40 protein-coding genes and 1 tRNA gene are annotated in these 41,979 nt (G+C 67.4%); 20 read left to right on the top strand and 21 right to left on the bottom strand.

The window, feature by feature from the left end:
• The first annotated feature begins 82 nt into the window (after positions 1-82).
• Positions 83-1,765 carry a DUF7937 domain-containing protein gene (locus QOC76_RS08870; RefSeq protein ID WP_526356313.1) on the top strand — a complete coding sequence of 561 codons (1,683 nt, stop codon included), beginning with the start codon at positions 83-85 and terminating at the stop codon, positions 1,763-1,765.
• A 49-nt stretch (positions 1,766-1,814) separates the two neighbouring features.
• Here the strand turns inward: QOC76_RS08870 and QOC76_RS08865 are convergent, their stop codons facing one another.
• Genes QOC76_RS08865 through QOC76_RS08855 form a run of 3 tightly spaced genes read right to left on the bottom strand, consistent with a single transcriptional unit; the run spans position 1,815 to position 3,508 of the window.
• Positions 1,815-2,369 (bottom strand): hypothetical protein, encoded by a 555-nt coding sequence (locus QOC76_RS08865; protein ID WP_526356311.1) that lies wholly within the window; start codon positions 2,367-2,369, stop codon positions 1,815-1,817.
• Positions 2,370-3,095, bottom strand: a complete 726-nt coding sequence (locus tag QOC76_RS08860; protein ID WP_526356309.1) for a hypothetical protein — start codon at positions 3,093-3,095, stop codon at positions 2,370-2,372.
• Between the two features lie 2 nt (positions 3,096-3,097).
• Complete coding sequence (locus QOC76_RS08855) at positions 3,098-3,508, bottom strand: hypothetical protein (protein ID WP_526356307.1); 411 nt, start codon at positions 3,506-3,508, stop codon at positions 3,098-3,100.
• A 101-nt stretch (positions 3,509-3,609) separates the two neighbouring features.
• Between QOC76_RS08855 and QOC76_RS08850 the strand changes: the two genes are divergently transcribed.
• Genes QOC76_RS08850 through QOC76_RS08840 form a run of 3 tightly spaced genes read left to right on the top strand, consistent with a single transcriptional unit; the run spans position 3,610 to position 5,347 of the window.
• A complete protein-coding gene (locus QOC76_RS08850) occupies positions 3,610-4,167 on the top strand; it encodes a TenA family protein (RefSeq protein WP_526356305.1) in 558 nt (185 codons plus the stop codon).
• Positions 4,168-4,224: 57 nt separating this feature from the next.
• Positions 4,225-4,740 carry a hypothetical protein gene (locus QOC76_RS08845; RefSeq protein WP_526356303.1) on the top strand — a complete coding sequence of 172 codons (516 nt, stop codon included), beginning with the start codon at positions 4,225-4,227 and terminating at the stop codon, positions 4,738-4,740.
• Positions 4,733-5,347 (top strand): RES domain-containing protein, encoded by a 615-nt coding sequence (locus tag QOC76_RS08840; protein ID WP_526356301.1) that lies wholly within the window; start codon positions 4,733-4,735, stop codon positions 5,345-5,347. Before QOC76_RS08845 ends, QOC76_RS08840 begins: the two co-directional genes overlap by 8 nt.
• Here QOC76_RS08840 and QOC76_RS08835 read toward each other — a convergent pair.
• On the bottom strand, positions 5,344-6,582 hold the full coding sequence (locus QOC76_RS08835; protein ID WP_526356299.1) for a DUF4407 domain-containing protein: 1,239 nt from the start codon (positions 6,580-6,582) through the stop codon (positions 5,344-5,346). The genes QOC76_RS08840 and QOC76_RS08835 overlap by 4 nt on opposite strands.
• Before the next feature lie 165 nt (positions 6,583-6,747).
• Between QOC76_RS08835 and QOC76_RS08830 the strand changes: the two genes are divergently transcribed.
• The 4 genes from QOC76_RS08830 to QOC76_RS08815 all read left to right on the top strand — a co-directional run bounded on the left by QOC76_RS08830 (position 6,748) and on the right by QOC76_RS08815 (position 10,131).
• Complete coding sequence (locus QOC76_RS08830; protein WP_526356297.1) at positions 6,748-7,173, top strand: lipoprotein LpqH; 426 nt, start codon at positions 6,748-6,750, stop codon at positions 7,171-7,173.
• 22 nt (positions 7,174-7,195) lie between these two features.
• On the top strand, positions 7,196-8,725 hold the full coding sequence (locus tag QOC76_RS08825; protein WP_526356295.1) for an MFS transporter: 1,530 nt from the start codon (positions 7,196-7,198) through the stop codon (positions 8,723-8,725).
• A gap of 91 nt (positions 8,726-8,816) precedes the next feature.
• Entirely contained in the window at positions 8,817-8,954 is a 138-nt protein-coding gene (locus QOC76_RS08820; protein WP_526356293.1) for a hypothetical protein, read from the top strand.
• Positions 8,938-10,131, top strand: a complete 1,194-nt coding sequence (locus QOC76_RS08815; protein WP_526356291.1) for a N(5)-(carboxyethyl)ornithine synthase — start codon at positions 8,938-8,940, stop codon at positions 10,129-10,131. The genes QOC76_RS08820 and QOC76_RS08815 overlap by 17 nt, the downstream gene beginning before the upstream one ends.
• A gap of 15 nt (positions 10,132-10,146) precedes the next feature.
• Here QOC76_RS08815 and QOC76_RS08810 read toward each other — a convergent pair whose 3' ends face one another.
• Positions 10,147-11,253 (bottom strand): glycosyltransferase, encoded by a 1,107-nt coding sequence (locus QOC76_RS08810; RefSeq protein ID WP_526356289.1) that lies wholly within the window; start codon positions 11,251-11,253, stop codon positions 10,147-10,149.
• A gap of 497 nt (positions 11,254-11,750) precedes the next feature.
• On the opposite strand from QOC76_RS08810, the gene QOC76_RS08805 reads away from it, so the two are divergent.
• On the top strand, positions 11,751-12,242 hold the full coding sequence (locus tag QOC76_RS08805; protein WP_526356287.1) for a DUF5994 family protein: 492 nt from the start codon (positions 11,751-11,753) through the stop codon (positions 12,240-12,242).
• 8 nt (positions 12,243-12,250) lie between these two features.
• Here the strand turns inward: QOC76_RS08805 and QOC76_RS08800 are convergent, their stop codons facing one another.
• Positions 12,251-13,183 (bottom strand): NAD(P)/FAD-dependent oxidoreductase, encoded by a 933-nt coding sequence (locus QOC76_RS08800; protein WP_526356285.1) that lies wholly within the window; start codon positions 13,181-13,183, stop codon positions 12,251-12,253.
• Between the two features lie 198 nt (positions 13,184-13,381).
• On the opposite strand from QOC76_RS08800, the gene QOC76_RS08795 reads away from it, so the two are divergent.
• A complete protein-coding gene (locus tag QOC76_RS08795; protein ID WP_526356283.1) occupies positions 13,382-13,705 on the top strand; it encodes a DUF2795 domain-containing protein in 324 nt (107 codons plus the stop codon).
• Positions 13,706-13,889: 184 nt separating this feature from the next.
• On the top strand, positions 13,890-14,675 hold the full coding sequence (locus QOC76_RS08790; RefSeq protein ID WP_526356281.1) for a Crp/Fnr family transcriptional regulator: 786 nt from the start codon (positions 13,890-13,892) through the stop codon (positions 14,673-14,675).
• On the opposite strand, the gene nrfD is transcribed toward QOC76_RS08790, so the two are convergent.
• The 6 genes from nrfD to QOC76_RS08760 form a co-directional block, all read right to left on the bottom strand.
• The gene (gene nrfD, locus QOC76_RS08785) at positions 14,664-15,623 is read right to left on the bottom strand and encodes an NrfD/PsrC family molybdoenzyme membrane anchor subunit (protein WP_526356279.1); all 960 of its coding nucleotides are present in this window, start codon (positions 15,621-15,623) and stop codon (positions 14,664-14,666) included. The genes QOC76_RS08790 and nrfD overlap by 12 nt on opposite strands.
• Entirely contained in the window at positions 15,620-16,537 is a 918-nt protein-coding gene (locus QOC76_RS08780) for a 4Fe-4S dicluster domain-containing protein (protein ID WP_526356277.1), read from the bottom strand. The genes nrfD and QOC76_RS08780 overlap by 4 nt, the downstream gene beginning before the upstream one ends.
• Complete coding sequence (fdh, locus tag QOC76_RS08775) at positions 16,534-19,806, bottom strand: formate dehydrogenase (RefSeq protein ID WP_526356275.1); 3,273 nt, start codon at positions 19,804-19,806, stop codon at positions 16,534-16,536. Before fdh ends, QOC76_RS08780 begins: the two co-directional genes overlap by 4 nt.
• Positions 19,807-19,913: 107 nt before the next feature.
• Positions 19,914-21,605, bottom strand: coding sequence for a SelB domain-containing protein (locus QOC76_RS08770; RefSeq protein WP_526356273.1), 1,692 nt, complete (start codon positions 21,603-21,605; stop codon positions 19,914-19,916).
• Positions 21,593-22,873 carry an L-seryl-tRNA(Sec) selenium transferase gene (gene selA, locus QOC76_RS08765; RefSeq protein ID WP_526356271.1) on the bottom strand — a complete coding sequence of 427 codons (1,281 nt, stop codon included), beginning with the start codon at positions 22,871-22,873 and terminating at the stop codon, positions 21,593-21,595. Before selA ends, QOC76_RS08770 begins: the two co-directional genes overlap by 13 nt.
• A 17-nt stretch (positions 22,874-22,890) precedes the next feature.
• Positions 22,891-22,985, bottom strand: a tRNA-Sec gene (locus QOC76_RS08760).
• Between the two features lie 18 nt (positions 22,986-23,003).
• Here QOC76_RS08760 and selD point away from each other — a divergent pair.
• Genes selD through QOC76_RS08740 form a run of 4 tightly spaced genes read left to right on the top strand, consistent with a single transcriptional unit; the run spans position 23,004 to position 27,766 of the window.
• Positions 23,004-24,017, top strand: coding sequence for a selenide, water dikinase SelD (gene selD, locus QOC76_RS08755; RefSeq protein WP_526356269.1), 1,014 nt, complete (start codon positions 23,004-23,006; stop codon positions 24,015-24,017).
• Positions 24,018-24,060: 43 nt separating this feature from the next.
• Entirely contained in the window at positions 24,061-24,684 is a 624-nt protein-coding gene (locus QOC76_RS08750) for a (2Fe-2S)-binding protein (protein ID WP_526356267.1), read from the top strand.
• Positions 24,681-25,673: an FAD binding domain-containing protein gene (locus tag QOC76_RS08745; RefSeq protein ID WP_526356265.1), complete on the top strand. Its 993-nt coding sequence runs from the start codon at positions 24,681-24,683 to the stop codon at positions 25,671-25,673. Before QOC76_RS08750 ends, QOC76_RS08745 begins: the two co-directional genes overlap by 4 nt.
• On the top strand, positions 25,670-27,766 hold the full coding sequence (locus QOC76_RS08740) for a molybdopterin cofactor-binding domain-containing protein (protein WP_526356263.1): 2,097 nt from the start codon (positions 25,670-25,672) through the stop codon (positions 27,764-27,766). The genes QOC76_RS08745 and QOC76_RS08740 overlap by 4 nt, the downstream gene beginning before the upstream one ends.
• A 14-nt stretch (positions 27,767-27,780) precedes the next feature.
• Here QOC76_RS08740 and QOC76_RS08735 read toward each other — a convergent pair whose 3' ends face one another.
• Positions 27,781-28,410 carry a DUF4189 domain-containing protein gene (locus tag QOC76_RS08735; RefSeq protein WP_526356261.1) on the bottom strand — a complete coding sequence of 210 codons (630 nt, stop codon included), beginning with the start codon at positions 28,408-28,410 and terminating at the stop codon, positions 27,781-27,783.
• A gap of 333 nt (positions 28,411-28,743) precedes the next feature.
• On the opposite strand from QOC76_RS08735, the gene QOC76_RS08730 reads away from it, so the two are divergent.
• Positions 28,744-29,520: an aminoglycoside phosphotransferase family protein gene (locus QOC76_RS08730; RefSeq protein WP_526356259.1), complete on the top strand. Its 777-nt coding sequence runs from the start codon at positions 28,744-28,746 to the stop codon at positions 29,518-29,520.
• 5 nt (positions 29,521-29,525) lie between these two features.
• Here the strand turns inward: QOC76_RS08730 and QOC76_RS08725 are convergent, their stop codons facing one another.
• From QOC76_RS08725 to QOC76_RS08715, 3 genes are all read right to left on the bottom strand, one after another.
• Positions 29,526-30,335, bottom strand: coding sequence for a DUF1206 domain-containing protein (locus QOC76_RS08725; RefSeq protein ID WP_526356257.1), 810 nt, complete (start codon positions 30,333-30,335; stop codon positions 29,526-29,528).
• Between the two features lie 76 nt (positions 30,336-30,411).
• Positions 30,412-32,001, bottom strand: coding sequence for a flavin-containing monooxygenase (locus QOC76_RS08720; RefSeq protein WP_526356255.1), 1,590 nt, complete (start codon positions 31,999-32,001; stop codon positions 30,412-30,414).
• Positions 31,998-32,933 carry an alpha/beta hydrolase gene (locus tag QOC76_RS08715; protein WP_526356253.1) on the bottom strand — a complete coding sequence of 312 codons (936 nt, stop codon included), beginning with the start codon at positions 32,931-32,933 and terminating at the stop codon, positions 31,998-32,000. The genes QOC76_RS08720 and QOC76_RS08715 overlap by 4 nt, the downstream gene beginning before the upstream one ends.
• Positions 32,934-32,996: 63 nt before the next feature.
• Between QOC76_RS08715 and QOC76_RS08710 the strand changes: the two genes are divergently transcribed.
• The 4 genes from QOC76_RS08710 (at position 32,997) to QOC76_RS08695 (ending at position 36,943) form a co-directional block, all read left to right on the top strand.
• Positions 32,997-34,262, top strand: a complete 1,266-nt coding sequence (locus tag QOC76_RS08710) for a cytochrome P450 (RefSeq protein ID WP_526356251.1) — start codon at positions 32,997-32,999, stop codon at positions 34,260-34,262.
• A gap of 163 nt (positions 34,263-34,425) precedes the next feature.
• The gene (locus tag QOC76_RS08705) at positions 34,426-34,710 is read left to right on the top strand and encodes an FmdB family zinc ribbon protein (RefSeq protein WP_526356249.1); all 285 of its coding nucleotides are present in this window, start codon (positions 34,426-34,428) and stop codon (positions 34,708-34,710) included.
• A gap of 14 nt (positions 34,711-34,724) precedes the next feature.
• Positions 34,725-35,972, top strand: coding sequence for a formamidase (gene fmdA / locus QOC76_RS08700; RefSeq protein ID WP_526356247.1), 1,248 nt, complete (start codon positions 34,725-34,727; stop codon positions 35,970-35,972).
• A 47-nt stretch (positions 35,973-36,019) separates the two neighbouring features.
• Positions 36,020-36,943, top strand: coding sequence for an SDR family NAD(P)-dependent oxidoreductase (locus tag QOC76_RS08695; RefSeq protein ID WP_526356244.1), 924 nt, complete (start codon positions 36,020-36,022; stop codon positions 36,941-36,943).
• Here the strand turns inward: QOC76_RS08695 and QOC76_RS08690 are convergent.
• The 5 genes from QOC76_RS08690 to QOC76_RS08670 are packed head-to-tail and all read right to left on the bottom strand — an operon-like array spanning position 36,940 to position 41,872.
• On the bottom strand, positions 36,940-38,259 hold the full coding sequence (locus QOC76_RS08690) for a lipase family protein (protein ID WP_526356242.1): 1,320 nt from the start codon (positions 38,257-38,259) through the stop codon (positions 36,940-36,942). The two genes, QOC76_RS08695 and QOC76_RS08690, sit on opposite strands and share 4 nt — an antisense overlap.
• Positions 38,256-39,830, bottom strand: a complete 1,575-nt coding sequence (gene fadD1, locus QOC76_RS08685; RefSeq protein WP_526356240.1) for a fatty-acid--CoA ligase FadD1 — start codon at positions 39,828-39,830, stop codon at positions 38,256-38,258. The genes QOC76_RS08690 and fadD1 overlap by 4 nt, the downstream gene beginning before the upstream one ends.
• Positions 39,823-40,263 carry a Zn-ribbon domain-containing OB-fold protein gene (locus QOC76_RS08680; RefSeq protein ID WP_526356238.1) on the bottom strand — a complete coding sequence of 147 codons (441 nt, stop codon included), beginning with the start codon at positions 40,261-40,263 and terminating at the stop codon, positions 39,823-39,825. Before QOC76_RS08680 ends, fadD1 begins: the two co-directional genes overlap by 8 nt.
• Positions 40,260-41,465 carry a thiolase family protein gene (locus QOC76_RS08675; RefSeq protein WP_526356236.1) on the bottom strand — a complete coding sequence of 402 codons (1,206 nt, stop codon included), beginning with the start codon at positions 41,463-41,465 and terminating at the stop codon, positions 40,260-40,262. Before QOC76_RS08675 ends, QOC76_RS08680 begins: the two co-directional genes overlap by 4 nt.
• Complete coding sequence (locus tag QOC76_RS08670; RefSeq protein ID WP_526356315.1) at positions 41,465-41,872, bottom strand: hotdog family protein; 408 nt, start codon at positions 41,870-41,872, stop codon at positions 41,465-41,467. Before QOC76_RS08670 ends, QOC76_RS08675 begins: the two co-directional genes overlap by 1 nt.
• Positions 41,873-41,979 lie beyond the last annotated feature (107 nt).

Genomic DNA, 41,979 nt, shown 5'->3' with positions numbered 1-41,979 from the left:
CGAACTGCTTGTGCGCGGATGCGAAAATGGCACGCTGGGGTGGCAGCGACTCGAACCGTCACTCTGGAGAGGAAATCGTCACGTGAGCGACCAGCGTTACGACGCGCCCGACACCGCCGTGGTGGCGACCGCCGCCGCGGCCGTCGTCGCCCGGTCGCCCCGAGTCGGTTACGTGCCCGCCCGCGCCAACACCGTGCGCGACGCAGTCGCAGTCGCGCTGCTCGTTATCGCGCTGCTTCTGCCGTGGAACCTCGACTTCGGCGTCGGTGTCCCCGTCGGCAACGGGCTGCTGATCGCCCTCGTCGTCGCCGTCACACTGCTCGCCATCCTCGCCGCACTCGCGCCGCACGTCGGCCCGTTCCGGCTCACCGCATCCGACCAGAATGTCCGCCGCACAAGCCGGATCCGGCTGCTGCTCAGCGTCGCCTATCTGGTCGTCGCGATCGGCTTCGTCGCGTATCAGCTGTTGGAGACCTGGCGCGACGGCGGGACCGGGCTGGTGCCGCCGGGGATCGGCCCCGGACTGCTGCTGGGCGTCGGGGGCGCGCTGCTGGCGGCGCAGCCACCGATCACGAGTATCACGCTCGAAGACAACGGCTTTCGGCGCTGGTATGCCGCCGCGCGGGCGCTGGGTGCGCTATCGATTGCGCTCGCGACGCTGTCGGTCGCCTTCAACGTGTACTGGCGGCTGCGGTATCTGTTCGTCACGAACGTCGACTTCGGCGGCAGGGACGTCGCGGTCATCGTCACCACAGTGCTCTACGGCGCGGCGGCGATGGTCGCGTTGGTCATCGCGTCGCGCTGGCTCCTGGAGAAGTCCGCCGCGGCGCGGTTGGCCACCACTGCCCTTGGCGCCTCGGGCGCGCTGGCGGCCACGCTGGTGTGGCTCCTTCCCATCGGCCGTGACATCGACGGCTTCCACGGCATCGCGCAGAACACCTCGACGGCCGCCGTCGGTTACGAGGGCTACCTGTTCTGGGCGGCCGCCGCGGCGATCGTCGCACCGACGACGCTCTACGCCATCTTCCTGGTCAAGCCGCCGACGCTGGGCGCCTACCGCTCGGCCGCGCAGAAATGTCTGACGCTCATCGCGTTCTGGGCGTTCGCCGCGGCCGCGCTGCGCGTCGTCGACTTCGTGATCGCCTTGTCGCTGGATCTGCCCCGCGCCCTGTACGACAGCATCGCGATGACGGTGTTCAACGTCATCACCGGCTTGATCGCGCGGTGGCTGCAGCGCCAACTCGCCAGGGGCGAGCTCGTGTTGACCGTCATCGCGGCGTTCAGCGGGTTGCTGTTCGTGTTCACGGTCGCGAACCTGGCCATCGGCGTCGCGCTCGCCCCCCGTTACGCCGAACTATCGCCCGACGCCGTCTACGGCAACAACCTGGCCCAGCAGATCACCAGCACGTTCGACGTGGTGGTCTGCGCACTGAGCCTCGCCGTGCTGGTCACCATGCTGTTCACCGGACCGCTGGCGGGCTACCTGGTACGCCGGCGCGACGCCCGAATAGCGGCGCCCGCTTCCCCGCCGTCGCCATCAGCCTCTGCGCCGCCGACAGTCGCGCGTCCTTCGCAACCCGCCGCAGTGCCGAAAATCGTTCGACTGAGGGAGGATTCGACGACGGTGCTGGCGGCGCCGCCGACGGAGGAAATCTCCGCGCTTCGCATCCTGCGTCGCGAACCGGCATCCGACCCGACGACCCAGCTCCCCACCCCGCCGAACGAAGCAGGCGAGCAAGCGTCGGGGCCTGTCACCGACGGCTGACCAAGCCGCGTCGTTCTGCCCGCCTTCGAGGCGGTGCGGGACGTACGCGTCACCTCTGGCCGTCCAGCCCTTCAATGATCGATCGCACTGAGTCTGCGGGATTCGGATCGTTCCACGCCGACTGCAGCACCGCACTGGACGTGTTCTGCACGCCGGGCACCGGCTCGACAAGATGGCGACGCATTAAGGCGATCCGGCGAGCACTTTCGTCCGGTTCCTCCCGGCGGCGGAACCACTCCAAGTTCGCCTTCTCGATGGCGTCCTGTTCCGTCGATCCCGTGACGGTCCATCCTCCGCTCGGAAACCACGCTCGCCAGCTGCCATCGCTGAAGTGTTCCGTCTGGGCCGTGAACCGCCAGATCCAGCCCACCCTCGGATCGTCCGCTTCGAGCTCGATAGCGCCACGTGGGGCATTGCGCACTATTTCGTCGGCGTCCTCACCATCGGTGATCGCATGCTCGACGGCTCGGTCCCTCGCCTCTTGCTCGCTGTCGCCGCGCTCCGACCAGTCCCGTGCCGGGATGGAGGCGCGCCACGTGCCGTCCTCCAGCTGTCGAGTCTCGACAATCATTCGCCACAGCTGAGTTGTGTCGGAATCGCTCACTCAGCCGACCCCCGACACGTCGATGGGGGAATCGAATCCATAGGGACCGCCACCGATGTCATAGCCTTCACACCACCAGAAATCGGGACGAGCACTCGGGTAACAGTAGATCAGGTGCGGCGCCGCTGGAAGCGGGCCGACTACACCGGCGTAATCAGCCATCATCGCGCCCGGCCATCGTTGATCGGGGTCTGTCGGAAACCTCAAATCCCCTAAACCTTCTACGGCCTGGGTAATTTTCCTTGCCGCCTCTCTATCGGTGGCCGCCAGCGTGTCGGCCGAGTTCCAGACGCGCCGTGCGTGCGTCACCGCCAATGCTTCTCGTTGATGTCGTGTCGCTGGGGACGGCGTCGTGACCTCGACGATCGATAGGTCCTCTTCGACGTCGAATCCGGCGCTCCGGGCCATCCCGATCTTGTGAAGTGCCACCTGCTTCGCGATTCGAATGTCGACGGCACCTGCACGTGCAGCGGCTGCTGCTGTAGTCAGAAGATCTGCGGCGCCGATTACCACTCGTCGGTCGGCCCCAACTCGCTGAGCGGCTGCATCAGCTGCGGCCCCCTGCCAGGACGTTCCGCCGGGGTGAAATGTTTGTTGAAAGACCGCGGAATAGCAGCCCTCCCACGCTGCTGCGCGTACAGCCAACGCATCCGCGGCCGCTTCGAGATGGCTAACGTCCCAGCCGTGGATCTGGCTGAGCGTGGGCAAAGCGGTCGAAGCTGCCATCGTCACAACACTGTTGGCGCGTCGCCGACGGTGGCGATGCGCTCGCTGGAAGCGCTGTCGCATTCGGCCAGCCGGTTCCCGGCGCTGACGACGGCATGTCCCGTCACGCGCAGCCGCATACTGATCAGGTTTTCGGCTCGACCCGCCAACGTCAGTACAGCTTCTACAGCCGCGGTCGACGATTGAAAACTTGGGCCGCTCTGCTGAGCAGGATGCCCAGCGCTCAACGCTTCTGCCGATCGCTTGCAAGCGGCGCCGAACGCGAAAAGGCCGTCGACATCAGCCCGAATCGTTTCCACATCTCGACCATAAGCCCGTTGCAGGACTCCTCTTCGCGGAGATTTTTCTTCACCTTGTCGAAAGGGACGGCGGTCGTTCTGCCCGCCTTCGAGCGACTTTGTCGCTGAAAGCATTGAATGCCTATCCGGTTAGCGACAATGTCGCCCTGAGGCGGGCAGCTGCGACAGTGCTTCGGTGCGCGGCCGCTCGGGCCGGCGTGACTAGCCTTCGTACTGTGCTCGATTCACTGTGGACCGCCGCCACCCGGCATCCGTTTCTCGATGCGGTGCGCGACGGCGCGATTTTCAACTCGGCGTTCGACCGGTGGCTCGTGCAGGACGCCTTGTTCGTGACCGACCTGCTGACCTTTCAGGCCCGCCTGCTCGCCCGGGCGCCGCGGCCGGCTCAGTCCGTGCTGGTCGGCGGATGTGCGGCGTTGGTTGCGGAGCTCGACTGGTTCGAAGAGCAGGCCGCTCGCCGTCGGCTCGACCTCAGCGCGCCGCCACTGTCGGCGACGCTCGCCTACCGCGGACTGCTTCAGCGACTGGACGCGGCGCCGTACGAGGCCGCGATGACGGCGCTGTGGGTGATTGAACGGGTGTACCTGCTCGCGTGGTCCTCCGCCGCGTCGGACTCGTCCCCGTACGGCGAGTTCGTGGAGCACTGGTCCGCGCCGGCCTTCGCGGACTACGTCGACGCGCTCGGGGAGCTGGCCGTCCCGGATAAACATGAGGCGCTGGTCGTCGACGTGCTGTCGCATGAGGTGGCGTTCTGGGACATGGCGCTGGCATGACGCCGTCACCCTTGTTTCGATTGTTTCAATAGCGAGTGGCCGGCGTAGACTGACAACATGACAGCCGCCGTTGCGCCGCTTGCCCGTCAAGTCGCTGCCCGGGCTCAACGAGACAAAGGATTCGCGCAAATCCTTGACGCGCTGCTGGCCGCGCCGGCCGCCCCACAGGGCACGCTCGAACGCATCGCCGCCCGCCAACTGAACACGCAGCGGCGTGGCGCGCTGGTGCAAGAGTTCGTCGACGGCTCGATGCGCACGTCCGACGTACAGGCGCTGCTCGGCGTGAAGACGCCTCAAGCCGTCCATCGGCTCCGGACACGGAAAAAGCTGCTCGGCACCGCCGTTGGCAATCAAACATGGTTTCCTGCATGGCAATTCCACGATGATCGCGTCCGGACGGATCTCCCGAGGATAATCGAGTTACTCGCCCGGTTCACCGACGACGTACTGATCGCCGACCGCATCATGCGTACCAAGCACGATGATCTCGGGGGAAAGTCGATCGCAGAAGCGCTGCGCAACACCAGGACCGCCGAAACGGCGTGGCACGTACTCACGTCCGTCGGTGCCTGATCTCTCCGCCGGTTACCTCGGCCCACTCCCCGACGCCACGCCACCCGGACTTCGACGCCGTTCAGTGCCTGCGGGCACCGAGATTTGGCGACTCGACGCGCAAGCTCCGGCCAAGTGGACGTGGTCCGGCTTTCCGCAACCCCGCTATCGCTTCGACCCCGAATCGGGCGCGTTTCGCACTCGTTACGCAGGCGCAACGCTTGCGGGCGCGTTCAGGGAGCGCTACCGATTCAGCGGCCTCGTCATTCCCGCAGATCACGCAACTCACCGCCTGGTTCGGCTCGTCGCCGCCCGCAACCTGCGTGTCCTGGACCTGCGCACCGAGAAGAACCTCGACGCCCTGCAGGTCGACGACCAGATCAACACCGGCCAGCATCCCGACGTATGGCACACCTGCCATCGGGTGGCCGATGCGGTCAAGCGCTGGTGGACCGACGTCGACGCGATCGTCTACCGCTCCCGCACGACGCCCGAGACGTCGGGCAACTTCGCGTTCTTCGCGATCGACGGGTTCGACGTCGAGTCCCGCGCGCTGAAGGGCCGTGCTGACGTGCTGACCGACCTCGTGCTGAACCACGACTTCACCATCAACTGGGACATCGACTAGGCGTCGGCCGAGGGCAACTGACGCCACTGCCCGTCCGAGTCGGCGGTTTCCTCCGAGGTCACGCTCACCCGATGGCTTCGCCTGATGCTGACGTGGATCTCCTCTGTCTCCTCGAACACCTGGCGCGCGGCCCGCAATGGCCTCGTCGTCGTATCGATGGCGCTGGCGACGATCGGCGGCACGAACGGACGCATCCACCGCACCGCCGCCCCCGCCACACCGGGCACCGTCGGGATCAACGAGCGCTTCTCCCTCGCACCCGCCGACTCGGTCAACGCGGGCAGGTTGTCCGACTCTTCAAGCACTGGCTCGGCCGTCAATTCGGCGACAGCCTCGACGACCCGCTCCGAGGTCACCGGCGTCGGCGCCTCGATCGCTGCGGCGACGCGACGGCGCTGCTCCTCCCGATCGATCTCATTCTGCGCCTCGATCGCCAGGCGGGTACTGGTCAGCTCCTGCTCGGCGCGCAACGTCTCGATGGCGGCGCGCACCTCGGCCCGCTTCACCGCGATCGCCGTATCCGCCTCCAGATCCGCCCGCTCCTGCTGCGCGTGGGCCAACGTGAGCCGATCCTCGGTCGTCTTGGCCCGCGACAGCTTGAGGATCAGCGGCAAGAGGAACAGCACGATGAACAAGCCGGCCAGCAACGCGCGCAACACCGTCGCTCCGGGGCTGTCGAGCGTGTATGCGTTCATCGCCAGCCACCGCGCGCCGAACCCACGGTCGGCAGTCGCCACCGCGGCATCGCGAGCCGTGGTCAGCTTCTGCTGGTCGTCGGCAGCCTCGGCGTCCAAAGCCGGGGCGAGACGGTCGCGCTCGACCACAACCTTGTCGAGCTGCTGTTGGGTGTCCGCGAGAAACCCATTGGCAGTGCGGTTTTCAGGCCCGGCGCCGGGCTGTCCGGTGATGTGTGTCTGCGGGCAGGCCGGCGACGGGTTGAATTCGCAGCGCGCGACGACCAACGCTTCGTCGCGTCGGCGGCCGGCGTCCACCACAGCGTCATCGAGAGCCGTGCGTGCCTGACGCGTCTGCTCGAGGTCGGCCGACGCGGCCACGACGGGGGGTGCGGAATCGGCGGCGCGCGCCGCCTGCTCGTCGAGTCGGCGATCGCTCGAGCCCGCGAAGATCAGCATCGCGGCCAGCTCGCCGACGACGACACCCATGACGACCACGGCGATGGCATACGCCAATGCGCGCGGCCATGTGACAACAGCATTGAAACGATTGGTGGACATCGGATCTCCATAAACTGGATTACGTTGGACGCGGCGGAATTCTCACGCCGGGGCGGGGTGATCAGATCTTCTCATACCCGCCGTCGCTCCCGCACCTCCTGGCGGTACTGCTCGACGTGTAGCCGATACCACATAGTGGGTAACCCCGCCGCAAGGGAGGTGCTCGTGGGGAGTCGGTTGATCAGCCTGGCAGCAGCGCTTGCGGTAATGACCGTGACCGCCGGGTGTGGGCTGACCGGCACAGAACCGACCGAACCGTCTCCCGGTCGCGTCACCGTCGGCGACGAGTCGCGGCAGACGCAATCCGTCGCCTGTACTCAGAACGAATGGGACTTGACGATCGTCGCGCGCACCGACTCCGGACGCGCCCGAGCCGCCCTGCAGATCGGCGGCCAGCAGCCAGTCGTCAGGACCGTCAACATCGATGACTTCGACGGCCTCAACGGCGTCGCAGGCAGTGGTGTCGGCAAGGCCGAGGCCGCCGTCAACGGCAATGGCCGCTACACGATCACCGGCACCGCCGTCATCACCGACGCGGCACATCCAGCCAAGTCGACGGACATGCCGTTCAAGATCGAAGCGCCCTGCTGAGTGCGGCAGTAGCATCCCGTCAGTGTCGACGGATGCTCGTACCGATGGCCGGGAAACATACGTCTCGGGCCTCGCGGCCGCGATGACGGTCATCGCCATGGGCCTCGGCTATGCCATTTCGATTGGCGACCCGACGCTCTTCTCGGCGAACCTGCAGGTCATCTCCAGCGGCTTGCAGTTCTCCGGCAGCACCGCCACCTTCGTCGCCAGCCTGGCCACCCTCACCATGGCCGCCGCCGTGCTCAGCGCCGGCGCGCTGGGCGATCTGTACGGCATGCGACGCATGTACCTGATCGGACTGGCCGGCGCGATCGCCTTCAGCGCGCTGGCCGCCGCCGCGCCGATGCCGGCGGTGTTGATGATCGCCCGCGCCGGTGTCGGGATCACCCTGGCCTTCCTGATCGGCCTGTCGCTGGCGATCACCAACGCGGTCTTCCCACCCGGCCGACGGGCCGCGGCCATCGCCGCGTATTTCGGTGTGGGATACGCCGTCGCCACCCCGCTGCCCGCGCTCAGCGGCGCGCTCGCGCATGCAATCAACTGGCGCGCATGCTTTTTCGTCGTGCCGCTGATCGCCGCGGTCGGGTTGGCCATCACCTGGCGCTACGTGCCCGAGACGATGCGCACCAGCCGCCGGCTGGATCTGCCCGGCTTGGCGCTGTTCGCGGTCGCGCTGCTGGGCCTGATCTTCGGTACCTCGCGGATGGAGACGGGCATCGACAGCGTCGGTCTCGCCTCCATCGCGGTGGGCCTGGCGGCCGGTTGTGGCTTCGTATTCCAAGAGCGCCGCACGCCGGATCCGGCGCTGGACATGTGCGTCTTCCGCTCGGGCCGGTTCAATGCGGCCGTCACCGCCGGAGTGGTGTTCAACATCGTGCTCGGCGGGTCGATGGTCCTGCTGGCGTTCTATCTCGTCACCATTCGCAAGGAGTCGCATGAGCTCTTCGGGCTGCTCTTGATTCCTGCCACCGCGATGGCGGCGCTGTCCGCGACCGCCGCAGGCCCTGCCGCGAACCGCTTCGGCGCTCGCACGGTGCTCGTCGCCGGGCTCACCACCATGCTCGCCGGCCTGCTGGTGCTGAGGTCCTTCGACCTGCACACGTCTCGACCGGTGGTCTTTGTCACCACGGCGCTCATCGTGGTCGGCGGCGCACTGGTCACCACACCGCAGGCCACGATCATGATGGGCAGCGCGCCGGCTCGCCTCGGCGGTGCCGTCTCCGCCGTCAAGAGCGCCGTCAACGAAGGGGGTTACTCGCTCGGGCCGGCCCTCTTCGCACTCGTGGGCATCAACCTCTTCCTCACCGACAGCGTGCACGACCTCTCCAAATCCGGGATCACCCGTGCGGAGACGCGCGAGGCGTTGCTGACGGTCCACGGCGGCCGCGGTGCCCATCTGGTCAACCCGGAGCAGGCACGACTGGTGGTCGACCAGGCGCCGCAGAACGCGGTCGACGCGATTCACACGTTGAGTTTGATCATGGCCGTCGGGCCGATTGCGGCAATCATTCTGGCGCTGTTGCTGATCAAGCCTTCGGCCGAGACCAACTAACCCGTGCGCGCCCGGGTCCGCAGCGCCGCCGACAGGAGTAGGGTCAGACTGAATCGGGACCAACCAGGCCCCCACGATCAAGGGGCCCTCGATGTCGGATAAGTCTCCTCGACAAGGCATGACCAAGAAGTCCGGAAAATCTCTCAAGGAGAAGCGCGCCGCCAAGCACGCCAAGACGGCGGCCAAGGCCTCGTCCGCCGAGACTCTGTTCCATGACAAGAAGCGCTGACGCACAACAGCTTTCGTTAGGCGTTCTGGCTCGCTCGCACAAGCCGAACGAACGCAGATTGCCAATCCATCCGGCACATTTCAGCCGGATCGATCCTCGGGTCCGGCGGCGGATCATCCTCGAGCATGGCTACGGGTCGGATTTCGGCGCGTCGGACGAGTCGCTGGCCGGTCTCGTCGGTGGAATCAGGACTCGGGAACAAGTCGTTGCCGACTGCGACGTCATTCTGCTACCGAAAGTTCAGGCAGAGGATCTCACGGAACTCACTTCGGGACAGGTTGTCTGGGGCTGGCCGCACTGCGTGCAGGATTTCGCCCTGACGCAGGAGGCCATCGATCGCCGGTTGACGCTGATCGCTTTCGAGGCGATGAACCACTGGCAGGCCGACGGCGGGTTCGGCCTGCACGTCTTTCACAAGAACAACGAGCTCGCGGGCTACTGTTCGGTCCTGCACGCCATGCAACTGGTAGGCATCACCGGCAGCTATGGCCGCCGGTTGCGTGCTGCCGTCATCGGATTCGGCGCGACCGCTCGCGGCGCCGTCACCGCGCTGAATGCCCACGGCGTCGACGATGTGCGCGTACTGACCAACCGGGACGTGGCCGCCGTCGGTTCGCCGATTCCTTCCACCCAGATCATCCAGATGGGCCCCGACCCGGACAATCCCGACCGGATCTGGGCGGACACCCCGGACGGGTCCGTTCCGGTGGCACGCCTGCTCGCCGACAACGACATCATCGTCAACTGCGTCCTTCAGAATCCGGCGGCACCATTGGTCTTCGTCACCGAAGCGGATCTGGCCTCCTTCACCCCGGGAAGCCTGATCGTCGACGTCTCCTGCGACGCGGGCATGGGTTTCAGCTGGGCGCGCCCCACCTCGTTCACCCAGCCCCTCATCGCCGTGGCGAACGGGCTGCAATATTACGCGGTGGACCACAGCCCGTCCTACCTGTGGAACTCGGCGACCTGGGACATCAGCGAGGCATTGTTACCCCACCTCGGTCCGGTTCTGGCCGGCCCAACGAGCTGGGAGAGGACCCCGACCATCGCCAGGGCGATCGAGATCCGCGACGGCGTCGTGCTCAACCCCGGCATCCTGTCGTTTCAGGACCGCGACGAGGCCTACCCGCATGCGGTTCGCGACCTGCTCAACCAGCCGGCGAGCGCCCTGTCCTAGCCGAGGTGGTATCGGTCAGATCAAAGCAGGCCGGTCGGCGATGAGCCGTTGCGCCAGCCGCAGATATGCGGCGGCCACCACGGGCCACGCCATTTCCGGCGCCAACCGGCGCGCCTCGGCTGCCATCGACCCGGCGAGGCGCGGCTGCGTCAGTATGCTGCGCAACGCTGTCACAAGTGCGCTGGGATCGTCGTGATCGACAACGACGCCCGCTCCGTTGCAGAGCAGCTCGACAGCGTGCGGGAAAGCGGTGGCCACGACTGGCCGGCCGCTGGCGACGGCGTCGGCCAACGCGCCAGAACTGACCTGATCGGTGGAGTCATAGGGCAGCACAACGACGTTTGCAGACTGAACCAGGGCGGTCAGCATCGGCCCGCTGAAGTAACGAGAGTCCAAGACCACAGAATCCGCTATTCCGCTGCGGCGCACCTGCTCGGTCAGGGCATCGCGGTACGCCTCGCCATCCTCGGCGAGGACTTTCGGGTGCGTCGGTCCGACGACGAGGTAGCGCGGCCGGCCGGGCAGATGATTCAGAGAACTCATCGCCTCGATGACGCGCTCGATGCCTTTCCCCGGCCCCATCAGGCCCCATGTCAAGACGGTTGGTCTACTCGGACGCTTGGTAGGAGGTCCGCTCGGAACGACAGCGCCGTACGGGATGGTCGTGACCTTGCGGCGATCGACGCCATAACCGGCACACAACCGTTGCTTCGCAACCTCCGACATGACGACCACTTGGTCGGCTGTGGCGCCGATCCAAGCGAGAAGCGAAAGCTGATGCGGCGTCGGATCTTTCAGGACCGCATGGGCGACAACGATGGACGGGATACGCAACCCGCCGATAATGTCCACCACGTCATTGCCGTCCACGCCTCCGTAGATGCCGTTGTCGTACTGGATGACCGCGACGTCGCTCTGGTTGAGCAGGTCGACACACTTGGCGACTGATGGTGCGGAGCCGTTGACCAACTCCCCGACGACTTCGCCGCCGGCCGGCATCGAATCGTCCGCCACGCGTACCACGCTGACGTCGACGCCATGCCCGCTCAACGCTTCGGAGAAGGCGGCGGTGAATGTCGCCAGTCCGCCCCACGTCGGCGGATAGGGACTCAGGACGCCCACCTTGGCGCAACGCGAAAAGCCTCGAACGCGAACAGGGGGAGCCAGCGACGGCAGGGACGGTAAAGCGCTCAACACATTTCCGATTGACGGTTGTTACCGGCGTGTCCGACGTGAGCGGTTGCTCGGCAAATCAGCGGAAGAGGCTGACGCATTCCGGACTGGCTGGGTTCCCAACACCATCGACGTTACACCCCAGCGGTGATGCGTTGCGCAGGTTCGTGGCGATCCTGAGCAGCGCGTCTCCCGATATCACCAGTTGCCGCTTCGCGATGGCTCAGGTGTAGCGTCAGGTTAGAACCGTTTCGTCGTCAGCGTGATCCTCGCCCATGAGGGGTCGAACAAGATCGACGCGCGATCCGATTCGTGTGCTGACCCCTGTGTTGTCGCCTCGGGTCTGCTCAAGACGGAGGAACATCCATGGGTGAGGCGAGCTTGGCTGTCAAAACCAGTGCACGCGAAGCGATCCGGGCCATCGCGCCTGATTCGACAACATTATGGTGACCAGCACGGTGAACGGGCGCCGCGTCGCCAGCCCGCTCCGGCTCACATTGGCATCTGAGCTGGGCGACGCGCTCGACGGGGCCTGGTGGCCACACACGGCGTCGGTCGCACGCGAACTCCCCGAGCTGATCGAGGCCGTAAAGCCTGCGCTGGGCCGGATCGTCGACATCGACGTAAACTGGTCATCCTTGGCGGGTATGCCCAATCTCGACTCGCTCAACTGGCGCGGCAACGCGGCCGTAATCGGCGCGGAGACCCGCCATCAACGAGTCATGACGCTTATTGGTAGCCGCGCCCGAGCGCGCATTCTGGTCGTGCCGCCGAGAACCAGCACAGCTCTCGCCGTCATGTTGCTGCGACGAGCCGCCCGGCTACCCATCGTCTCGAGCCACCAACACACCGAAGCGTTCCGGATCGCAGACGTGTTCGTCCGCTCCGTATGCGCGGCAGAGCCATCCGACACGGCGGCCGCGGCGGAGTCGAGCTGAGCGAAACGTCACGACGGATAGGGCAGTCCGTACTCGTCGGCCAGCAGACTCTGCACGATCATCATCGCCGCCTTCGAACCGGCATTGATCGCGTCCGCCAGGGAAGGGTGCTTGGTGCAGTTGTCGCCGGCGGCGAAGACACCGTCGACCGTCGTGCGATGAAGGGCGTCCACGTTGATCTCGTCCACTCCCACCGGTCCAGCGGTGTAGGCGACACCCAACTGTTGCGCCAGCGGTGACCGCTGCCGCAGCGGCGCCTCGACCAGTAAGCCGTCCCGCGGCAACCGCGTCCCGTCAGCGAACGCGATCTCGGTCAGTTGACCATGCTCGCCGATCAGTTCAACGATTCGACGGTCATCCACCGTCACGTCAGCGGACTTCAATATCCGCAGGCTCTCGTCGCTCAGCTCCGCGGGCCCGTCGGTGAGCACCACGAGGTCGTCGGTCCACCCCCGCAGCATCAGCCCCGCGTGAATGGCCGCGCCACCGGCGGCCAGCGCCGCCAGCCGCTTGTCCCGCATCTCCCAGCCGTGACAGAACGGACACTGGAACACCGATGTGCCCCACAATTGCGCGAGCCCAGGCAGCTGCGGCGGGCAGTAGTCCATCCCGGTCGCCAGCAGCACCCGACGGGCACAAATTTCCGAGCCGTCGTCGACCTGAAGCAGGAAACCGCCTTCGACACGGCGACCGCGCAGGACCCGCCCACGGCGACATTCGACGGTTGGATATGACGCCAGCTCCTCTCTGCCGGCCGCATACAACTCGGCAGGCGGCCGTTGGTCGTATCCCAGCAGGCCCCCGATGACGTCCGACGCCCGGTTGCTCTGCTCCCCGGCGTCGATCACCAGCGTCCGCCGCCGCGCCCGCCCCAGGACAAGGGCAGCACTCAAACCGGCCGCTCCTGCGCCGACGACGGCGCAGTCCACCACATCGTTCATTCGGTCGGCCGAAGCTGTCCTTGCTCCATGAGGCGCGGGTACCCCGCGTTCTGGCTAATCACACCCGCGAATCACACCAGACAGGGGTATCGACGTGGGCAACTACGCCGGCGCTTCGGTGGTGGTTCGAGTGCCGCGTGAGGGGTAGCCCCCCACCCGTGAACTCAGCGCCCAGCTGAGAAGACAAGGAGAAATGTCATGGTCGCATCCACATCTCGCGACGAGGTACGAAAGTGCCTCGAGGACATCGACTTTCCAGCCGGCAAGGATGATCTGGTGAACGCCGCCTCGGAGAAGGACTGCGACGAGGCCGCCCGCGCGCTACGGGCCATACCGCCGGAGACCTACAGGAACCTCGCCGAGGTGCTCGCCTCCGTCACGCTCGACGACGACGAACTCAGCGACTCCGAAAAGGCCTCGGCGCGTCGCACGCACACCAAGCCGGGCCTCGCCGAGAACGCAAAAGACACCGGGCCGGTCAACCCCATCGTCGACGAACTCGGCGAAAACCGCTACTCGTAGGCTCAAGCCGGCTGCACGGTTTCTGCGGCCCGGCTGCGGTCAAACCGATCGAGCGCGCAAACGTCCGAAGGACGAAACCGCGCGGGCCAGTTGGCGAAACACTGTGGTGCGGCCGGTTGATCGACATCGTTAGCGGGTAAGTCGCTGCGCATGTCGGAGGCAGGTCACATTTCACCGGTGCCACATGGCGCGTACCGGTGAACTTAGACAGCGCTGGGCAACCGGCGCTCCGGCCGCCGACGCGAGAAGTCATCGACGCGCCGACATCATGCTGGCTCGTGCGTCACTGGAGCACATGCTCGGCGAGGATTCCGACAGCCTTTCCGGTCAACTGGTCTTGGTCGATTTCCCTTCCGGGCACGACGTCTTCGTCGAAGGGGACACCGCGGCGACGATGTACATCATCGTGCGCGGGAAGGTGAAGGTCGGCTGCCGAACGGCTGACGGCAAGCAGAAGCTGACGGCTGTTATCGGGGCCGGGGACATCTTCGGTGCTGTATCGGTTCTCGATTCCGGGCCGCGCTCGGCGAACGCCACTGCGATCACGGATCTCTCGGTGGCGACGCTGCACCAAGACGCCTTGACGGCATGGACCCGAGAGCATCCGCAGTGCAGCGAACGGTTACTGCGGGTACTCGCACGTCGACTTCAGCGCGCCGAAGACGAGCTCGCGGAGCTGACGGTCGTCGATGTCGCCGGGCGGGTCGCTCACCGATTGCTGAAACTCGCGCAGCGCTTCGGCCACAGCGACGGTGACGGCATAGTCGTGACTCATGACTTGACGCAGGATGAGATCGCGCAGCTGGTCGGGGCCACCAGAGAATCGGTGAACAAGGCGCTGTCGGAGTTCGCGCGACTCGGCTGGATCACGACGAACGGCCGGACCATGTTCATCCATAGAACCCAACCGCTGGTCGACCGTGCTCAACAGACAATCGACCGGCAAAACCCTTCGGACTCAGGGCGCTGATTGCGCCCGCACGGGCAGGCCCGCGTCGAGCCGCTCGCGCTGGGGCACCACGACGTAGCGCGGGTCGCGCGTCGACGCCACGCCGGCCTCGAAGACGCCGAAGCGTTGCAGCGCGCTGCCCGTCAGCAGCGCCGCACCCGACGCGGCCAGCACGGCGCGGTTGCGGCCGCCGAGCGCCGCGCCGACGGCACCGCCGACCGTCAGGATCTCGGCCCACTTCCGCAGCCGGTGCGGCTTGCCGGTGGTGTACGCCTCGGCGCTGAGCCCGAGGCGATGCTCCAGCGTGCGCGACGCGGCGACCTCCAGCACGGCGCCGGTGACGGCCAGCCGTCGCGCCGGGCCGATCTCGTCGACGGGCGCGAACAGCATGCCCAACCCGGCGCCGCTGGCCGCCGCCGAGCCGGTGAAGACGAACGGCAGATACGGGTGCGCCTCCCGCCACGCCGGAACCGCCGTCTGCGACAACAAAACTGCCGTGTACGACGCCACACCGGGTGCCGTGCCCGCCGCCCACAGTCCCGCCGGCCTCGCCACCCGGTTCACCAGCCGGCCAAGCCATGTCCCTCGCTGGCGCTTGGGCATCAACTCCGCGATCGCGGCGACGGCGGCGCCAGGCCCGTAGGCCGACAGGATCCACGTGCCCATGCTCATCGGCGAGCTCGGCTTGGCCACCCGCAGCATGTGGTGGAATCGCTCCGGCCGGCCGAGGTCCGCGACCAGGAAGTACATACTCGCCACGATGCTTACCAGCGAACCGATCCGGGTCACCTTGCGCAACCTCGGCCGCCCCGTCAGGTCCGCGCCCGCGCCCAGCATCGCCGATCCTGCTGAGAGTCCACCGGTGAACAGGTACGCCGCGATCTTCCAGTCCCACACCGGCGACTTCAGGATCTGGCGCCCGTAATAGGAGCGGAACTCCGCGCGCGGCACCGCCAGTTGCTCCTTCATCGCCGGCCCACGAACGCCGAGACCGCCAGACCGACGAACGCCGACGCCGCCACGCCCGCGTACTTCCACATCGCGCCGGCGTCTCGCGTCGGCACCACCGGATCCGGCGGCAGCCCGTACACCTCCGGCTCGTCGAGTAACAGGAAGAACGCGCCGTCGCCGCCGACGCCGTCGTCGGGGTCGTGCCCGTACAGCCGAGCCTCGGTCACACCCCGCTCGTGTAGGTCCGATACCCGCTGCGCCGCCCTCTCCCGCAACTCGTCCAGGACCCCGAACTGGATCGAGTCGGTCGGGCACGCCTTCGCACACGCCGGCTCGAGTCCGTCGTGCAGCCGGTCGTAGCACAAGGTGCACTTCCACGCGCGGCCGTCGCCCTCACGGCGCTCGATCACGCCGTACGGGCAGGCGGACACGCAGTAGCCGCAGCCGTTGCAGATGTCCTGTTGCACAACGACTGTGCCGAACTCGGTGCGAAACAGCGCGCCGGTCGGGCACACGTCAAGGCAACCCGCGTGCGTGCAATGTTTACACACATCCGAGCTCATCAGCCAGCGAAAGTCCGTGCGGGTCTCGGTGCCGGAGCCGTCGCCGGGCCGCTCGAGCGCAGGCATGCCGAGGTCGATCGGCTCTCGGCTCTGGACCTCTCCACTTGTCTCGTGCGCAGGTTGCTCGATGAACGCCACGTGCCGCCATGAGTTCGCGCCGAGCGCGCCGGTGTTGTCGAACGACATCCCGAGCAGGTTGAACCCGTCGTCGGGCACCCCGTTCCACTCCTTGCAGGCCACCTCACAGGCCTTGCAGCCGATACATACCGACGTGTCGGTGAAGAACCCGACCCGCGGTGGGTGCCCGTCGTCGTATCCGGCGTTGCCAGCCGGGTCTTCCAGCGGCCCGTAGAGGCTGTTCTCGTTCATGCCTGATCCTCCGTGTGCGCGACCCCGTCAGGCCGGGTGGTGTCCACGCGGGTGCCCGTTTCCGGCGTGATGCCGGCCCGGCGCCGGTAGTCGGCGACGTATTCCAGCAGCGCCGGACCACGAGGCCGGCGCCCCGGCTGGATGTCACACGTGGCGACCTTGCTCTCCTGGATGAACACGTTCGGGTCGACCACCACCCCGAGCAGATCGTTGACCACGTCACCGTCGACCAGGCCCGCGGATCCCCAGTGGTAGGGCATCCAAATCTGGTGCACCACATGGTCGTCCACGCGCAGCGGCTTCATCCGGTCCGTCACGAGCACGCGCGCTTCCACCGCGGTGCGACTGGTGATCACATGCGCCCAGTCCATATGAACCAGTCCGCGCTCGGCCGCCAGATCCGGCGACACCTCCACGAACAACTCCGGTTGCAACTCCGAGAGATACGGCAACTGGCGGCTCATTCCGCCGGCGGTATGGTGCTCGGTCAGTCGCGCCGCGGTGAACACGAACGGGAACACCTGACCGTTCGCCTCCGGCGGCGACGGGTTCGACGGGTTGTCCGGCCGGCCGTACACCACCCGCGTCGGGTTGCCCTGCTGCGCGTACATGGCGTTGCGGAACGGGGACTCGTGTGGCTCGTAATGTGTGGGCAGCGGGCCGTCAAGCAAACCGTTGGGCGCGAACAGCCAGCCCTTGCCGTCGGCCTGCATGATGAACGGGTCGTCGCCGCGCAGCGCCTCGACGCCCACCGCACCCTCGGGCGGCCGGTAATCGGGCGGCTTGTTCTTCTCGAAGTCGGGAACGTCGAAGCCGGACCACTCGCCCTTGTTCGCGTCCCACCAGATGAGCTTCTTGCGCTCACTCCACGGCTGACCCTGCGGATCGGCCGACGCCCGGTTGTACAGCACCCGCCGGTTCATCGGCCATGTCCAGCCCCATTCGGACTCGTGTGGGCCCTGCGCGTCATGCGGTTTGCGCCGCGCTGCCTGGTTCACTTCGTCGGCGTAGACGCCGCTGTAGATCCAGCACCCGCACGCGGTACTGCCGTCGGTCTTGAGGCTCAGGTAGTTGTCGACCGCGCGGCCGGTGGTGAGATCGACGCCGCTGATGCGGCGCAGCACGTCCTCGGCCGACGGCTCGTCGCCCTCCATCGCGTAGTCCCATGAGAGGTCGAGCAGAGGCCGGTCGCGCTCGTCGGCCGAGCCGGCCAGCTTCTCCCGCAGGATGCGGCCCAGGTGGTAAAAGAACCACAGCTCCGAATGGGCGTCGCCGGGCGGCTCGACGGCCTTCTCCCGCCATTGCAGCATCCGCTGCGTCTGCGTGAACGTGCCCGCCTTCTCCACATGCGACGCGGCCGGGAACACGAACACCTCCGTGCGGCACGTCTCCGGCGTGATCTCCCCGGTCTCGACCTCCGGCCCGTCCTTCCAGAACGTCGCGCTCTCGATCATGACCATGTCGCGCACGACCAGCCAGTCGAGGTTGGCCATGCCCAGCCGCTGCAGCCGTCCATGCGCGGACCCGACGGCCGGATTCTGGCCGAGCAGGAAATAGCCGAACACGTTGCCGTCGACCATGTCCATGACGGTGCGATACGTGCCGTGGTCGCCGTTGATGCGCGGCAGATAGTCGAAGCAGTAGTCGTTCTCGGCAGTTGCGTGCTCGCCCCAGTACTCCTTGAGCAGGGAGACCATATACGCGTCGGCGTTGCGCCAGAAGCCTTTCTGGTTCTCGCCCCTGATCCTGCCGAGGTAGTCGGACAGGTCGGCGTTTCCCGCATTCGGCATCATGAGGTAGCCGGGCAGCAGGTTGAACAACGTCGGGACGTCCGTGGAGCCCTGGATGCTCGCGTGCCCGCGCAACGCGATCACGCCGCCGCCGGGCCTGCCGATGTTGCCGAGCAACAGCTGGATGATGGACCCGGCGCGGATGTACTGGGCGCCCACCGAATGCTGGGTCCAGCCCACGCTGTACACCAGCGCGGCCGTGCGCTCGCGACCGGAGTTCTCCGCCCACGCCCGGGCTACGCGCAGGAACTCCTCGGCCGGGACCCCGCACACCCGTTCCACCATCTCAGGGATGTAGCGGGCGTAATGCCGCTTGAGGATCTGGTACACGCAGCGCGGGTGCTGCAGCGTCGGGTCGGACGGGATGTCGCCTGCAGCACCCTCGACCGCGACACCCCCGGAGCCCAGCTGGTCGGGTGCGGCCCGTTCCTTGGCGCGTGTCCCGCCGCGGCCACCCGGCTGCGTCGACTCGTAGTGCCAGGTCGACGGGTCGTACGACGCGGTTTCGTGGTCGTATCCGCTGAACAGCCCGTCGAGGTCTTCGGCGTCCCGATACCGCTCGTCGACGAGGAACGACGCGTTCGTGTACGCGCTGACGTATTCGCGGAAGTCGAGCTCGTTGCTCAGGATGTAGTTGATCACCCCGCCCAGGAACGCGATGTCACTGCCTGCCCGTATCGGCACGTACTGGTCGGCGACTGCGCTGGTACGTGTGAACCGCGGGTCGATGTGCACGACGCGGGTGCCGCGCGACTTGGCCTCCATCACCCACTGGAACCCGACCGGATGGGCCTCGGCCATGTTGGAGCCCATGATGACGATGAAGTCCGAGTTGACGAGGTCTTGCTGATAGTCCGTCGCCCCGCCGCGACCGAAGGAGGCTCCCAGACCGGGAACCGTTGCGCTGTGTCAAATACGAGCTTGGTTCTCGATCTGCAGGGCGCCCAGCGCGGTGAAGAGCTTCTTGATCAGATAGTTCTCTTCGTTGTCCAGCGTGGCGCCGCCGAGGCTGGCGATGCCCATGGTGCGGCGCAGTGTGTTGCGGTCCTTGTCGAACTGCTCCCAGCCCTTCTCGCGGGCGTCGAGGACGCGGTCGGCGACCATGTCCATCGCCGTGTCGAGGTCGAGGTCCTGCCAGTCCTTCGAGTACGGCGCGCGGTAGCGGATCTTGGTCAGGCGCTGCGGACCGGTGACGAGCTGCTTGCTCGCAGAACCCTTGGGGCACAGCCGGCCTCGGGAGATCGGGCTGTCGGGGTTGCCCTCGATCTGGGTGACCTTGCCGTCCTTGACGTACACCTTCTGCGCGCAGCCGACCGCGCAATACGGGCAGACGGAGTGCGCGACGCCGTCGGCCTCGGCGGTGCGCGGCGTCAGGGTGAGCGAGCGCTTGGACTGGGCGGCCTTGCCGCGACCGAGCCGGTCGTCGCCTGTGAGCTGCCTGTACACCGGCCACGACTCGACCAGTTTCCTGAAGTCCATCGGCGTCTCCTACCCTGCGGCTACCCCGATCAAACTACGCGGACGCGAGGAGCGATCAAACTACGCGGACGCGAGGAGCGATTAAAGGACGCGGACGCGAGGAGCAATCAAAATAGAGTTCGGGTGCCGTCGCCGGCGCGCTTCGTGATGCGTCGTCTGTCGAGTTCCTCCAGCAGCGGAACGGCCACGCGCCGGGTGGTGTCCATGGCCCGCTTGGCGTCGGCGACGGTGAACGGCTGCGGCAGCGTCCTGAGGGTGTCGGCGGCGCGGTCGTACACGTCGGGGCCGAGCACGACGCCGTCGGCGATGCGGGCGAGGCGGCCGGTGCGGACGGCCGCGGCAAGCTCTTTCGGACCCAATTCGAGGTCGGAAAGTTCGTCGGCCTCGGGCGCCCTGAACGGCGCGGCGGCCAACCACTCCTCGACCGCCTTGATCGCCTTGTCGACGCGCGGCGGCAGCGTCGCGCCCGGTCGGCGGACCCGGCCGTCGGCGACCTCGAGGCCGGTGCCGTCGAGCAGTTCGGCCACCAACTCGGCGGCCGGAAGGCCGGCCTGCTGCCTGACGGCTTCGAGCGGCATACCCGCGGCGATGTCGTGGCGGCTCGACCACTCCGTCACGGCCGTCATCAGGTGTTGACGGCGTTCCGACCACCACTGCGGGTCGACGACCCAGTCGCCGATGCGCAGGCCGGTCAACGGAAAACCCATGGCGCGCAACTCGTTTGCCCGCGCGCACACCGGTGGGCGGGCACGACCGGTGGCCAGCTCGTCGGCCCGGTCCCGCGCCGCTCCTCGGCGGCGCAGCGGCAGCGGCCGCACGTCGAGCACCTCGATGCCCGCGGCGATGCGGTGCTCACCTGGGTCGCGCAGCAACCCGGTGTCGCCGATGCGCAGCGGCAACGGCCGTGACAACCGCAGTCGGGCGGCGGCGTCGCCGAGCGGACGCACGTGCACCGGCACCGCCGCCGACCCGATGTGCAGCACCAGTTCGCGGTGCAAGTCGCCGGCCCTGCGCAGCGCGACGTCGATCTCGGCGGTGTCCAGCCACGCACCCGGCGTCCGGAGGGTGTCGCCGCGGCCGATGTGTCGACGGTCGACGCCGCGCAGGTTGACCGCGACCCGCGCCACCGCGGCAACCTCGCTGTGGTCGCGTTCCAGCGACTGCAGCCCCCGCACGGTGACGCGAAGGCCGTTGTGTTCGAGTTCGTCGCCGGCGCGGACGGTGCCCGCCGCGAGCGTTCCGGTGACGACCGTGCCGGCGCCGCGGACGGTGAACGACCGGTCCACCCACAGCCGCACGTCGCCGCCGACGTCCGGAGCGGGTAGCCGGTCGACGAGCTTCAACAGTTCCGCCCGCACGGCGTCGAGGTCCGTGCCGAGCACGATCGGTGCGTCGGGTAACCGCCGGCGGACCTGCTCGACGGCGGGCCCCGGGTCGGCGAGGTCCGCCTTGCTGATGACCACGAGCACGTCGCGGACGCCGAGTGCTTCGATCGCGGAGAGGTGCTCGTCGGACTGCGGCATCCAGCCCTCGGTGGCCGCGACGACGAACATCACCGGGTTTTCCGAGGGGGCGGCCGCCCCCACGCCCGCGAGCATGTTCGCGACGAAGCGCTCGTGGCCCGGCACGTCGACGAACGCGAACTGCCGCCCGTCGATCTCGGTCCATGCGAAGCCGAGGTCGATCGTCAGGCCGCGGCGCTGCTCCTCGGCGAGCCGGTCAGGCCACATGCCGGTGAGCCGCTGCACCAGCGTCGACTTGCCGTGATCGACATGGCCCGCGGTCGCTACGACATACATGCCAGCACCGCCGCGAGCAGTGCCTCGTCGTCCTGCGGCGGGACCGTGCGCAGGTCGAGCAGGCAGCGGCCGTTCTCCAGCCGGCCGACGACCGCAGGCGTGCCAGTGCGCAGCGACACGGCGTACGACTCGGGCAGGCTCACCGCCGCGCTGGGCAGCGAGACATCCGGCGCGCCGCCCCCACCGACGGCCGCGATGGAATCGACCGCCTGAGCGTCCGGCAGTCGTTCGGCGAGCCGCTGCGCGCGGGCGCGAAGGTCGGCCACGTCGGCGTCGAGGGCCCGCGCGACGGGCGAGGGCGGCCCGACGAGCGTGGCCTCCAGCGCGGCGAGGGTGAGCTTGTCGACGCGCAGAGCGCGGGCGGCCGGGTGGCGTCGCAACCGCTCGATCAGTTCGGCGTCGCCGAACAACAGACCGGCCTGCGGGCCGCCGAGCAGCTTGTCGCCGCTGGCGGTGACGAGATCGGCGCCGTCGCGCAGCATGGTCGTCGCGTCGGGTTCGTCGGGCAGCAGCGGATGCGGGGTCAGCAGGCCCGAGCCGATGTCGGCGACGACCGGCGCATCCATTCCTGTCAGCTCGGCAACCGACACCGTCGAGGTGAAGCCGCGCACGGAGTAGTTCGACGGGTGCACCTTGAGCACGAAGCCGGTGTCGGGGCCGATGGCGTCGAGGTAGTCGCGCAGATGGGTGCGGTTCGTCGTGCCGACCTCGCGGAACCGCGAGCCCGTCGATCCCATGAGCTCGGGCAGCCGGAAGCCGTCGCCGATCTCGATCAGCTCGCCGCGGCTGACGACGATCTCCTTGCCGGGCGCCAGTGTCATCGCGGTCAGCAGCAGCGCGGCGGCGTTGTTGTTGACGACGTGCACGCCGCCTGCCGTCGGCACAGCTCGGGCCAGGGCGGCCAGCGCACCGCGGCCGCGGCGGGCGCGGCGGCCGGACACCAGGTCGAACTCCACGTCGGTGGCTCCGCTGGCGGTCACCACGGCGTCGACGGCGGCCTGCGACAGCGGTGCCCTGCCGAGATTGGTGTGGACGACGACACCGGTCGCGTTGATGACCGGCCGCAGGCTCGACGCGCTCGCCGGCAGGGCCGCGACGGCGTCGTCGGCCACCTGCTCGGGCGCGATCTCTCCGGCACGCGCCCGCTCCTGCGATTGCGCGACAACGGTTTTCACCAGCGCGCGGCCGAGCACGCGTGATGCTTCGGCGAGTCGGGGATCGGCCAGCAGGACGTCGGTGCGGGGCACCCGGCGTCGCGGGTCAGTCACCATGTGCTCCGGGGTCATGGCGGAGGCGGACGGGAATCGAACCCGCCAGCGACAGCATCTGCCGCTCAGCGATTTTGAAGATCGAGCCGATCACCAGATCGGATACGCCTCCCTGGCCCATCGCATCATCATGGCAGGCACGATGGACGCCATGGGTTACCGACTGACGCAGTACGCGCACGGCGGCGGCTGTGCCTGCAAGATTCCTCCCGGCGAACTGGAAGAGGTGGTCCGCGGGCTGACGAAGGCCACGCCGCGCGATCCGGTCGGGGAACTGCTCGTCGGGCTGGACGACGGCGACGACGCGGCGGCCGTGCGCATCGAAGGCAACGTTGCCCTGATCGCGACGACGGACTTCTTCACCCCGGTCGTCGACGACGCCTACGACTGGGGCCGGATAGCGGCGACGAACGCGCTCTCCGACGTGTACGCGATGGGCGGGCGGCCGGTCGTCGCGGTCAACCTGCTCGGCTGGCCGCGCGATGTACTGCCGTTCGAGCTGGCGGCCGAGACGCTGCGCGGCGGGCTCGACGTCTGCGGTGAGGCCGGCTGCCATCTCGCGGGCGGCCACAGCGTCGACGACCCCGAGCCGAAGTACGGTTTGGCGGTGACGGGTATCGCCGATCCAGATCGCCTGTTGCGCAACAACTCCGGCAAACCGGGTGTGCCGCTGTCGCTGACCAAGCCGCTTGGCGTCGGCGTGCTCAACAGCAGGCACAAGTCGACGGGCGAGGTGTTCCCGCAGGCGATCGAGCTGATGACGACGCTCAACGCGAACGCTTCCGTCGCGGCGCTGGCGGCGGGTGTCGAGTGCGCGACGGACGTCACCGGCTTCGGCCTGCTGGGCCACCTGTACAAGCTGGCGCGCGCCAGCGGCGTCACCGCCGTCGTCGATGCCGCGGCGGTGCCCTACCTCGACGGTGCGCGCGACGCGCTGAAGGAGGGCTACGTCAGCGGCGGCACCCGCCGCAACCTCGACTGGGTCCGACCGCATGCCGACCTCTCGGCGATCGACGAGGACGAGGCGCTGCTGCTCGCCGACGCGCAGACCTCCGGCGGGCTGCTGATCGCCGGGGAGATCCCCGGCGCGCCCGTCATCGGCGAACTGGTGCCGCGCGGCGAACACACGATCCTGGTGCGCTGACGCCGGCCCGTTTCCACCCCCTGATACCGGGTACGCCGCGCGGATGGAGGCAGCCCGGTTCACGGACATCAGCCTGCGCGTCGACGGCAGCCAGCACGACGTACACGTCGACAACCGCATCACCCTGCTCGACCTGCTGCGCGAACACCTCGGCGTGACCGCCCCCAAGAAGGGCTGCGACCACGGCCAATGCGGATCCTGCACAGTCCTGCTCGACGGCAGACGCGCGACCACGTGCCTGGCGTTCGCGGTCGCCCACGACGGCGCCGAGATCGTCACCGCCGCGGGTCTCGGCGACGCCGACGCCCTGCACCCGGTCGCGGCGGCCTTCCTCGAGCACGACGGCTTCCAGTGCGGCTACTGCACGCCCGGCCAGATCTGCTCGGCGGTCGGCATGCTCGACGAGGTGAAGGCCGGCCAGCCCAGCGCCGTCACCGACGACCTCGGCGGCTCCCCCGAGTTGACCGACGACGAGATCCGCGAGCGCATGAGCGGCAACCTCTGCCGTTGCGCCGCCTACCCCAACATCGTCGCCGCCATCCACCAGGCAATCGGCTCCTCGCGTCCGCATCAGTCAATCGGCTCCTCGCGTCCGCACCAGTCAATCGGCTCCTCGGGTCCGCAGGAATCAATGTGCTCCTCGCGTCCGCACCAGGCCGCCCGATGATCCCCTTCGACTACCACCGCGCCACCAGCGTCGCCGACGCCGTGACCTCCGTTGCCGACCGCCCCGACGCCGTGTTCCTCGCGGGCGGCACAAACCTCGTCGACCACATGAAACTCGGCCTCGTCGAGCCGGGCCTCCTTGTCGACGTCGGCCACCTGCCCTTGTCGGACGTCGACCAGTTGCCCGAGGGCGGCGTACGCATCGGCGCCGATGTCCGCAACAGCGACCTCGCCGCGCATCCGATCGTCCGCAGCCGCTACCCGATGCTGGCGCGCGCCTTGCTGTCCGCTGCGTCGGGTCAGCTGCGCAACCTCGCGACCACAGGGGGCAATCTGCTGCAGCGCACCCGCTGCGTGTACTTCCAGGACGTCACCACACCGTGCAACAAGCGCACTCCCGGCACGGGCTGCTCGGCCATCGGCGGCTACGTCCGCTATCACGCCATCCTCGGCGCCTCCGAGAACTGCGTGGCCGTGCACCCCTCCGACATGGCTGTCGCCATGGCAGCGCTTGACACCGACGTGCTCTTCGTCGACGGGGACGGTGAACACCGCATTCCGCTGACGGAGTTTCATCGGCTGCCCGGCGACCGGCCCGAAGTCGACACCGTGCTGCCGCCCGGCGCCCTCATCACCGCCGTCGAGATACCTGCGCCACCGGAGGGTGCCCGCTCGACGTACCGCAAGGTTCGCGATCGCGCCTCGTATGCGTTCGCGCTGACGTCCGTCGCCGCCGAGGTCGTCGTCGACGACGGCACCGTCTCCTCGGCGCGCATCGCCCTCGGCGGTATCGCCCACAAACCTTGGCGAGCCCGAAGGGTCGAGCAGAGGCTCGTCGGCTCGCCACCCACCGAGGATGCCTTCCGCGCAGCCGCCGACGCCGAGCTCGAGCACGCGGAACCCTTGCCCGGCAACGAGTTCAAGGTCGAACTCACCCGGCGAACGATCGTCGCCACGCTCACCTCGCTGACCGAAGGACAGCGGCGGTGACCGCCCTCGAGCCCCGGGTCATCGGCACCGCGGTCACCCGCCTCGACGGGCCCGCCAAGGTCACCGGCACCGCGCCGTACGCGTTCGAGCACCGCGTCGACCATCCGTTGTATGTCCATCCGGTGCAGGCGACCATCGCCCGCGGTCGAGTCACCGCGATGTACACCACCGAGGCGCACGCCGTCGACGGCGTCGTCGACGTCGTCACGGTCTTCGACGCACCGCAACTGGCCGACACGTCCGACGGCGACCTGACGATCCTGCAGGACGACGAGGTGCACTACCACGGTCAGCTGATCGGCGGCGTCATCGCCGAGAGCGCCGAAACCGCCCGGCACGCAGCGGGTCTGGTCACCGTGCACTACGACAGCGCGACGCATGACACCGAACTGCGCGCCGATCATCCGAAGTTGTATGCGCCCGAACAGGTGAACCCGTCGTTTCCCACCGACACTTCCGAGGGCGACCCCGAGGCGGCGCTGCGTGGCGCCGAGGTCGTCGTCGACCAGACCTACACCACGCCGCACGAGTACAACAATCCGATGGAACCTCACGCGTGCATAGCGATCTGGGACACCGGCGGCGGCCGGCTCCGGTTGACGATGTACGACTCGACCCAGGGAGTGCATGTCGTCCGGCAGCGGGTGGCGACGATCTTCGGGCTCGACAAGGAACAGGTGCGCGTCATCGCCAAACACGTCGGCGGCGGGTTCGGCTCGAAGGGCGCGCCGCATTCGCACAACACGCTCGCCGTGATGGCCGCGCAGCGGGCCGGCGGCCGTCCGGTCAAACTGGCACTGACCCGCCAGCAGCTGTTCGACATCGCCGGCTACCGCACACCGACAATCCAGCACATCCGCCTCGGCGCGCAGCGCGACGGCACGCTGACCGCGATCAGCAACGAGGTCGTCGAACAGACCGCGACGGTCAAGGAGTACGCCGAGCAGACCGCGGTGCCGACCCGAATGATGTACGCAGGCGCCAACCGCAAGACGTCGCACCGGCTGGCGCCGCTCGACGTGCCCGTCCCATTCTGGATGCGCGCACCCGGCGAGTGCCCGGGGATGTACGCCCTCGAGGTCGCGATGGACGAGCTCGCGGTGGCCTGCAACATCGATCCGATCGAGCTGCGCCTCCGCAACGAGCCCGACGTCGACCCGGACACCGGCAAGCCATGGTCGGACCGCCGCCTCGTCGAGTGCCTGCATGCCGGCGCCGAGCGGTTCGGTTGGGCGCCAAGAGATCCCACGCCGGGGCAACGACGTGACGGCGAATGGTTTGTCGGCACCGGTGTCGCGTCGGCGATGTACCCGGCGATGATCCAGCCCGGCAACTCGGCTCGCATCGAGCACGTCGGACAGGGGCGCTACGCCGTGCAGATCGGCGCCGTCGACATCGGCACGGGCACATGGACGGCGCTGTCGCAGATCGCCGCCGACGCGCTGTCGTGTGAGATGGGCGCGGTCGACCTGCAGATCGGCGACACCGAGCTTCCCGCTGCGTCGGTCGAAGGCGGCTCCTCCGGCACCAGTTCGTGGGGCCGCACCATCGTCGCTGCGGCACGACAATTCCGGCACGACCACGGCGAGACCCCGGCGGTCGGCGCCGCAACGACCGTCGACGCGCCGGAGAACGAAGAGGCCAAGCAGCACGCGATGTACTCGTTCGGCGCGCATTTCGTCGAGGCGCGAGTCAGCCGTCACACCGGTGAGATCCGTGTGTCGCGCATGCTCGGCGTGTTCTCGATCGGCCGGGTGATCAATCCGACGACACTGCGCTCGCAGTTGATCGGCGGCATGACGATGGGGCTCTCGATGGCGTTGCACGAGGAAGGCTTTCGCGACCACCGCTTCGGCCATGTCGTGACCCGGGACCTGGCCGCCTATCACATCAGCGCGCATGCCGACATCCCGCACATCGACGCCATCGCGCTCGACGACATCGACAGGCACGCCAACCCGATGGGCTCGCGCGGCGGGGGCGAGATCGGCATCGTCGGGTCCGCGGCGGCGGTGGTCAACGCCGTCTATCACGCCACCGGCGTACGGGTGCGAGACCTACCGGTGACGTGTGACGCCTTTCTGACGTCGTAAATCGTTTGGTGCGTTCAGAAGTAGTCGGTGGTCTGAGTGCTGGTGCCGTTATCGCAAGCGATGGTGATGTTCCAATTGCGGAACTGCGGGACCGCAGGAACGATCTTGAGGTCATAGCTGGAGTTGGCGGGCAGCGCGAAGCTGCGGTTGTAGTCATCCGCCGTGTAGGTGCATTGCGACGAAACGCCACTGCGGTCGGTGATGTGGGCCTGCCGACCGCCGACGATCGTCTTGAACGACACGGTTGGGCCTTGCGTGGGGGCGGGTGGCGGCTGGTTCGGTGGCGGCGGCTGAACCTGGCCATTGGAGCAGCCCGACACGACGACCTGGGCGCCCGGTGAGTTCTGCAGCTTGCCCATCGCGCTGGTCTCCGCGGCTTGAACCGACGGGTCCGACGCCGCCTCGATTTGGCCGCCGTCGTTCGCGGCGGCCGCAGCGCATTCGTTCTTGGCGCTCATCTCGAACACGCACTGGTTGCCGCCGTTGTTCTGGCAGTTCGACAGCGACGCGATGCGGGCCTGATCGGCGTCGGGTCCTATCCCCATGCCTCCGATCGTGCGAACGGGCGGATTGTCGTTGGCAAGACCGACAGAAAGTGCGACGTAGGCGTCCGCCGCGTTGGCGGTCGGCGTTGCGCCGAGCACGCCGTTGAGGCCGCTCCTGCGGTGAGGAGGAGGACGCCCGCACCGATTCGAATGCGCCGTCGCGGGGTGGATTTGTTCGTCATGATGCGTCCTTTGCCTTGGGTTTTGCCGCTACCAAGCGCCCGGGCGACCACAATTTCCTTCACGGACCAATTGGTAAGTTCGCTCATGGTCGCTGCGGACAGTTGTATGTTTGCTGACTATCCGCTGATGGGCTCTGCGCATGTGCGGACTCGACAACTCATGCAAACCGGAGTTTCTCGGTTGCCGGCATCAACACAGCAGCTCTTCGGGCAATAGCATCAGGAAGATGGCTGATGCACTGCTAACGGCGTGACCGGCGTCGCCGACCTCGTCGACGAGTGGGGACTTCGCGTCGACGGCGACGTGGTGCGCGCCTCCCGGGCTGCGGTCATCCCCGTGCGCACATCCGATGGGGTTCGCGCGGTGCTGAAGATCGGCAACTCCGAGCACGAACACCTGGTGCTGCGGCGCTGGGCCGGCGACGGCGCGGTGCGGCTTCTGCGCGCGGATCCGCACCGAGGGGCTGTACTGCTGGAGCGCCTGGATTCAAAGACGCTGCACACCATGTCCGACGTCGACGGCTGCGAGGTGGTCGCACGGTTGTACGGTCGCCTTCATGTGGCGGCGATGCCGCAATTACCCTCGCTCGCATCGCTTCTCGGACAATGGGCCGACGACTTTGCGGCGCTGCCACGGAGCGCTGCGATCCCGCACCGGCTCGTCGAGCAGGCGGTCACGCTCTGCCGCGCATTGGTGACAGAACCGGCCGACCACGTCCTGCATGGCGACCTGCACTACGGGCACGTCCTGGCCGCCGACCGCCAGCCTTGGCTGGCGATCTCTCCCAGGCCGGTGAACGGCGACCGGCACTACGAGCTGGCGCCGATGCTGTGGCACCGCTGGGCCGAGATCGGCGACAACGTCCGCTCAGGAGTTCAGCGGCGGTTCTATGCGCTGGTCGATGCCGCCGGCTTCGACGAGGACCGCGCACGTTCGTATGTCATCGTCCGGGTGGTTCGGGAGGCGACCCGCGACGCCGCCAACTTGACGAGGTACATAGCGTTGGCGAAGGCCGTGCAGGACTGACCACGTCACATCCGCGAGTACCGTGTCAACGCCAAGCTGTAGAGGCCGTATGCCGCGAAACCGACTGCGGCGGCGATCAATATCGCGCCGCCGAACCGAGTAGATCCCAGCGCCTTGACGGCGCCGTCCAGGCCGCTCGCCTTGGTCGGGTCTTCGAGGAACGTGGCCACGATGACGGAGATGCCGACCGCCGACAACACCAAGCCCTCCGCGATGTGTCCACAGACACCCAGCGCGGTGATCAGCCGTCCGCCCGTCACATTAAGGTCGTTGAGGAACTTCCTCGATACGCCCTTACGGGCGTAGTAGCCGCCGATCACCACGATGACGAGCCCGACCACCACCAGCACGGCCTTCCCGACGCCCGACTGCATCAACCGTGCACTCACGCCCGCCGTCTGCCTGCTGCCCCGCGTCTGGGCGCCGAGAGCGAATTGAATTGCCGTCAAGGCCACCGCGCCGTAAACGAAGGCCAACCCGAATGCCTTCAACCGGTGCACAATCGGCGACTCGCGCTTGTGCGCGTCGGAATGCTCGGCGGGATGCAGACCGAGCACACTCTCGGAGAGCCGCCACATCGCCAGAGCCACCAGGCCGGCCGTGACGACATACAATGTCGCCGTTCCTCCCGGCCTGTTCGCGAGCGTCGCCAGCGCGCCCGCCTGGTCCGCCTCCCCACCGGAACCGAGCGCGAGCCGCACGATGATGACCGCGATGAGAAGGTGCAGCGTTCCGCTGATCAGATAGCCGGCACGGGCCACCCGCTGCAGCGCGCGGTTGTCAGTGGCCCGATTGACGGCGGTCTTGAAGCTCACCGTCCGTCGTCCACCGCTGCCACCCAGTCGGTCTACCCGGGCTGCAATAACCGAAACAGTGCTGGCCCGGCAAGCTTCAGCGAGTGGTCAGGACGAGGCCGGGATAGCCCTGCGCGGCTACGTCATCGAGCGACCTCCGATAATTGCCGAAGCCGCCGATGTACGGCATGAAGACTCGCTTCTTGCCGTCGATGTTCGACCCGAGATACCAGGACGACTCCGCCCTCGGGAACAGCGTCTGGTCGGCGGCCTCACCGACGTGGGCGGTCCAGGCCTCCGCGGCGTCGCGGCGCGGTTCGACCTCGGTGATGCCGCGGCGCCTGGCCTCGAGCATCAACTCGACGGCCCAGTCGACCTGTACCTCGGCGTGCAGCACCATGTTCGACAACACCGACGGGCTGCCCGGTCCGCTGAAGCTGAACAGGTTGGGCAGCCGCGGCACCATCACCCCGAGCAACGTCACCGGCCCGTCCGCCCACAGCGCCGACAACCGATCCCCATCCGGACCCACCGGGTCGATGCGCGTCATCGCACCCGTGAGTGCGTCGAAACCCGTTGCGAACACCAGAACATCGCATTCGTACGTCGCCTCGCTCGTGCGCACACCGTCCGGCGTGACCGCCTCGATGGGTTCGCGGCGCAGGTTCACCAGCCGCACGTTGTCGCGGTTGAACGTCGCGTAGTAGCCCGCATCGGTGCAGATGCGCTTCGTGCCGATCGGATGGTCGGTGGGGATCAAGTCCGCGGCGACGGCCGGATCGTCGACGATGTCACGGATGCGGTCCTCCGCGAACCGCCGAGCGATGTCGTTGGCCTCGAGCACCGAACCCTGGTCGGGGAACGTCTTGCCGAACAACACCCCGCCGTGGCGCCACCGCTTCCACAAGGCCTCTTCGCGCTCGTCTGGATCGGTCTCGAGCGCGTTCTTGTGATACGTACCGTGCGGCGTGCCCGCAGGCGCGTAGGCCGAGCGCTGCCTGCGCTGCGGATACTCCTCGCGGATGCGCTCGGTGTCCTCGTCCGACCACGGGTAGTTCGGCATCGGGATCGTGTAATTGGGCGAGCGCTGAAACACCACCAATGACGCGGCCTGCTCGGCGAGGATCGGCGTCACCTGGATACCCGACGATCCCGTGCCGATCACACCAATCCTCTTGCCACGCAGGTGCGGATCCTCACGCGGCCACGCAGCGGTGTAGTACACCTGGCCCGCGAAGTGGTCGAGCCCGGAAATGTCGGGCCGGTTCACCGCCGACAGGCAGCCCGTCGCGCACAGGAGGAACCGGGCGCGACGGCTCTGGCCATCCGACGTCTGTACCACCCACTCGCCGCCGTCGAACTGCGCACCGACCACCTCGGTGTCGAACTGGTAGTGACGGCGCAGATCGAACCGGTCCGCCACGTGGTCGAGGTACGCCAAAATCTCCGGCTGCGCCGCGAACCGCTCCGTCCACGTCCATTCGCTCTGCAGGTCCTCGTCGAAAGAGTATGAGTAGTCGACGCTTTCGACGTCGCAGCGGGCGCCGGGATAGCGATTCCAGTACCAGGTGCCGCCGACGCTCGGCGCCGCCTCGACGCCGCGCACCGTCAGGCCATCCGAGAGACACCGATGCACCGCATACAGCCCGGCGAAGCCCGCGCCGATCACGATCGCATCGCTGCTCATGCCTCGACTCCCACGGCGAGCAACCGCCGCATGTCAGCCCACAGCAATTCCCGCGCCGCAGCCCCCGCACCGAACGGCATCATCGTCAGAAAGCCGTGGAACAGGCCGGGGTAGTCACGATGCACCACGGGCACATTCGCCGCCCGCAGCCGCTGCGCATACGCCACGCCTTCGCTGTGCAGCACGTCGAACCCGGCCGTCACGACGACCGCGGGCGGCAGACCCTCGTGCGTTTCGGCCCGCCCCGGCGCCACCAGATATTCCGGAGAAGGCAGCTTGTCGTCGAGGTACTGCCGCCAGTAGAACTGCATCGCATCGCGGGTGTTCACGTATCCGGTCGAGTACTTGCGATAGCTCTCGGTGTCGAAGAACGGTTCGATGACCGGATAGATCAGCACCTGCCCCGCGGGCATGAGGCCGCTCTGCTCGCGGCACATCAGCGTGGTGACCGCGGCGAGGTTGCCGCCCGCGCTGTCCCCGGCGACCAGCACCCGCGACGGGTCGACGCCGAGTTCGTCGGCGTGCTCCGTCACCCAGCAGTACGCGGCGAACACGTCCTGCACGGCCGCAGGCGCGCGATGCTCCGGTGCCAGTCGGTAGTCCACCGACACGACGACCGTCTCGGTGAACCGCGACATCGCCCTGCAGAACCCGTCGTGCGAATCGAGATCGCACAGCACGAATCCGCCGCCGTGCGCGAACACCACTGCCGGCCGTGACGCGCTGTCGCCGTACGGGCGGTAGATGCGCACCGGCACGTCGCCGCCCTGGCCTGCAATCGTGCGATCGTCCGCGCTCGCCACGTCGCCGAGGTTCGTGACAGCGAGGCGCCGCCCGGCCAGAAACGCCCGCGCTTGCTGGGCGGTCATTGTCGAGAGGTCGGGGAAGGCGTCGGCGGCGGCACGCATGAATTTCTGCACGCCGTCGTCCATGATCGGCAACCGTAATGCACGATCGCTGGCTACCATCACGAAAGCCACCCCGAGGAGGTCCGCATGACCCCATCTGCTCCTCGCGTCCGCCGAGCCGCTCCCAACCTGCCGCCCGGCTTCGACTTCACCGATCCCGACATCTACGCCGAACGGCTGCCAACGGAGGAGTTCGCGGAGGTCCGCCGCGCCGCACCGATCTGGTGGAACGAGCAGCCACGCGATGTGGGCGGGTTCGGCGACGGCGGCTTCTGGGTGGTCAGCAAGCACCGCGACGTCCGCGAAGTATCGCTGCGCAGCGACGTGTTCTCGTCGGCGGCCAAGACGGTGGTCCCGCACTTCAAGCCGTCGGTGGACGTCAAGGGACAGATCAAGGCCTCCAGGCTGTCCATGCTGATGATGGACGACCCCGAGCACACTCGACTGCGCAAGATCATCTCCCGCGGGTTCACGCCACGCGCCGTCGAGCGACTCCGCGCCGACCTCAACGAGCGGGCTCAGCGCATCGCCGCCGAGGCCGCCGGGCAAACCTCCGGCGACTTCGTTCTCCAGGTCGCGCGCGAACTGCCGCTGCATGCCATCGCCGGGCTTCTCGGAGTTCCGCTGGAGGACCGCAACAAGCTGTTCGACTGGACCAACCAGATGATCGGCGGCGACGACCCCGAGTTCGCGGGATACGACTCACTGGGCGCAACAGGCGAGTTGATCTGGTACGCCATGCAATTGGCGCAACGCAAGGCCGAGGAGCCCGGCGAGGACATCGTCAGCACATTGATCGACTCCGAAGCCGACGGGCAGCTGACCGAGGCCGAGTTCGGGATGTTCGTCGTCACCCTGACGGTGGCCGGCAACGAGACGACCCGCAACTCGATCACCCAGGGCATGATGGCCTTCACCGACCACCCCGACCAGTGGGAATTGTTCAAGGCGCAGCGTCCGAAGACCGCGGCCGACGAGATCATCCGCTGGGCATCCCCCATCACCGCTTTCCAGCGCACCGCATTGGTCGACACCGAGCTCGACGGTGTGCAGATCAAGAAGGGCCAGCGGCTGGTGCTGTTCTACCGGTCGGCGAACTTCGACGAGGACGTCTTCGACGACCCCTACGCGTTCAACATTCTGCGGGATCCCAACCCGCACCTGGGGTTTGGCGGCACCGGCGCGCACTACTGCGTCGGCGCCAACCTCGCCAGGATGACCATCGACCTGATGTTCAACGCGATCGCCGACCATATTCCCGAGCTGACACCCGTCTCCGCACCAGAGCGCCTGCGGTCGAGCTTCATCAACGGGATCAAACACTGGCAGGTCGAATACCGGGGCCCGTACTGAGGGATTTCGGCGCGCTAATCGACGCTGAGCGCACGCGAGCGCGCCGAAATCGCTGAAGGTCGAGATGACAACTCGGCATCGGTCACTACTATGGCCATAGATGCCGCAGCGCCGCAGCTTCAGCACATGTAGCCGTGTAGCACGGGTCTCACGGAGGTAGGCCTTGCCGACTTATCGATTTTCCTGTGTTGCGTGCGGCGACTTCGCCGTCGTGCGTCCGATGGCTGAATCGGGGGCATCCGCACCGTGCCCCGAGTGTGGCCGAGCCGCCGGCCGAATGTTCGGTTCACCCGCATTGCACGCAGTCGATGAACGGCTGCGGCGGGCCTATGGGGCGAGCGAACGCAGCGCCGACGCGCCGCAGGTCGTGTCATCGGTGCCCGGGCAGTCGCGACGAGCTACCCGCATCACGTCGGACCCGCGGCACGCCCGGCTGCCTCGTCCCTGAATCTGGAGGTTGTCATGCCCGACGTCGTATTTTCGGTTGATCAGGCACGTTCGATGCGCGATCAGGCTGTGCCAGGTCACAACCGGTGGCACCCCGGTGTCCCACCGGCAGCCAATGTCCGCCCGGGACAGCATGTTCGGGTGGAATGCCGGGAATGGACAGACGGTCAGATCGGCAACAACGACTCCGCGAACGATGTTCGCGACGTCGACCTGACACACGCCCACATGCTGTCAGGCCCGCTCTACGTGGAAGGCGCCGAGCCTGGCGACCTCCTCGTCATCGACATCCTCGACCTCGGCCCCGTGCCGCAGGAGGTTGGCGACGCTCCAGGTCAGGGCTGGGGCTACACCGGGATCTTCGCCAAGGCCAACGGCGGCGGCTTTCTCACCGACCAATTTCCTGACGCCTACAAGGCGATCTGGGATTTCGCCGGCCAGAAATGCACGTCGCGCCACATTCCTGGCGTCGAGTTCACCGGCATCACCCATCCGGGACTATTCGGCACGGCGCCGTCACCCGAGCTGCTGGCACGCTGGAACGCCCGCGAACGCGCGCTGATCGATACGGACCCCGAGCGCGTGCCGCCGCTTGCGTTACCGCCGCTGGAGGAAAACGTGTTGGGTGGCACCGCAACCGGAGATGCGCTGGCTGCCATCGGTCGTGACGGCGCACGGACCGTCCCGGCTCGGGAGAACGGCGGCAATCACGACATAAAGAACTTCACCCGCGGGTCGCGGGTGTTCTACCCCGTTCATGTTCCCGGCGCCCTGTTCTCCGGCGGCGATCTGCATTTCAGCCAGGGCGACGGCGAGATCACCTTCTGCGGCGCGATCGAGATGGGTGGATTCATCGATTTCCACATCGATCTGATCAAGGGCGGCATGGAGACATACGGCGTCACCACGAACCCGATCCTGATGCCGGGCAACGTCGAGCCGCGCTACACGGAGTTTCTGACATTCATCGGTATCGGCGTCGACCACGAAACCGACACGCAGTTGTACAACGACGCGACCACGGCGTACCGCAATGCCTGCCTCAACGCCGTCGCCTACCTGGAGAAATTCGGCTACTCCGGCGCGCAGGCCTATCTGCTCCTCGGCGCAGCGCCGATCGAGGGGCGCGTCAGCGGCGTCGTGGACATCCCCAACGCATGCTGTTCGCTCTATTTGCCCACAGCTATCTTCGATTTCGACATCACGCCGTCGGCCAGCGGCCCGGTACGGGCAGATCGCGGCAGCTGCGCCTTGTCGTCGTGACATTCTTCCCGGCACCCGGCTGTCGGCCCGTCCTGCAATAGTGAGGCATGGCCTCATGCGCGCTGATCACCGGTGCGAACTCCGGTATCGGTAAAGAGGTCGCCAGGCAGCTTGCCGACCTCGGCAGCTTCGACAGCATCTACCTCGCATGCCGAAATCGGGAGAAGGCGGCGGCCGCGCGGGCCGAACTCGAACGCGCCACCGGCAAGTCCATCTTCGCGACCGTACTGATGGACACCAGTGACCTCGGCTCGGTCCGCTCGGCAGTCGACACCATCGACGCGCCGCTTCAGACAGTCGTCATGAACGCAGGCGGCATGGGCGGTTCGGCACCGATGGCGCTTACCGAAGAAGGGGTCACCGAGATCTTCGCGTCGAACGTGCTCGGTCACGTGGCGCTGCTCGAGCAGCTGATCGCTGCTGACGGCCTGACCGCTTCGGCGGTGCTGGTCGGCAGTGAGGCCGCGCGGGGCGTACCCAAGCTGGGCATCAAGCGTCCCACCTTCGCGGAGCACTCGGTCGACGAGTTCGCGAGCGTCGTCGACGGATCGATCTTCGAGGGACAGAAGGTCGACGGTGGACTCGCGTATGGGCAAGTCAAATACCTGGGCGCCCTGTGGATGTCCGAACTCGCCCGTCGCAACCCACAGTTGCGTCTGCTGACCGTCAGCCCCGGCAACACGGCGGGCACCGATGTCTTCAGGGATATGCCGGCACTCGCGCGGCCGCTGATGAATCGCGTCCTTATGCCGTACGTCTTGCCTCGGTTCGGCCTGTCGCATCCTGTGAGTGCGGGCGCGCGGCGGCTGGTCGACGCGACTGTTACCACCGACCTCGAAAGCGGTCGCTTCTATGCGAGCGCCGCCAAGACGTTGACCGGTTCCCTCGTCGACCAGGCGACCGTCGTGGCCGACTTCGCGAGCCCGGAAATTCAAGGGAACGCATTCGAGGCGATCCACCGGTTTCTCTAGGGAAGCGGAAGCGGGTCAAGGGGATTGCCGACGGGGATCGACGAGCAGTTGTTCGGCGCGGGCTGACCGGCGAACCGGTCGTGGATCCAGTCGATGGCCTGCATCAGCCAGGGTCCGACGGTCGAGATGTGGCTGAGAAAGTCGTACTGCTCGTAGTGCACGACGGTTCCGCGCGCGCAGTACTGGCGCGCGAGCGTGCGGACGTCGCCGGCGATCATCACGCCGTCGCCGCGGCCGATGCCCGGCTTGTTGCCGGGAGTGCCCTCGGGAAGACCGTTGGCGCCCTGCCCGATGAACAGCGGAATGGTAGGCGTGCCGCCCGTGCCCATGATGAGGTGGTTGGCCACCTCGACGAACAGCCGAAGGCTCTCCGGCGTCGGGAACTCCGCGATGACGAGATCGGTCCATTTCAGCCGCCAATACCGACGCTGGCCGAGGACGTGCACAATCGACGAGCTCTGCATGGCGCGGTAAAGCTCCAAGCCGCGTGCCGTGAGGTACGGCGTGAAATCGACCTCGAACGCCCGCGCGATCCCGATGAGCGCCATCGGCATCACACCCGCCCAGATGTAGGTGTTCTCGACGTAACGCAGGTTGTGCGCCGGGTGCACAAGCACGCCGCCGATGGCCGCGCCAATCAAGCGGGCGTTGACATCCGGCGCGTACATCGGCGCGAGTTCTGCGGCCCATTCGCCGGCGATCGCGCCACCGGAGTAGCCGAGCAGCGCGACGTCAGCGTGGCTCGCCGTTTCGACCGCCGACGCGTTGAACGCGGCGCGGATCGAGTCCAGGGTGTTCATCCCGTACTCGGGGCCTGCGGCGAAGTCGGCACGCTGGCCTTCGGTGTCCGGCACGATCACCGTGAAACCCTGCGCGAGGAACAAACTGAAGACCGCAAGCTCGACGGTGGGCACGAGGCCGCCCAAAGTCAGCCCGCCGTTGATCGCATACGACGGCTGGTCGTTGCGGTTCAGCGAGTCGTAAGCCGATTGATACGACAGTATCCGGGTCGTATCGGGCTGGTGCAGCGGCTGGATGACGGTGGTGACGTTGGCGGTCGGCCCACCGGTTTGGCTCGTCGACCGATACAGCAGCTGCGTGGTCTTCAGCGGCGTCGGCAGGCCCAGAATGTGGTACGGAACACTGCGGGTGGCGAGCACCGTGCCCGGCACTAGCTGGTCGAGCGGGGTGCTGCCGGAATAGGTGTAGAAGGGGTCGTCGTTCGGCTGCGCCACGAACGCCCGATCCGGGACGACCTCGACGGGCAACGCACTCGGCAGAGGATAGAAGCCCTCCGGTGGCAGTGGGTCGGTCATTGCGCCGAGTATTCCCGTCCGCGAGCCTCACGTCTCCACAGCACACCATCTGCTGCGCTGACGCCCTGTTGAATGAGCGTGCGCTTGAGGATCTTGTTCGTCGCCGTCTTCGGCAGCGCTTCGTTGATGCGCACGTAGCTGGGCCACGCCTTCGGCGACAGGTCGGGCTGTGCTGCCAGGAAGTCCTCGAACCGTCTGGGCGACAACGTGTCTCCCTCGTTGAGGACGACGGCCGCCATAAGCTGGTCGCCGACCCGCTCGTCGGGTACCGCGTAGACGGCGACGTGGTTGATCTCGGGTAGCCGTTGCAGGATCCGCTCGATCGGGCCGGCTGCCAGGTTCTCACCGTCGACCCGCATCCAGTCGGCGGTGCGGCCGGCCAGATAGATCCACCCGTCGGCGTCGCGGTAGGCCAGGTCGCCCGACCAGTACATGCCGTGCCGCATCCGCTCCTCGGTGGCAGCGGGGTCGTTGTAATAACCGGTGAAGCCGCCGACGCCGTACGTGTTGACCAGCTCGCCAACCGCCTCGTCGAAGTTGGCCAGTGCGCCGTGCTCGTCGAAAACCGCCGGTGCGCATTCCGTCACGGTGTCGGCGTGGTACACGCTGACGCCCGGGTATCCCCTGCCGATCGAGCCCGACGGGCAGCCGTCTTCGCGCATGACGACGACGGCGAACTCGCTGGAGCCGAAACTGTCGACGACGCGGCAGCCGAACCGCCGGGCGAACTCGTCGACGTCGGGCTCGGTCGCCTCGTTGCCGAACGCTGCCCGCAGCGTGTTCTCGGCATCGTCGGGCTTCTCCGGCGTGCTCAGCACCAAGGCCAGCGGCTTGCCGACATAGTTCATGTACGTCGCGCCGTAGCGGCGGATGTCGGCCAGGAATCGCGACGGCGAGAACTTCGCGGGCACCATGGTCGCGCCGCACGCCAAGGCGACCGCCCAACCCGCCGCCACCCCGTTCGAGTGGAACAGCGGCATCGACAGGTAGCAGACGTCGTCGGCGGTCAACTCGAACCGCTCGGCCAGGCTGGCGCCGCACAGCACCGCCATCGCGTGCGCGAATCTCACTGCCTTCGGATCACCGCTTGTGCCCGACGTGAACAGCAGGACGACGGGGTCCGCACCGGCGGCTTCGCCATACGGCTCAAGCGGTTTCGCTGACGCCACCGGGTCGCGGTAGTCAGGTCCGTCGACATCGAGCACCGTCGCACGGCCCAGGTCGAGACCCTCGAGCAGCGGCATGTGATCGCTGTCGGCGAGCACCAATTGGCAGTCCGACCGCCTGATGTCGGCCGCCAGCCCGTCGCCCCGCCGCGTCGTGTTGATGCCGCACAACACGTACCCACCGAGCGCGGCCGCCGCCATCGCCCGCAGCATCGCCGGTGTGTTGCCGAGCAGCGCACCGACATGCATGGGACGCGACGGGTCGGCCAGCTCGATCAGCGCCGACGCCTCCGCCGCCGCCTCGGCCAAGTGCTCCCGCCACGTCCACGTCCGCTCCTCGTGCACCATCGCGACACTGTCGTCGTCGATCCGCGATCGCAGCAGCTGCTGCACTGTCTCAAACATGGTTGCCTGGTCGCTCGGACAAGCCTCGCTCCGTGGTAGGCCGATAGCGCAGCAGCGTGATTCCCGCATCGGGCACATCGCAGAAGACGGGCGTCACTCGCATCCCGATGCGAATGTCCCCGGGTTCGACGTCGACGAGTTCGGTGCTCACCCGCGGGCCGACGTCCCATTCGACGACGGCCAGCAGCTGCGGCAGCTTCTCCGCCCACGGCGGCCCGGTCGGTCTGCGAGCCACAGTGTAGGTGTACAGCGAGCCGGCGCCGTCGATCTCGCGCCACTCCAGATCGTCGGCCAGCGTGCCCGGCACCAGCATGCGCGGGTAGAAGACGTAGCGTCCCGCCGACGGCGAGTACTGGATCAGAATCCGGCGCTCGCGCAACGCATCCCAGAACGGCTGCGAGACCGGCGTCGGCTCCGGCAACGGCGCGCTCATCGGTCGCCACCCAGGATCAGAGCGACCTGCTCGCTCATGATGCCGCCGTTACCGGTGACGAACGCCGTGTTGCAGTCGGCGACCTGCGCCTCGCCGGAGCGGCCCATCACCTGGCGCGCGCCGTCGACCACATGGTGCATGCCGCCTGCCATGCCGGCCTGCCCATACGACAGCTGCCCGCCCGCGGTGTTGATCGGGAAGTCGCCGCGGAAGGTCAGGTCGCGCTTCGTCAGCCACTTCATGCCCTCGCCCTTGCCGCAGAAGCCGGCGTCTTCCAGCGTCATCAGCACGGTGATCGTGTAGCAGTCGTAGATCGACGCCATGTCGATGTCGGACCGCTGCACGCCTGCCATCGTGAACGCCCGTTCGGCCGCGCGGGCGATTGGGGTGCGGATGAGATCGTCGGCGTAAGTCGGTGTCTTGAACCGGATGTGCTCGCCGAAACCCTTGATCCACACCGGGCGATGACGGGACCGCCGAGCCACGTCGGCGCTCGCGATCAGCACGCCCGCGCCGCCCTGCACCCGCATCACCGTCTCGAGCATGTGGATCGGGTCGGCGATCACCGGGCTGTTCAGCACGTCGTCGACGGTGATCGGCTTGCCATGGAACACCGCACCGGGGTGGGCGCACGCGTTCAACCGCTGGTGCACCGCGATCCGCGCCAACGCGCCTGCGTCATAGCCGAATTCGTGAGCATAGCGCTGCGCGATCTGCGCGTACGGGCCGTTCTGCCCGACGTTGCCGTACGGAATCTCGAACTCGGCCTGCGGGGAGCCGTAGTTGTTGCTCGACGCGCCGTACCAGCTGAGCGTCCGGCCGGGCTTCGCCTCCGATCGCGGAACCTCCGTCGACCCGGGCATGACGACGAGCACCGCATCGCACTGACCGAGTTCGGCGGCCGCGGCCGCCCGCCACACCATGCCCGCCGCGGTTGCGCCGCCCAAGTCGACACGGTCGCCGAAGTCCAGCGCCATACCCAGGTACTCCGACAGCGTGGCCGGCGCGAACAAGCTCGACTCGCCGATGCCGTGCGTCGAAAGCCCGTTCACCACACCGGAATCGACGCCGGAGTCCTCGATGACCATCTTCGCCAGCCGCGCGTACTGGTCTAGCGTGAACAACGGCGGGCCGCTCGGCTTCTTCTCTGCGGGCAACTCCGCGATGCCGACGATGGCCGCCTCGCCGCGCAGGCCCGTCATCACGCGCTCCGATGCGGCAAGGTGACGGTGGCGGTGCCCGGCATCAGCACGTCCTCGCCGCACCTGCAGAAGATGTCGAGATCGACCAGCCCGGCGCCGTCTTCGCTGCTCGCGTGCGCGTCGGAGCGCTTGCCGGTGACGACACCCCCGAACGTCAACTCCTGACCCGGATAGGCGATCGCGCGGTTCTGCACCGAGAACGCCACCAGCCGCCCGTCGCCGCCGATCCAGTCCGTCAACGCCCTCGACAACAGCGCCGCCTGCAGCGGGCCCTGCACGAGCACATTGTCGTAGCCTTCGCGGTCGCGCGCCCACTCCTTGTCGTAGTGGATGCGATGCCCGTTGTAGGTGGCGGCGCTGAAGAAGAACATCTGCGTCTCGTCGACCGAGACGGTCAGAACCGGTATCCCATCACCGGTGTCGACGTCCTCGAAGTGCCCCTGCGTTCCCTCGCGAGCAGACGCAAAATCGCCCTTTTCGGGTGAGTTTGGTGCGAGTTTGCGTCTGGTCGCGG

This window comes from Mycobacterium sp. (assembly GCF_032159565.1).
GTDB lineage: Bacteria > Actinomycetota > Actinomycetes > Mycobacteriales > Mycobacteriaceae > Mycobacterium.
The sequence above is the reverse complement of the archived record's forward strand: the minus strand, read 5'-3'. Positions and strand labels throughout refer to the sequence as shown.

Bases quoted from the DNA above. Each gene is read 5' to 3' on its own strand.
- QOC76_RS08860 (WP_526356309.1), bottom strand. From the start codon at position 3,095: ATGGCAGCTTCGACCGCTTTGCCCACGCTCAGCCAGATCCACGGCTGG.
- QOC76_RS08855 (WP_526356307.1), bottom strand. From the start codon at position 3,508: ATGCTTTCAGCGACAAAGTCGCTCGAAGGCGGGCAGAACGACCGCCGT.
- QOC76_RS08845 (WP_526356303.1), top strand. From the start codon at position 4,225: ATGACAGCCGCCGTTGCGCCGCTTGCCCGTCAAGTCGCTGCCCGGGCT.
- QOC76_RS08835 (WP_526356299.1), bottom strand. From the start codon at position 6,582: ATGTCCACCAATCGTTTCAATGCTGTTGTCACATGGCCGCGCGCATTG.
- QOC76_RS08820 (WP_526356293.1), top strand. From the start codon at position 8,817: ATGTCGGATAAGTCTCCTCGACAAGGCATGACCAAGAAGTCCGGAAAA.
- QOC76_RS08815 (WP_526356291.1), top strand. From the start codon at position 8,938: ATGACAAGAAGCGCTGACGCACAACAGCTTTCGTTAGGCGTTCTGGCT.
- QOC76_RS08800 (WP_526356285.1), bottom strand. From the start codon at position 13,183: ATGAACGATGTGGTGGACTGCGCCGTCGTCGGCGCAGGAGCGGCCGGT.
- QOC76_RS08795 (WP_526356283.1), top strand. From the start codon at position 13,382: ATGGTCGCATCCACATCTCGCGACGAGGTACGAAAGTGCCTCGAGGAC.
- QOC76_RS08790 (WP_526356281.1), top strand. From the start codon at position 13,890: ATGGCGCGTACCGGTGAACTTAGACAGCGCTGGGCAACCGGCGCTCCG.
- nrfD (WP_526356279.1), bottom strand. From the start codon at position 15,623: ATGAAGGAGCAACTGGCGGTGCCGCGCGCGGAGTTCCGCTCCTATTAC.
- QOC76_RS08780 (WP_526356277.1), bottom strand. From the start codon at position 16,537: ATGAACGAGAACAGCCTCTACGGGCCGCTGGAAGACCCGGCTGGCAAC.
- QOC76_RS08770 (WP_526356273.1), bottom strand. From the start codon at position 21,605: ATGTATGTCGTAGCGACCGCGGGCCATGTCGATCACGGCAAGTCGACG.
- selD (WP_526356269.1), top strand. From the start codon at position 23,004: ATGGCAGGCACGATGGACGCCATGGGTTACCGACTGACGCAGTACGCG.
- QOC76_RS08750 (WP_526356267.1), top strand. From the start codon at position 24,061: ATGGAGGCAGCCCGGTTCACGGACATCAGCCTGCGCGTCGACGGCAGC.
- QOC76_RS08745 (WP_526356265.1), top strand. From the start codon at position 24,681: ATGATCCCCTTCGACTACCACCGCGCCACCAGCGTCGCCGACGCCGTG.
- QOC76_RS08720 (WP_526356255.1), bottom strand. From the start codon at position 32,001: ATGAGCAGCGATGCGATCGTGATCGGCGCGGGCTTCGCCGGGCTGTAT.
- QOC76_RS08715 (WP_526356253.1), bottom strand. From the start codon at position 32,933: ATGGACGACGGCGTGCAGAAATTCATGCGTGCCGCCGCCGACGCCTTC.
- QOC76_RS08710 (WP_526356251.1), top strand. From the start codon at position 32,997: ATGACCCCATCTGCTCCTCGCGTCCGCCGAGCCGCTCCCAACCTGCCG.
- fmdA (WP_526356247.1), top strand. From the start codon at position 34,725: ATGCCCGACGTCGTATTTTCGGTTGATCAGGCACGTTCGATGCGCGAT.
- QOC76_RS08695 (WP_526356244.1), top strand. From the start codon at position 36,020: ATGGCCTCATGCGCGCTGATCACCGGTGCGAACTCCGGTATCGGTAAA.
- QOC76_RS08690 (WP_526356242.1), bottom strand. From the start codon at position 38,259: ATGACCGACCCACTGCCACCGGAGGGCTTCTATCCTCTGCCGAGTGCG.
- fadD1 (WP_526356240.1), bottom strand. From the start codon at position 39,830: ATGTTTGAGACAGTGCAGCAGCTGCTGCGATCGCGGATCGACGACGAC.
- QOC76_RS08680 (WP_526356238.1), bottom strand. From the start codon at position 40,263: ATGAGCGCGCCGTTGCCGGAGCCGACGCCGGTCTCGCAGCCGTTCTGG.
- QOC76_RS08675 (WP_526356236.1), bottom strand. From the start codon at position 41,465: ATGACGGGCCTGCGCGGCGAGGCGGCCATCGTCGGCATCGCGGAGTTG.